This window comes from Pseudomonas sp. 2995-1 (genome assembly GCF_002742505.1).
Taxonomy (GTDB): Bacteria; Pseudomonadota; Gammaproteobacteria; order Pseudomonadales; family Pseudomonadaceae; genus Aquipseudomonas; species Aquipseudomonas sivasensis.
In genome coordinates, this window is sequence record NZ_LJSA01000490.1 from 516496 (window position 1) to 564446 (window position 47951).

Annotated in this window: 49 protein-coding genes, 3 tRNA genes, 1 pseudogene and 1 riboswitch (1 of these 54 running past the window's edge); of the genes and pseudogenes, 33 read left to right on the plus strand and 20 right to left on the minus strand. The window is 60.7% G+C overall.

What is annotated here, in order from left to right; all coding sequences use genetic code 11:
• Positions 1–201: the beginning of a RidA family protein gene (locus AOA61_RS26955; protein ID WP_032885897.1), read on the minus strand. Its footprint begins 228 nt before the window's first position; 201 of the gene's 429 nt are visible here — the first part of the coding sequence; it begins with the start codon at positions 199–201; its stop codon lies off the left edge, out of view.
• Between the two features lie 183 nt (positions 202–384).
• On the opposite strand from AOA61_RS26955, the gene AOA61_RS26960 reads away from it, so the two are divergent.
• The 8 genes and pseudogenes from AOA61_RS26960 to AOA61_RS32430 form a co-directional block, all read left to right on the plus strand.
• Entirely contained in the window at positions 385–1359 is a 975-nt protein-coding gene (locus AOA61_RS26960) for a LysR family transcriptional regulator (protein WP_032885896.1), read from the plus strand.
• A 263-nt stretch (positions 1360–1622) separates the two neighbouring features.
• On the plus strand, positions 1623–3140 hold the full coding sequence (locus AOA61_RS26965) for an amino acid ABC transporter permease/ATP-binding protein (RefSeq protein WP_099603097.1): 1518 nt from the start codon (positions 1623–1625) through the stop codon (positions 3138–3140).
• 27 nt (positions 3141–3167) lie between these two features.
• The gene (locus tag AOA61_RS26970) at positions 3168–4040 is read left to right on the plus strand and encodes a phytanoyl-CoA dioxygenase family protein (protein ID WP_032885895.1); all 873 of its coding nucleotides are present in this window, start codon (positions 3168–3170) and stop codon (positions 4038–4040) included.
• Between the two features lie 27 nt (positions 4041–4067).
• Entirely contained in the window at positions 4068–4898 is an 831-nt protein-coding gene (locus AOA61_RS26975) for an ABC transporter substrate-binding protein (protein WP_095185651.1), read from the plus strand.
• A 50-nt stretch (positions 4899–4948) separates the two neighbouring features.
• Positions 4949–5680 (plus strand): class II aldolase and adducin N-terminal domain-containing protein, encoded by a 732-nt coding sequence (locus AOA61_RS26980; RefSeq protein ID WP_099603098.1) that lies wholly within the window; start codon positions 4949–4951, stop codon positions 5678–5680.
• A 10-nt stretch (positions 5681–5690) separates the two neighbouring features.
• Positions 5691–6368 carry a DUF1028 domain-containing protein gene (locus AOA61_RS26985; protein ID WP_032885893.1) on the plus strand — a complete coding sequence of 226 codons (678 nt, stop codon included), beginning with the start codon at positions 5691–5693 and terminating at the stop codon, positions 6366–6368.
• Entirely contained in the window at positions 6365–7516 is a 1152-nt protein-coding gene (gene argE, locus AOA61_RS26990) for an acetylornithine deacetylase (protein ID WP_032885892.1), read from the plus strand. The genes AOA61_RS26985 and argE overlap by 4 nt, the downstream gene beginning before the upstream one ends.
• A 5-nt stretch (positions 7517–7521) precedes the next feature.
• Positions 7522–7707, plus strand: a pseudogene (locus AOA61_RS32430) (putative addiction module antidote protein); the annotation flags it as partial.
• Between the two features lie 173 nt (positions 7708–7880).
• Here AOA61_RS32430 and gudD read toward each other — a convergent pair.
• Together gudD and AOA61_RS27005 are read right to left on the minus strand one after the other, a co-directional pair.
• On the minus strand, positions 7881–9206 hold the full coding sequence (gudD, locus tag AOA61_RS27000) for a glucarate dehydratase (protein ID WP_099603099.1): 1326 nt from the start codon (positions 9204–9206) through the stop codon (positions 7881–7883).
• 19 nt (positions 9207–9225) lie between these two features.
• Positions 9226–10587 carry an MFS transporter gene (locus AOA61_RS27005; protein ID WP_099603100.1) on the minus strand — a complete coding sequence of 454 codons (1362 nt, stop codon included), beginning with the start codon at positions 10585–10587 and terminating at the stop codon, positions 9226–9228.
• A 339-nt stretch (positions 10588–10926) separates the two neighbouring features.
• Here AOA61_RS27005 and AOA61_RS27010 point away from each other — a divergent pair, with 339 nt between their 5' ends.
• From AOA61_RS27010 to AOA61_RS27025, 4 genes are all read left to right on the plus strand, one after another.
• Entirely contained in the window at positions 10927–11637 is a 711-nt protein-coding gene (locus AOA61_RS27010) for a FadR/GntR family transcriptional regulator (RefSeq protein WP_032885889.1), read from the plus strand.
• Between the two features lie 13 nt (positions 11638–11650).
• Positions 11651–12343, plus strand: coding sequence for a tRNA (adenine(22)-N(1))-methyltransferase TrmK (locus tag AOA61_RS27015; RefSeq protein WP_099603101.1), 693 nt, complete (start codon positions 11651–11653; stop codon positions 12341–12343).
• 39 nt (positions 12344–12382) lie between these two features.
• Positions 12383–12673 carry a DUF3144 domain-containing protein gene (locus AOA61_RS27020; RefSeq protein ID WP_032885886.1) on the plus strand — a complete coding sequence of 97 codons (291 nt, stop codon included), beginning with the start codon at positions 12383–12385 and terminating at the stop codon, positions 12671–12673.
• 335 nt (positions 12674–13008) lie between these two features.
• Positions 13009–15066 (plus strand): methyl-accepting chemotaxis protein, encoded by a 2058-nt coding sequence (locus AOA61_RS27025; protein WP_032885884.1) that lies wholly within the window; start codon positions 13009–13011, stop codon positions 15064–15066.
• Between the two features lie 3 nt (positions 15067–15069).
• Here the strand turns inward: AOA61_RS27025 and AOA61_RS27030 are convergent, their stop codons facing one another.
• A complete protein-coding gene (locus tag AOA61_RS27030) occupies positions 15070–16191 on the minus strand; it encodes a lactonase family protein (protein ID WP_095185534.1) in 1122 nt (373 codons plus the stop codon).
• A gap of 214 nt (positions 16192–16405) precedes the next feature.
• On the opposite strand from AOA61_RS27030, the gene AOA61_RS27035 reads away from it, so the two are divergent.
• Together AOA61_RS27035 and AOA61_RS27040 are read left to right on the plus strand one after the other, a co-directional pair.
• On the plus strand, positions 16406–16864 hold the full coding sequence (locus AOA61_RS27035) for a transposase (protein ID WP_032885881.1): 459 nt from the start codon (positions 16406–16408) through the stop codon (positions 16862–16864).
• 750 nt (positions 16865–17614) lie between these two features.
• Entirely contained in the window at positions 17615–19351 is a 1737-nt protein-coding gene (locus AOA61_RS27040; RefSeq protein WP_099603102.1) for an OPT family oligopeptide transporter, read from the plus strand.
• A gap of 27 nt (positions 19352–19378) precedes the next feature.
• Here AOA61_RS27040 and AOA61_RS27045 read toward each other — a convergent pair whose 3' ends face one another.
• The 3 genes from AOA61_RS27045 to AOA61_RS27055 all read right to left on the minus strand — a co-directional run bounded on the left by AOA61_RS27045 (position 19379) and on the right by AOA61_RS27055 (position 21754).
• Entirely contained in the window at positions 19379–20005 is a 627-nt protein-coding gene (locus tag AOA61_RS27045) for a glutathione S-transferase family protein (RefSeq protein WP_099603103.1), read from the minus strand.
• Positions 20006–20094: 89 nt separating this feature from the next.
• Positions 20095–21339 carry a hypothetical protein gene (locus AOA61_RS27050; protein ID WP_099603104.1) on the minus strand — a complete coding sequence of 415 codons (1245 nt, stop codon included), beginning with the start codon at positions 21337–21339 and terminating at the stop codon, positions 20095–20097.
• Between the two features lie 61 nt (positions 21340–21400).
• Complete coding sequence (locus AOA61_RS27055) at positions 21401–21754, minus strand: hypothetical protein (RefSeq protein WP_099603105.1); 354 nt, start codon at positions 21752–21754, stop codon at positions 21401–21403.
• 110 nt (positions 21755–21864) lie between these two features.
• Here AOA61_RS27055 and AOA61_RS27060 point away from each other — a divergent pair, with 110 nt between their 5' ends.
• Together AOA61_RS27060 and AOA61_RS27065 are read left to right on the plus strand one after the other, a co-directional pair.
• Complete coding sequence (locus AOA61_RS27060; RefSeq protein ID WP_143521261.1) at positions 21865–22224, plus strand: hypothetical protein; 360 nt, start codon at positions 21865–21867, stop codon at positions 22222–22224.
• Positions 22225–22230: 6 nt separating this feature from the next.
• Entirely contained in the window at positions 22231–22539 is a 309-nt protein-coding gene (locus AOA61_RS27065) for a hypothetical protein (protein WP_099603107.1), read from the plus strand.
• On the opposite strand, the gene AOA61_RS27070 is transcribed toward AOA61_RS27065, so the two are convergent.
• Both AOA61_RS27070 and AOA61_RS27075 read right to left on the minus strand, forming a co-directional pair.
• Positions 22527–22892 (minus strand): cupin domain-containing protein, encoded by a 366-nt coding sequence (locus AOA61_RS27070; RefSeq protein WP_032885870.1) that lies wholly within the window; start codon positions 22890–22892, stop codon positions 22527–22529. The genes AOA61_RS27065 and AOA61_RS27070 overlap by 13 nt on opposite strands.
• Positions 22893–22983: 91 nt before the next feature.
• Positions 22984–23592: a LysE family translocator gene (locus AOA61_RS27075; protein WP_032885869.1), complete on the minus strand. Its 609-nt coding sequence runs from the start codon at positions 23590–23592 to the stop codon at positions 22984–22986.
• Between the two features lie 112 nt (positions 23593–23704).
• Here AOA61_RS27075 and AOA61_RS27080 point away from each other — a divergent pair, with 112 nt between their 5' ends.
• The 3 genes from AOA61_RS27080 (at position 23705) to AOA61_RS27095 (ending at position 26824) form a co-directional block, all read left to right on the plus strand.
• Positions 23705–24562, plus strand: coding sequence for a LysR family transcriptional regulator (locus tag AOA61_RS27080; RefSeq protein WP_099603108.1), 858 nt, complete (start codon positions 23705–23707; stop codon positions 24560–24562).
• A 74-nt stretch (positions 24563–24636) separates the two neighbouring features.
• Positions 24637–25365, plus strand: coding sequence for a hypothetical protein (locus AOA61_RS27085; protein WP_099603109.1), 729 nt, complete (start codon positions 24637–24639; stop codon positions 25363–25365).
• Positions 25366–26263: 898 nt separating this feature from the next.
• A complete protein-coding gene (locus AOA61_RS27095) occupies positions 26264–26824 on the plus strand; it encodes a hypothetical protein (protein WP_099603110.1) in 561 nt (186 codons plus the stop codon).
• 8 nt (positions 26825–26832) lie between these two features.
• Here AOA61_RS27095 and AOA61_RS27100 read toward each other — a convergent pair whose 3' ends face one another.
• From AOA61_RS27100 to AOA61_RS32435, 4 genes are all read right to left on the minus strand, one after another.
• Positions 26833–27456 carry an SMI1/KNR4 family protein gene (locus tag AOA61_RS27100; protein WP_099603111.1) on the minus strand — a complete coding sequence of 208 codons (624 nt, stop codon included), beginning with the start codon at positions 27454–27456 and terminating at the stop codon, positions 26833–26835.
• 17 nt (positions 27457–27473) lie between these two features.
• The gene (locus AOA61_RS27105) at positions 27474–28169 is read right to left on the minus strand and encodes a DUF1963 domain-containing protein (RefSeq protein ID WP_095185544.1); all 696 of its coding nucleotides are present in this window, start codon (positions 28167–28169) and stop codon (positions 27474–27476) included.
• Positions 28170–28250: 81 nt separating this feature from the next.
• Positions 28251–29189, minus strand: coding sequence for a hypothetical protein (locus AOA61_RS27110; RefSeq protein ID WP_099603112.1), 939 nt, complete (start codon positions 29187–29189; stop codon positions 28251–28253).
• Positions 29190–29261: 72 nt separating this feature from the next.
• On the minus strand, positions 29262–29387 hold the full coding sequence (locus tag AOA61_RS32435; protein ID WP_256583499.1) for a hypothetical protein: 126 nt from the start codon (positions 29385–29387) through the stop codon (positions 29262–29264).
• 223 nt (positions 29388–29610) lie between these two features.
• Here AOA61_RS32435 and AOA61_RS27115 point away from each other — a divergent pair, with 223 nt between their 5' ends.
• From AOA61_RS27115 to AOA61_RS27130, 4 genes are all read left to right on the plus strand, one after another.
• Entirely contained in the window at positions 29611–29844 is a 234-nt protein-coding gene (locus tag AOA61_RS27115; RefSeq protein ID WP_032885861.1) for a hypothetical protein, read from the plus strand.
• A gap of 67 nt (positions 29845–29911) precedes the next feature.
• Positions 29912–30475, plus strand: coding sequence for a nucleotidyltransferase family protein (locus AOA61_RS27120; RefSeq protein WP_032885860.1), 564 nt, complete (start codon positions 29912–29914; stop codon positions 30473–30475).
• A gap of 104 nt (positions 30476–30579) precedes the next feature.
• On the plus strand, positions 30580–31020 hold the full coding sequence (locus AOA61_RS27125; RefSeq protein WP_032885858.1) for a TspO/MBR family protein: 441 nt from the start codon (positions 30580–30582) through the stop codon (positions 31018–31020).
• Positions 31020–31940: an alpha/beta hydrolase fold domain-containing protein gene (locus tag AOA61_RS27130; protein WP_099603113.1), complete on the plus strand. Its 921-nt coding sequence runs from the start codon at positions 31020–31022 to the stop codon at positions 31938–31940. The genes AOA61_RS27125 and AOA61_RS27130 overlap by 1 nt, the downstream gene beginning before the upstream one ends.
• Positions 31941–32028: 88 nt before the next feature.
• Here the strand turns inward: AOA61_RS27130 and AOA61_RS27135 are convergent, their stop codons facing one another.
• Positions 32029–33081, minus strand: coding sequence for an alkene reductase (locus tag AOA61_RS27135; RefSeq protein ID WP_099603114.1), 1053 nt, complete (start codon positions 33079–33081; stop codon positions 32029–32031).
• Between the two features lie 100 nt (positions 33082–33181).
• Between AOA61_RS27135 and AOA61_RS27140 the strand changes: the two genes are divergently transcribed.
• The 4 genes from AOA61_RS27140 (at position 33182) to AOA61_RS31325 (ending at position 36012) form a co-directional block, all read left to right on the plus strand.
• Positions 33182–34063, plus strand: a complete 882-nt coding sequence (locus AOA61_RS27140; RefSeq protein ID WP_032885855.1) for a LysR family transcriptional regulator — start codon at positions 33182–33184, stop codon at positions 34061–34063.
• A 209-nt stretch (positions 34064–34272) separates the two neighbouring features.
• On the plus strand, positions 34273–34650 hold the full coding sequence (locus tag AOA61_RS27145) for a GNAT family N-acetyltransferase (RefSeq protein ID WP_099603127.1): 378 nt from the start codon (positions 34273–34275) through the stop codon (positions 34648–34650).
• Positions 34647–35135, plus strand: a complete 489-nt coding sequence (locus tag AOA61_RS27150; RefSeq protein WP_099603115.1) for a GNAT family N-acetyltransferase — start codon at positions 34647–34649, stop codon at positions 35133–35135. The genes AOA61_RS27145 and AOA61_RS27150 overlap by 4 nt, the downstream gene beginning before the upstream one ends.
• Before the next feature lie 727 nt (positions 35136–35862).
• The gene (locus tag AOA61_RS31325; RefSeq protein ID WP_158234826.1) at positions 35863–36012 is read left to right on the plus strand and encodes a hypothetical protein; all 150 of its coding nucleotides are present in this window, start codon (positions 35863–35865) and stop codon (positions 36010–36012) included.
• 137 nt (positions 36013–36149) lie between these two features.
• On the opposite strand, the gene AOA61_RS27155 is transcribed toward AOA61_RS31325, so the two are convergent.
• The 4 genes from AOA61_RS27155 to AOA61_RS27170 all read right to left on the minus strand — a co-directional run bounded on the left by AOA61_RS27155 (position 36150) and on the right by AOA61_RS27170 (position 40878).
• On the minus strand, positions 36150–36914 hold the full coding sequence (locus AOA61_RS27155) for an ABC transporter ATP-binding protein (protein WP_099603116.1): 765 nt from the start codon (positions 36912–36914) through the stop codon (positions 36150–36152).
• Positions 36911–37915, minus strand: coding sequence for an iron ABC transporter permease (locus AOA61_RS27160; RefSeq protein ID WP_177326422.1), 1005 nt, complete (start codon positions 37913–37915; stop codon positions 36911–36913). The genes AOA61_RS27155 and AOA61_RS27160 overlap by 4 nt, the downstream gene beginning before the upstream one ends.
• An 8-nt stretch (positions 37916–37923) precedes the next feature.
• The gene (locus tag AOA61_RS27165; protein ID WP_032885849.1) at positions 37924–38934 is read right to left on the minus strand and encodes an ABC transporter substrate-binding protein; all 1011 of its coding nucleotides are present in this window, start codon (positions 38932–38934) and stop codon (positions 37924–37926) included.
• Positions 38935–39048: 114 nt separating this feature from the next.
• Positions 39049–39243: riboswitch (cobalamin riboswitch) on the minus strand.
• A gap of 252 nt (positions 39244–39495) precedes the next feature.
• Positions 39496–40878, minus strand: coding sequence for an aldehyde dehydrogenase family protein (locus AOA61_RS27170; protein ID WP_032885848.1), 1383 nt, complete (start codon positions 40876–40878; stop codon positions 39496–39498).
• A 105-nt stretch (positions 40879–40983) separates the two neighbouring features.
• On the opposite strand from AOA61_RS27170, the gene AOA61_RS27175 reads away from it, so the two are divergent.
• Positions 40984–41856 carry a LysR family transcriptional regulator gene (locus AOA61_RS27175; protein WP_099603128.1) on the plus strand — a complete coding sequence of 291 codons (873 nt, stop codon included), beginning with the start codon at positions 40984–40986 and terminating at the stop codon, positions 41854–41856.
• 44 nt (positions 41857–41900) lie between these two features.
• Here the strand turns inward: AOA61_RS27175 and AOA61_RS27180 are convergent, their stop codons facing one another.
• A complete protein-coding gene (locus AOA61_RS27180) occupies positions 41901–42110 on the minus strand; it encodes a hypothetical protein (protein WP_032885847.1) in 210 nt (69 codons plus the stop codon).
• Positions 42111–42208: 98 nt separating this feature from the next.
• Entirely contained in the window at positions 42209–43405 is a 1197-nt protein-coding gene (locus AOA61_RS27185) for an amino acid aminotransferase (protein ID WP_032885846.1), read from the minus strand.
• 343 nt (positions 43406–43748) lie between these two features.
• On the opposite strand from AOA61_RS27185, the gene uvrB reads away from it, so the two are divergent.
• The 5 genes from uvrB to AOA61_RS27210 all read left to right on the plus strand — a co-directional run bounded on the left by uvrB (position 43749) and on the right by AOA61_RS27210 (position 47950).
• Positions 43749–45764, plus strand: a complete 2016-nt coding sequence (uvrB, locus tag AOA61_RS27190) for an excinuclease ABC subunit UvrB (protein ID WP_032885845.1) — start codon at positions 43749–43751, stop codon at positions 45762–45764.
• A 201-nt stretch (positions 45765–45965) separates the two neighbouring features.
• Complete coding sequence (gene gltX / locus AOA61_RS27195) at positions 45966–47447, plus strand: glutamate--tRNA ligase (protein ID WP_032885844.1); 1482 nt, start codon at positions 45966–45968, stop codon at positions 47445–47447.
• Between the two features lie 147 nt (positions 47448–47594).
• Positions 47595–47670, plus strand: a tRNA-Ala gene (locus tag AOA61_RS27200).
• Between the two features lie 78 nt (positions 47671–47748).
• Positions 47749–47824: transfer RNA gene (locus AOA61_RS27205), tRNA-Glu, on the plus strand.
• A 50-nt stretch (positions 47825–47874) separates the two neighbouring features.
• Positions 47875–47950: transfer RNA gene (locus AOA61_RS27210), tRNA-Ala, on the plus strand.
• The last annotated feature ends 1 nt before the right edge of the window (position 47951 follow it).

Consider the following 47951-nt stretch of genomic DNA (forward strand, 5'->3'; position numbering starts at 1 on the left):
CTTGACGTTCTTCATCGCCTGTTCGGCCTGGGCGCGCGGGTCGCCGAGGCCGATCAGGTTGCCGTCGAAATCGGTACCGATCTGGCCGCGCACATAGATGGTGTTGCCGGCGCGCACGGCCTGGCACAGGTCGTTGTCCAGCGCCTGGTTGGGATAAGTCTGTTTGGTGTTGAACATGCGGATGCGGGTGTGGGTAGGCATATCGAAGGGCTCGTCGTAAGCGGGATGAAACCAGCTTCACATCGCCCCCTCTCGGGCGAAACCAGCATTTGCGCGGGGTAGTGCTTAGGAAAAACCGAAGCCCCTGTAACTCATCGGCTCGCCCATGACCCGGCACGAACCCTGCAACGCTCGCCGTACAGTCATTGTTGAGGGGCAGGCGTCATGCTCAGTCGTATTACTCAGCGTCAACTGGAGTATTTCGTCGCGTCGGGAGAGGCGGGCAGCATCAGTGCTGCGGCCGAACGCATTCATGTGTCGTCGCCGTCGATCTCGGCGGCGATCACCCATATGGAAGCTGAGTTGGGTATCCAGTTGTTTATCCGCCACCACGCCCAGGGCATTTCCCTCACGGCGGTGGGGCGTCTGGTGATGCTGGAGGCCAAGCAGATTCTGGAGCAGATGAGCAACCTCTACACCATCGCTTCGGAGTCACTGAACACCGTGCGCGGGCCATTGCGGGTCGGATGCCTGGAGTCGCTGGCGCCGATGATCACGCCGGAATTGGTATTCGGTTTCGGCCGTGCGTTCCCCGGTGTGCGCTTGACCCAGGCCGAAGGCAATCATGAGGAACTGCTGGAAAAACTGCGCAGTGGCGAACTGGATATCGCCCTGACCTACGACCTAGTGACCAGTCCGGATATCGACTTCCAACCCCTCGCGCACCTGCCGCCGTATGTGATGGTGGGCGAGTATCACCCGCTGGCGAGCTTGCCCGCGGTCAGCATGCAAGACCTCGAGGCCTACCCGGTGGTGCTGCTGGATACGCCCTGGAGCCGCGACTATTTCCTCAGCCTGTTCATCCAGGCGGGCACCACGCCGAACATCATCATGCGTTCCACCAACCTCGAAACGGTGCGCGCCATGGTCGGCAATGGCATTGGCTATTCGTTTGCGAACGCGCGGCCCAAATCGAATATGTCCCAGGACGGCAAACGCGTGATCCGCCTGCGCCTGGCCGGTACACATAGGCCGATGAAGCTGGGTTACGCCACGGCGAGCAACACCCAGTTGTCCCGTGTGGTGTCGGCGTTTGCCGAACGCTGCCGCATGTTTGTCTCCGACCAGTACATCCCCGGCATGGCGCCGCCGAGCTTTTTTGACCCGCATGCGGTGCGGGTGTTGAGTGATGTGAGCTGAGATTGCACCAATAGATGGCGTGGGCGGGGAGGCGAATTCAGGCGCGCACCATTTCGGCCAGTGCATGCTCTCTCCAGAACACAGCAGGGCAAATGTGGGAGCGGGCTTGCCCTCTCCCACAGTGGATTTTTGCTTCGCTCAGGACTGCATAGGTTCTGCCTACCCAGTGCCCCGGCTTTTACGAATTGACCCCAAGACCCCGCCGCCACGACTCTCATCCCATCGAGGCAGACCCACTTCATTTTTTGCAAGGCGCAGCGACGATGACATTCGATTGGAATTACATGTTTGGTTTGCTGGCTGATGCCGAGTTCTGGCGTGCGACGTGGACGGTGATCAAGCTCAGTACCCTGACCTGGGTGTTGAGCATCGGCCTGGGCTTTCTGCTGGCGCTGGCCAAGCAGTCCAAGCATGGCCTGCTGAGCGTGCCGGCGCGGGGGTATATCTGGTTGTTCCGCAGCCTGCCGCTGTTGGTGCTGCTGATCTTTATCTACAACTTGCCCCAGGCATTGCCGGGCACCTCGGCGGTGCTGGCCGACCCGTTCTGGTCCGGCTTGTTGGCGCTGGTGATCTGCGAAACGGCGTATGTGGCCGAGATCCATCGCGGTGGCTTGCTCTCGATTCCCAAGGGCCAAGGCGAAGCGGCGCGGGCGTTGGGGCTGAGGTTTTTCGGTACCCAATGGCGCGTGGTGATCCCCCAGGCGCTGCGTGTGGCGTTGCCGTCGCTGGCCAACGAATACATTTCCATCGTCAAGCTCACCTCGTTGGTGTCGGTGATCTCTCTGACCGAGATCCTGATGGTCGGCCAGCGCCTGTACTCGCAGAACTTCCTGGTGATCGAAACCATGGCGGCGGTGGCGTTCTTCTATGTGTTTATCGTCACGGTGTTCGACTTTTTGCTCAAACGCCTGGAGCGCTTTCTCGACGTCAACCAGCGCAATGTCTCCCGCGTGCCGGATGCACACGTGCTGGCCTTGGCTACCCAACAGCGCACCGCCCTGCAACGCCCGGAAAGTAACGGCGCTGCGGCGTTGCAAGCCTCGCGGTTGCACAAGGCCTACAACGACATCGAGGTGCTGGGTTCGGTCAACCTGCTGATTCAGCCGGGTGAAGTTGTGTCGGTAATCGGCCCGTCGGGCTCCGGCAAGACCACGCTGATCCGCCTGCTCAACGGCCTCGAGCAACTGGACAATGGTGAGGTTCATATCAATGGCCTGCCGTTCATTCACCTGAACAAGGTGGGCGCGCAAAAGCCCCAGTACATCGAGCACGCCGAGCATCGCCTGAACATCGGCATGGTGTTCCAGAGCTTCAACCTGTTCCCTCATTTGAGCGTGCTCGACAACCTGCTGATGGCGCCGAAGTACCACCGCCTGGGTCGCACCGACGCGCTCAAGCAACAGGCATACGCGCTGCTGCACAAGGTCGGCATGCTCGACCATGCCTGGAAGTACCCGCACCAGTTGTCCGGCGGCCAGCAGCAACGCGTGGCCATCGCCCGCGCCTTGATGATGCGCCCGCAAATCATGCTGTTCGACGAGCCCACCTCGGCCCTTGACCCGGAGAAAGTCAATGAAGTGCTGCAGGTGATCGAAGCCCTGGCCGGGGAGGGCATCACCATGGTGATCGTCACGCACGAGATGAATTTCGCGTTCAAGGTCTCTGATCGGATCGTGTTTATGGAGAAGGGGCGTGTGGTCTGCGATGACACGCCCGAGGTGTTGCGCCGCGGCCAGAACCCACGCGTGGAGGCGTTCCTCAAGGACGTCTCGCTGGCGTGATCTCTTTAACGTTCAGGAAAAAACAACATGATTGAGCAAGCACACATCGAACAATTCCAGCGCGACGGCTTCCTGGTGGTAGAAGGCGTGTTGTCGCTGGACGAAGTGGCCGCGCTGCAGCATGACTTCGACCAGTGGGTAGAAGAGAGCCGCAGCCATGACCAAGGCTGGGGCGCCACCGTGGATGGCCGCGCGCGCTTTGACCTGGAGGGTGACCACCGCGCCGATCACCCGTCGTTGCGCCGGGTGAGTTCGCCCACCGAGATTTCCCCGGCGTATCAGCGCGTGGCGTTGCACTCGCGCATGGCGGCGATTTCCGCGCAATTGGTCGGCGCCAGCGGCGCGCGTTTTCACCATAGCAAGATCAACTCGAAACTGCCCCACACCGCCACACAGGTGAAGTGGCACCAGGACTTCCTGTTCACGCCCCACAGCAACGACGACATCGTCACCGCGTTGCTGATGGTCAGTGAAGTGACCCCGCAGAACGGCCCGCTGAATGTGATCCCCGGTAGCCACAAAGGCCCGCTGTGGTCGCACTGGCAGGATCAGCGTTTCACCGGTTCGGTGGACGATGCCGTGGTCGCGCAACACTGCCAGCATCCGGTCGCCTGCTACGGCCCGGCCGGTTCCGTGTGCTTTATGCACACGCGTCTTTTGCATGCTTCCAGCCCTAATGAGACCGAACTGCCGCGCACCCTGTTCATCAGCGTCTATGCCGCTGAAGACGCGCTGCCATTCGGCGAAAACCCGTTGCCCAGTACACACGCCGGCCTGCTGGTGGCCGGTGAAGAAAGTGGCTTGGTGCGTTCCACCAACAACCATATGCGCCTGCCACAGAAACCCCGTGGTGCGTCGTTCTTCGTGCAACAGGCCGGACAAGATTCTGCCACTGCCTAACCTCCTAAAACCTTGCGGGTAATGACCATGACAGCGTTTCGTAACAGTGTTCGTCCCCTTGCCGTGTGCCTGCTGGGCGCTGCGGTTGCAATGACCTCGTTGGCGGCTTCGGCGTTCCAGCAGGAAGGCAAGATCATCGCCGGTTCCGACGTGACCTTCTTCCCCTATGAGTACATGGATAACAACAAGCCTGCGGGCTTTGATATCGAGTTCATGGACGGCCTGGGCAAGGTCATGGGCCGCAAGGTCGAGACCCTCGACACGCGCTTCCCCAACTTGATCACCGGCCTGCAAGCCGGGCGTTTCGATGTGACCAACTCGTCGATGTACATCACCGCCGAGCGGGTCAAGGTCATCGACATGATCCCTTACCTCAAGAGCGGCGAATCGATCCTGGCCCTCAAGGACAGCGCCTTCCAGCCCAAGACTCCGGAAGAGTTCTGCGGCCACAAGATCGGCTCCATGGGCGCTACCTCGTGGCTGGCGCAGATGAACAAGCTGTCGGCCGAGTACTGCGTGGCCAAGGGCTTGAAGCCGATCCTGATCAGCGAATACAGCACCGACCCACAAACCACCCAGGCCCTGTTGGCCCACGCGGTGGAAGCGCAAATCACCGACGCCGCCGTGGCCCGCGGTGTGATCGACAAGCTCGGTAGCCGCGTGGTGATTTCCTCCGACACCCTGATCTATCCGGTGCTGAACGGCTTCGGTGTGAAGAAGGGCAATGACACGGTGAAGCAAGCCTTGCTCGACGGTCTGGAGAAATACCGCGCCACGCCTGAATACGCGGCCTTGCTGAAGAAGTACAACTTCGAGGCGCCGACTGAGGCCGACCTCGCGGCGCTGATGCCGAAGTAACCCTACCGCGCGGCCGCAGCCTTGCGGTCGCGCTCTGAGGAGTCCGATCCATGGCGTTATCCCTCGAAGAACAGACACGCATCGACCTGGCGGCGACCTTTCGCATCATCGCCCACCTAGGCATGCATGAAGCGGTGGCCAACCACTTCAGCGCCGCGGTGTCGGCCGATGGCAAACAGTTTTTGCTCAACCCGAAGTGGAAGCACTTCTCGCGTATTCGCGCCAGCGACCTGGTGTTGTTGAACGCGGACGATCCCGCCTGTGCCGACAACCAAAATGTGGATTCGACGGCCTGGTCGATCCATGGGCAGATCCATCGGCTGCTGCCGCACACCCGCGCCGTGCTGCATTTGCACCCGGTGTACACCACCGCGGTGGCGTGCCTGGCCACGCCGCATATCCCGCCGATCGACCAGAACACCGCACGCTATTTCAACCGCGTGGCGGTGGATGAACTCTACGGCGGCATGGCCGATACGGAGGCGGAAGGCGCGCGCCTGGCCGGCCTGCTTGATGGCAAAACCCGGCTGTTGATGGGTAACCACGGCGTGATGGTGACCGCTGCGTCCATCGGTGAAGCCTTTGACGATATCTGGACCCTGGAACGCTCTTGCCAGATCCTCGTGACGGCCTGGTCCACCGGGCAGCCGCTGCGGTTGTTGTCCGATGAAGTGGCGGAGAAAACTGCGCGGAGTTGGGAAGGCATCGCGGATTTCTCACGTCGGCATTTTGAAGAAATGAAGCAAATGATGATCGACGCCGACCCCTCGGTACTCGATTGAGGAACTCCCCATGACCTTTTCCGTTGTCGCCCGCTGCGCCGAGACCGGCCAGTTGGGCATTGCGATCAGCTCGTCGAGCATTGCCGTGGGGGCGCGTTGCCCCTGGCTGCGTGCGGGTGTGGGCGCGGTAGCGTCGCAGAACATCACCTTGCCGAGCCTGGGGCCGCAAGTGCTGGATTTATTGGAGCAGGGCATGGCGCCGAGTGAGGCGCTGGCGGCAGTGTTCGCAGGGCAGGAGCACAGTGATTATCGCCAGGTGACGGTGATTGACCGCCAAGGCCGTACCGCGCACTTCAGCGGTGCGCAGACCTTGGGGATTCACGCGGCGGTCAGTGGTGAACAGTGTGTGGCGGCGGGGAATATGCTGGCCAATCCAGGCGTGATTGGCGCTATGGTGCGGGCTTTCGAACAGGCCTCGGGGCACCTTGCCGACCGACTGCTGGCGGCGATGCACACGGCGGTGGCTGAAGGCGGCGAGGCGGGGCCAGTGCATTCGGCGGCGCTGCTGGTGGTCGACGACGTGCTCTGGCCCATCGTCAACCTGCGCGTCGATTGGGCGGATAAAGACCCTATCGGCACGCTCGACAAACTCTGGCAGGCCTATCGCCCGCAATTGCAGGACTACATCGACCGCGCCCTCAACCCGCACATTGCTCCCGGCTATGCGGTACCAGGGGATGACCGATGACCAGCAGTCGCGACCTGCTGGCGCAACTGGTGCGCTTCGACACCACCAGTCGCGAATCCAACCTGGCCTTGATCGACTGTGTTCGCACCTATTTGCAGGACCACGGTGTGACCTGCGAGCTGGTCTACAACGAACACAAGAGCAAGGCCAACCTGCTGGCGACCATCGGCCCGGCTGATGTGCCCGGCATCGTGTTGTCCGGGCATACCGATGTGGTGCCGGTGGACGGCCAGCGCTGGAGCGTGGCGCCGTTCGAGCTGACGGAGAAAGGCGGCAAGTTGTACGGGCGTGGTACCGCCGATATGAAGGGCTATATCGCCTGCGTGTTGGCGTTGGTGCCGGCGTTGGTACAGGCGCCGCTGCGTATGCCGGTGCATATCGCGCTGTCCTATGACGAAGAGGTGGGTTGCCTCGGCGTGCGTTCGTTGCTTGAGCGTTTTCATGGGCAGGCGGTCAAGCCGTTGCTGTGTGTGATCGGCGAACCCACCGAACTCAAGCCGGTGCTCGGCCACAAGGGCAAGTTGGCGATGCGTTGTGACGTGCATGGCGCGGCCTGCCATTCGGCGTATGCGCCGTCCGGGGTGAATGCCATCGAATATGCCGCGCGGTTGATCGGTGAGCTGGTGCGGCTCGGCGAGTCACTCAAGGCACCGCGGCATCTGGATGAACGTTTTGATCCGCCGTTTTCCACGGTTCAGACCGGACTGGTCAACGGCGGCAAGGCGTTGAATATCGTCCCGCAGAATTGCACGTTTGATTTTGAAGTGCGCGCGCTGCCGGCCCAGGATCCCTGGCAGGTGGCGCAGCAGTTACGCGCCTATGCCGAACAGACTCTGCTGCCCGCGATGCAGGCGGTGAACGGGCAGTGCGCGATCAGTATCAGCGAGCTGTCCAGCTACCCGGGGCTGGCGACTTCTCTGGACAGCCAGGCCGCCGGATGGATCGCGCAGTTTTGTGGCTCGCGAGACTTCGGCACGGTTGCGTTTGGCACCGAGGGCGGGTTGTTTGATCAAGCTGGCATTCCCACCGTGGTGTGCGGGCCGGGCAGCATGGAGCAGGGGCATAAGCCGGATGAATTTATCAGCGTGGAACAACTGGAGGCTTGTGACCGAATGCTGGAGCGGGTGCTTGCGTTCGTGCGCCCGTAGGCGGCGGGGGAAATCGCGAGAGCCTGTATAAAACGCTGAAAGGCGGTTCTAAAACGCGCTATGAGACGATTCAGAAACTAATGCTGTCGTTAGGCGTGGAACTGACGGTGCAGCCGATTGCGGCGGTGGCAAGCAAGAAAACCGCCAGAGCAAAGCGGGCTGCGGCCGGTAAACCCTGCCACGTGGTTTAGCGAGCGACCACAACCCTGAAAACACCGAGGCCCCCTGTGGGAGGGGGCTTGCTCCCGATAGCGGAGTTTAAGTCGATACATTTCTGGCTGACACACCGCAATCGGGAGCAAGCCCCCTCCCACATTGGATTGATTGTGTTTTGGTGGTCGGGCCTCCCTTTGAACCCAACTCTTCAGCGCACCAGGCAAGGCTGCTTGTTGTTAAAACTCCACCCCGGAATCAAAAATTGCATCGCCACGCTGTCATCCCGCGCGCCAAGGCCCATGCCTTTGTACACCTCGTGGGCCTTGGCCACGGCGTCCATGTCGATGTCCACGCCCAGGCCAGGCTTGGCCGGCACCTTCACATAACCGCCTTCGATTTTCAGCGGCTCCTTGGTCAGGCGTTGGCCGTCCTGCCAGATCCAGTGGGTGTCGATGGCGGTGATATCGCCCGGTGCGGCGGCGGCCACTTGGGTGAACATCGCCAGGGAAATGTCGAAGTGGTTGTTGGAGTGCGAGCCCCAGGTCAGGCCCCAGTCGTTGCACATCTGCGCCACGCGCACCGAGCCCTGCATGGTCCAGAAGTGTGGATCGGCCAGGGGGATGTCCACCGATTGCAACTGGATCGCGTGGCCCATTTCGCGCCAGTCGGTGGCGATCATGTTGGTGGCGGTTTTCAGGCCCGTGGCGCGACGGAATTCAGCCATGACTTCGCGGCCCGAGTAACCATTTTCGGCGCCGCAGGGGTCTTCGGCGTAGGCGAGCACGTGGTGTTGATCGCGGCATAGGCGGATGGCTTCTTTGAGTGACCAGGCGCCGTTTGGGTCCAGCGTGATGCGTGCATCGGGGAAGCGTTCGGCGAGGGCGGTGACGGCTTCGATTTCTTCGTCGCCGCTTAAAACGCCGCCCTTGAGTTTGAAGTCGTTAAAGCCGTATTTGGCTTTGGCGGCTTCGGCCAGGCGCACCACGGCTTCGGCCGTCAGGGCTTTTTCATGGCGCAGGCGGAACCACTCGTCGTCACTGTCCGCCTCGTTGCGGTAGGCCAGGTCGGTAGCGTTGCGGTCGCCCACATAGAACAGATAGCCGAGCATCTTCACCGCGTCGCGCTGCTGGCCCTCGCCGAGCAATGCGGCCACCGGCACTTCGAGGAACTGCCCCAGCAGGTCGAGCAGGGCGGCCTCCATCGCGGTGACGGCATGGATGGTGATGCGCAGGTCAAAGGTTTGCAGGCCACGACCAGCCGAATCCCGTGAGGCAAACGTGCTGCGCATTTGGTTGAGGATGCGTTGGTATTGGCCGATGGGTTGGCCGATCACCATGCTGCGGGCGTCTTCCAGGGTTTCGCGGATGCGTTCGCCACCGGGCACTTCACCAACGCCGGTGTTGCCCGAGCTGTCCTTGAGAATCACGATGTTGCGGGTAAAAAACGGCCCGTGGGCGCCGCTGAGGTTGAGCAGCATGCTGTCGTGGCCGGCGACGGGGATGACCTGGAAGTGGGTGACGACTGGAGTATTCATGGCAAATTCCTAAAGAGGCTCAAAGAGGTTTGCTGAGGGCCGCGCCGGTTGGCGCTACGTCTGGCGACGTCAATGGGGCAGAGGGCGCGGTCTTGGCGAAAAACACCAGGATCGCCGCCAGCACTGAGGTACCGGCCAGGCCGTAGAGGCCGCCTTGGATCGAGCCGGTGGTCTGCTCCAGAAAGCCGAAAGTGGTCGGCGCAACGAAGCCGCCCAGGTTGCCGATGGAGTTGATTAGCGCGATCACGGCAGCGGCAATGCGTACATCCAGATAACCCTGGGGGATCGGCCAGAACAGCGAAGACGCCGACTTGAACCCGATGGCCGCAAAGCAAATCGCCACAAAGGCAAACACTGGCCCGCCGGTGGTGGACATGAACATGCCGGCCGCTGCAATCAACAGCGCCGCCGCTACCCAGGCCTGTTGGAACTTGAACTTGCCCGACAGCGATGCGAAGGCATACATGGCGATGATCGAGATCAGCCACGGAATCGAGTTGAAGAAGCCCACCTGCACATCACTCAAGTCGCCCATCTTTTTGATGATGCTCGGCAGCCAGAATGTCGCCGCGTAAATGGTCAGTTGGATGCAGAAGTACAGGGCGCAGAACAGCAGGATCTGGCGGTCCTTGAGCAGCTTGCCAAGGGTCGGTTTGACGCTGGTCAGTGCCTCACGCTGGCGTTGTTCCTCGTCGATGGCGCCGACCAGTGCGTCCTGTTCTTCGCGAGTCATCCATTTGGCGTCGTGGGGCTTGGAGTCCAGCCAGAACCACACGAAGAAACCGATCACCACCGAGGCCAGGCCTTCGATGGCGAACATCCATTGCCAGCCGTGGAAGCCAAAGCCTTCGATCTGCAATAGCACACCCGACAGCGGGCCAGAGATCAACGAGGCCACCGCCGAGCCGCTGAGGAAAATCGCAATGGCTTTACCGCGCTCTGCGCCCGGCAACCAGCGTGTGAAGTAGTAGATCACTCCTGGGAAGAAGCCGGCTTCGGCCACGCCCAGCAGAAAGCGCAGGATGTAGAAGTGGGTTTCGTTTTGGATGAAGGCCATCATCGTCGCGACGATGCCCCAGGTGAACATGATGCGGGTCAGCCAGATACGCGCGCCGACCTTTTGCAGCAGCATGTTGGAGGGCACTTCGAACAGGGCATAACCGATGAAGAACAGCCCGGCACCGAACCCATAGGCCGCTGCGCCGATGCCCAAGTCGTGCTCCATGTGCGTGCGCACAAAGCCGATATTGACCCGGTCGATATAGTTGAGGATGAACATGATCACGAACAGTGGGAGCACATGGCTCTTCACTTTGCGCACGGCGCGTGCGAGGACCGGATCACTGTGTGGAGCGGCAGATGCATGGCTTGAATTGTTCACAATTCAAAACTCCCCCTGATTATTTTTATGCGGGTTTGCGTGTTTTGTTGATAGACATCATACAAGTTGGTTTCTGGGATTCGCAATCCAGTGATTAATTTTTTTGTGTTTATAAGGTCGTTGCTGGAATGATTTTTTTGTTATTAGCCAATGTTTATTGAGGTTTTGTCCGGGTTTTAGGCGTTGAAATGCCACAGTATTGAAGGTGACGGTAACCGTCGAGCGAGTCCGCTATCAGATTGGTTGTCATACAAGCTGGATGGTTTTTCAATCAACCTCGGCGGCGTCCTTTGTCTGGGTGTTAAGCTCGCTCCAGCCCAACCCCGTGGACTTGCAGTAATGCCCAATGAAACCCCAACCCCCGTGCGTAAACGCTCCACCAACCTGGCCCAAGGCGTGGTCGACGCCCTGACCCAGCGCATCCTGCTCGGCCAGTTGAAACCCGGCGAAAAGCTGCCGTCGGAATCCACCATCGTGCTGGAGCATGGCGTCAGCCGGACGGTGGTGCGCGAGGCGCTCTCCAAGTTGCAGGCTTCGGGGCTGGTAGAGACGCGTCACGGCATCGGCACCTTTGTGCTGGAGCAGAGCGCCCAACAAGGCTTGCGCCTGCATGTGGACACGGTCGCCAGCGTGCGCAACATGTTGGAACTGCGCCTGGGCCTGGAGGTGCAAGCGGTGGCGCTGGCTGCACTGCGTCGCACCGATGCTCAACTGGCCCACATGCGCGAAGCACTGGACGACTACCAGGCCTCTCTCGCCAACAACGACAGCTGCGTGGAAGAGGACAAACGCTTCCACCAGCAGATCGCCGAAGCCACCGGCAATACCTTCTTCACCGAAATCATGTTGCACCTGGGTAATGCGATGATTCCGCGCACTCAGGTGAAGGTGGACGAACGTGGAGGGGCGGACTTTGCCAAACTCGGGCAATTGGCGAACCTGGAGCATGAGGCCATTTTCAATGCGATCAAACGCCAGGATCCGGACGCCGCACGCGCCGCCATGGTGTTGCATCTGACTAACAGCCGGGATCGATTTTCCGGGGAATGATAAGGAACACAGGTTGAACGAACACACCTTGTCCATGCGCCTGGAGCGCGTGGCAGCGCATGTGCCGAATGGCGCGCGTCTGGCCGATATCGGCTCGGACCATGCCTATCTGCCGGTGGCGTTAGTGCGCCGCGGCGTGATCGACGCGGCGCTGGCGGGAGAGGTCGCGACCACACCGTTCCAGGCGGCCGAACGGACCGTGCGTGACAATGGCCTGGAGCAGCAGATTACTGTGCGCCTGGCCGATGGCTTGGCGGCCATCGAGGCGCGTGACGGCATCACGGCCATCAGCCTCTGCGGCATGGGCGGTGAGACGATCCGCGACATCCTTGAGGCCGGCAAAGCCCACCTGAGCGGCGCTGAGCGGCTGATCCTCCAACCCAATGGCGGTGAGCAACCGCTGCGCCTTTGGTTAATGCGCAATGGCTATCGCATCGTCAGCGAAGAGCTGTTGCATGAAAACCGCTTTTACTACGAAATCATCGTCGCTGAGCGCGCAGACCCTGTGGTGTATACCGCCGAACAACTGTTCTTCGGCCCGTTACTGATGCAGGCCCGTAGCCCGGTGTTTTTGGCCAAGTGGCAGCGCGCGTTACGCCTGAGGCAGAAGACCTTGGCTGCCTTTGAGCGTGCGCAGGCGGTGCCCGAAACGAAGCTCCAAGAGATTAGCCAGCAGATCCGGTGGATGCTCACACTGCTGGCTTGATACACACCCATTCAACCGTGATAAATCAGGAACCCCGCAATGGCAGACGCTACCGACCACGCCTTCTACGATCGCGCCGACGCGCACATCGAACTGTCGAACGAACAGCTGAAAACCTTCGAAGACCTCGGCCAAGTCAGCGCTTCAATGATGTTCGGCACGACGCGGTTCAACGCCTGGGCGTGCGCACGCAACTTCAAGTCCGGTGAGCACATGGCCGAGGAGCGCGAGGCGATGCTCAAGTATTTCTGTGATCAGTATCGGTTGATGCTTGAGGACAATCTGGACGATCACATCAAGAACTTCAGTCGCTACATGCAGGCCAAATAGTCATTGCTCACTGCCTCTCACATAAAGCGCGGCGCCCTTCAAGTTTGGCTGGTTTGCGGCCGATAGGATGCCTGTGAATAAAGGTGTTCTGGACTGCACCTGGGCCAGTCGTCTCCGGCGGTTACAGCAGTCTTGCCAACACTGAGTGCTTTTGCCCCATTTTCGAGCACTCCATCGGCTCCAAAAGCGTGCCGCCCGCCCTGTTTCAGGGCTGTTGTTCAGCGGCCCGTATCTTGCTAGAGCCAAGCTAATCAATGACATGGCACTTTGCCGTTAGTCATTTCACGGCTTGGCCCACCGTGCACCACGTGGGTTGTTTGAGGGAGTAGTCGGACATGCACAGCTTGTTATCACCCGGTATCCGCCTGCTCGGACGTATGGGGTTTGCGCGCAAATTCCAAGTGTTGTTTTTCCTGTTCATGCTGCCCCTGGCTGGGAGCCTCTGGATGATCGGCCAGGACTATCGCGATAAATTAGGCGTGATTTCCACCGAGCAGTCCGGCGTGCGCCAACTGTTGGCCCTGGATGCACTGGACGGTCAATTGACGGCTCAGCGCAACCTGGCTGCGCGTTGGAAAGCGGCGGACATCCTGCACGCGCCGACGCCGGCGGCGAAGGCGGCGATGGACAAGGTCGATACGAATTTCCCGCTGATCCAGCAAAGCCTGCAAGCCTTGGGCGATGAGCTCAAAGCGCAGAACGCCAGCGCCGACATCCTCGCGCGCTACGAGGCGTTGCAGGCCACCGTCAAAGGCATGGACTCCGCTTCGCTGCGCACCGTGGGTTGGTGGCCGGATGGCTACGACCGTTTCACCTCTGCGCTGAGCGCGATGCAAACCCTGCGCGAACAGATCACCCTGGACGCCGGGCTGATCCTCGACCCCTGGCTGGAAACCTACATGCTCATGCAGATGGGCACACAGCAGACGCCAGACCTGATCGAGCGTATCGGTCGTATGGCGGGCGTCGGGCAGTCGTCCATTGCTTCGGGGCAGTTCACCTTGCAAAGCCGTTTGCAGATGCGCGACCTGCGCAGCCGCATTGGCGACGCCCGCGACCAGTTGGCCAAGGCGGCGGCTGCGCTCAAGGCCAAGCAATTCGACGGCATGGAGCCCTGGACTGCGCAGTACGACAACAGCCTGCAACTATTGGATAACGAGCTTAAAGTGCTGGACGACGGCGTGTTCGGCGGCACCATCAAGCTCGATACCGCCGGTTTCGAGCGCAGTGTCGACGCCATGCTCGGTTCGCTCAGCGCACTGCGCGTGCAGTCGCTGACCTCCCTGGACGAGCGCTTGAGCTACTACCACCGCAACGCGAACGAACGCTTCATTCCTCTGGCGATGACCTTCGGCGTGCTGGCCCTGGCCGCGCTGTACCTGTTCATGTGCCTGCAAGCCTCCATACAGCGCAGCGCAAGAGGCATCACCACCCTGGCCGAATCCTTGCGCGACGGTAACCTGTGCGTCGAAGTGGCGGTGGAAGGGCGGGACGAGCTGGCACTGATCAGCACCGCGCTGAACGTGGCGGTGGTGCAATTGCGCACCAGCCTGCTGGGGGTCAACCACGAAACCCAGCAACTCGGCTCGGCGGTCCTCACCCTCAATTCGCAATCGGGCAGCACCCTCAGCGAAGTCGAAGACCAGCAGCATCAAATCAGCCAGATCGCCGCCGCCGCTACGCAGTTGGCCGCGACGTCCATGGGCGTCGCCAGAAGCTGTGAACAAGCGTCGGGCAGTGCCCAGCAAACACGACGCATCGCCGAAGACAGCAGCCGCGACAGCCAACGCACCACGGCCAGCATCCAGCAACTCAACCAACGCCTTACCGATACGGCTGACGCTTTGCAGCAAGTCAGTCAGCAGGGGCAGCAGATTCAGTCGGTGGTCGACACGATTCGCGGCATTGCCGAGCAGACCAACCTGCTCGCACTCAACGCGGCCATCGAAGCAGCTCGCGCCGGCGAGCAGGGCAGGGGCTTTGCGGTGGTGGCCGATGAAGTGCGCAGTCTGTCCCAACGCACCCAGGCCTCCACGGCGCAGATCGCCGGCACCGTCGACAGCCTGCGCGCGACCGTGAGCCAGGCCGTTACGCTGATGGGCGCCGCGTGCGAGCAAGCATTGACCGACGCCGAGTCCGTCACCGGCCTGGGCACGCGCTTGGGCGAGATTGCCGGCGCGGTGCAGAACGTCACCGACACCCTGGCGCAAATCGCCACAGCGGTGGAAGAGCAAGCGGCGACGGCGGACGAAGTGAGCGGCAACATCCAGCAAGTCGATCAGGCGGCAGGACGTTTGCTGGATGGCGCGCGAGCGGTCAACCGGGCGGCGGACACCTTGAGCAAGGGCAGCCAGGCGTTGAGTGACAACACCGCGCGGTTTCGTTTGAGCTGAGTGCTATTTGGCTGCGGTGCGCAGGACTTCAATCCACAGCGCACCTTTGCCTGAAGCCGCCTCACCCACGCGCTTCAACGCACCTGCGCCGCTGACCGCGTAGGTACCGACCTTGTCGCTTTTCTCGCCGGTCACCAGCAACCATTGGCCATTGGGAGAGAAGGCGATATTGCGCGGTTGTTTCTCTTCGACCGGGTAGTTGTCTAGAAACGTCAGGCCACCCGTAGCCGCATCCACCGCAAACGCCGACACCGAGCTGCTGGTGCGCTCGCTCATCAGCAGTAGGGTGCCATCTGGGGACAAACGCAGGTCGGCGGCCCAGATGCGTGGCGTCGGGTCGTCCTTCAAATCATTGTTGCGCGCGTCCCGCACTTCGCCGTGGGCCAGTTTCAAACGCGCTGGAATGCCATTGGCTACGCCGATCTGCGTCAGCGCGCCGGTGCTGTCGTCAATGGAAAATGCAGTGACGGTGCCGCTCATTTCGCCGACCACATACAGGTATTTACCGTTGGCTGAAAACGCCAAGTGCCGAGGCCCGGTGTTGGCCGGCACGCTCACGTAGCCGGTGCCGATCGGCGTGAGTGCGCCGGTGTTTGCCTCGAAGCGATATTGCAGCACGTGGTCGTTGCCCAAGTTGCCGGCGTAGGCAAAGCGATTGCTGGGGTCGGTGCGCAGGGAGTGCGCGTGAGGGCCGGTCTTGTAGGTGAGGATCGGCTCGGGCTTATCGACGGGCTGCACACTGAGGGTGTCGGCCCCGTAAGAGGCCGCAAGCAGGTAACGTCCGGCGCGGTCGGTGGCCAGGTAGGCCATGCTTTCTGCCAGCGGGGCCTTGGAGCGTGGCGTCAACCGCCCGCTGGCTGGATCAATACTGAAGCTCTGCACTTGAAACGGCTTGACCCGCAGCGCGGCATACAAGGTTTTACCGTCGGGGCTCAGGGCCATCGGGTTGACCTGATCACCGGCTGTTACCTGGTCAACCAGGCTCAACGCGCCGTTGCTCTCGTCCAGCCGGTACTGGGAAATCAGGCCATCGCCGGGGCTGGAAATGTACGCGAAGGTCGCAGCGTTGGCGTGTGCACTGAGTCCGCAGGCAATGGCGGCGGCCATGAGGAGGGGTTTATTCACGAGTGAGCCTTTATTGTTATGTTTGTGATCAGTCATCGTATGACTGTATTTCTGTCTCCGCAATAGTTGGTTTTTGGGCTCACTTGGTTGTGTCTCTTGCGACGCACCGGTATGCCTGACCCACAGGGTTACATGTGGTCAACGAGCGACAGTTGCTCGTCCCCTGCGGCGCGCTAGCGTTAAGGCTCTTCAGGCATTTCACGTAGAGCAGCGGATGCGCCCCACACCTCAATCACACCGTCTGCGTCACGGCCGTTACTCGGAACACGGTCGCAGCTACCTCATCACCGCCGTGGTTCATCAGCGCCAGCGCTTATTCACTGACCTTTACCTGGGTCGCCTGCTGGTTGCCGAATTCCGGCAGGCTCATGAACTGGGACTGGTCGATTCACTGGCCTGGGTCGTCATGCCTGACCACATTCACTGGTTGTTTGAGTTGAAGCAAAAGGCGTTGGCAGACGTGGTGCGACGTATTAAGTCGCGCAGTACGCTGGTCATTAACCAGCGTCGTCAAAGTAAAGAGCGTGTTTGGCAACCCGGCTATCACGATAGGGCAGTGCGTGCGGACGATGATCTTCGCAAGATGGCGCGTTACATCATTGCCAACCCTTTACGAGCCGGCCTGGTGGAGCGGGTGGGGGATTATTCGTTGTGGGATGCGGCGTGGCTATGAATAAGAGGGGAGAATTCCTGTGTTTGGCAGACTTCCTTGGGGAGCAGGTTTTTGTGGTGAGCAGGCTTCTCTGGTGAGCCGGTTTCTGTAGTGAGCAGGCTTCTTATTGAGTGGTTTTTGTAGTGAGCAGGCTTCTTACGGTGAGCAGTGGCTTTTGTGGTGAGCGGGCTTGCCCCGCGCAGGGCTGCGAAGCAGCCCCAAAACCTGCCAGCGTGATCTACCTGACGAAACGCGGTGTTCTTGATGGGGCCGCTTCGCAGCCCAGCGCGGGGCAAGCCCGCTCACCACAAAAAGCTTTCTTGCCACCCACAAGCAGGCTGATCACAAAAAGCTCACTTGCCACCTAAGAACAGGCGAACTCCTGTGTTTGGCAGGCTTCTCTGGTGAGCAGGCTTCTTATGGTGAGCAGTGGCTTTTGTGGTGAGCGGGCTTGCCCCGCGCTGGGCGGCGAAGCAGCCCCAAAACCTGCCAGCGCGATCTACCTGACGAAACGCGGTGTTCTTGATGGGGCCGCTTCGCAGCCCAGCGCGGGGCAAGCCCGCTCACTACAGAAAGCTTATTTGCTACCTACAGCAGGCTGACCACAAAAAGCTTATGTGCCACCTACACGCAGGCTGACCAAAAAAAGCCCGCACATCACAAGAGCGGACGTGCTTTGTGCTGCTGTTCCTTCTTGCCGATTCAGGAACCTTCAGGGCGCACAGGGCTCACTTGTTAGGTCGCCCTGTTTCATTGCCGAAAGGAATCCGCATGCTGTCAGCCTCGCCAGCCATTCCCCAGTACGCCCCCGTCGAACGCGAACTCAGCCTGCGTGCCGTCGTCACCGGCACCGTGCTCGGTATTTTGCTCACACCATCCAATGTGTACGCCGGCTTGAAGATCGGCTGGTCGTTCAACATGTCGATCATCGCCCTGCTGGTGGGTTATGCGATCTGGCAAGGCCTGGCTAAGCGTTCCACCGAGCAACTGCCGTGGACCTTGCATGAGAGCAATATCAACCAGACCGTCGCCTCGGCCGCCGCTTCGATCATCTCTGGCGGTTTGGTGGCGCCGATCCCGGCCTACACCTTGTTGACCGGCAACCAGTTAGACGCGTTGCCGATGATCGCCTGGGTGTTCTCGGTGAGTTTCCTGGGCATTTGGATCGCCTGGTACCTGCGCCCCTCGTTGCTCAATGACAAGGCGCTGAAGTTCCCCGAAGGCATGGCCACCCTGGAAACCCTGCTGCACATCTACAACCACGGACGCGAAGCCGCGACACGTTTGAAGGTGCTGCTCAGCGCCGCGTTGCTGTCCGGATTGGTGAAGTGGGTGGACACCTTCATGTGGGCCTTTCCGCGCTGGTCGCCGACAGCCCCGTTGGAGCGTCTGACCTTTACCGCCGATCCTTCGCTGTTGCTGCTGGGGTTCGGCGGCATTATCGGTATTCGCGTCGGCCTGACTCTGCTGCTCGGCGCCTTGATTGCGTGGGGTGGCCTGGGCCCGTGGTTGCTGGCACAAAACCTGGTGACGTTGCCGGCAGACAGCAGCGGCCCGCAATTCGCTGCATTGGTGGAATGGTTGCTGTGGCCCGGTGTGAGCCTGATGGTGTGTTCCACCTTGGCCTCGCTGACAATTCGTTTGTGGGCGTTGCGCTCCTCCACTAAAGCTGACGGCGGCAAGATTTGGAGTGTGCCCAAGCCCGGGCCGGCCGCTGGTTTTATCCTGTCGATAGGCTTGGTAGTCAGTCTGCAAGCGCTGTTGTTCGGCATCAATCTGTGGATGGCATTGCTGACCATTCCCCTGGCGATCTGCCTCGCGGCCGTCGCCGCCCGCGTGGTGGGTGCCACCGGTATTCCGCCGATTGGCGCCATCGGGCAATTGTCCCAACTGAGCTTTGGCATCGTTGCTCCCGGCCAGGTGCCGATCAACCTGATGAGCGCCAACACCGCTGGCGGCTCGGCGGGGCAATGTACGGACTTGATGAACGATTTCAAGGTGGGCAAAGCGATTGGTGCTACGCCGCACAAACAAGTGATCGCGCAGGTCCTGGGGATTTTCATCGGCAGCATCGTTGGCGTGTTTGCGTACTTGGCGCTGATTCCGGATCCGCAGTCCATGCTGCTTACCGAAGAGTGGCCGGCGCCCGCGGTGGCGACGTGGAAAGCCGTGGCGCAAACCCTGACCCACGGGCTGGATTCATTGTCGACGAGCATCCGCTGGGCGATTGCCATTGGCGGCGGTGCAGGCGTGTTGTTGGGCGTGCTCGACAGCCTGTTGCCGGCCCATCGTTCCCGTTACTTGCCGAGTGCCGCCGCGTTGGGGTTGGCTTTTGTCCTGCCGGCTTCGGTGTCGTTGATGATGGCGATGGGCGCGGTGCTCACCTGGTTGGTGAGTTGCCGTTGGCCAAGTATCACTGAGCGCTTTGCGATTACCGCAGCGGCGGGGTTGATTGCCGGGGAGAGCATTACCGGGGTGGGCGCATCGTTGTGGCAGATGGTGGGCTAGTCGCACACCCACCGTGCCCGGGTTTACTTAGTGGGCAAATGCATACTCGCCGCCCTGTTCCAGCGCCTGGCGATACGCCGGCCGCGCCTGGAACCGCTGCACCCACGCTGACAAGTGCGGGTACGCCTGCAACTTGCCCTGGGCCTTGGCGATTTCGCCGATGAAACTCATCTGGATGTCTGCACCGCTCAGCTCATCACCCAGCAGATACGGCGCGTGCCCCAGTGCATCGTTCAGATAGCCCAAATAGTTGGCGACCTCGGATTCGATGCGTGGATGCAACGGTGCACCGGCATCCCCCAGGCGTCCCACGTAGAGGTTAAGCATCAGCGGCAACATGGCCGAACCTTCGGCGAAATGCAGCCATTGCACGTATTTATCGTAGTCGGCCGAGGCGGGATCGGGTTGCAGGCGGCCGTCGCCATGGCGGCGGATCAGGTAGTCGACGATGGCGCCGGATTCGATCACCACATTGGCACCGTCTTCAATCACCGGGGACTTGCCCAGGGCGTTGATTGCCTTGAGTTCAGGCGGTGCGAGGTTGGTCTTTGGGTCGCGCTGGTAACGCTTGATTTCGTAGGGCAGGCCAAGCTCTTCCAGCAGCCACAGGATGCGCTGCGAGCGTGAGTTGTTGAGGTGGTGAACAATGATCATGGGAACTCCACGGGGCAGGGGGTGTGCATCAACAGACCGCTGGGCTGGCGCAGAGTGCCCCAGATCCCAGCGTCCTGGCGTTGGGCTGATCAGCGCACGACATCCAGAGCGGTGTATTGATTCACGTAGTGGAACTGGCTCGACGTCGACTCCAGCGTCAGGGCCACGCCCAAGTCCTCGATAAACGCACGCGAGGTCTTGTAGTCGCCCTGGTCGCACTCAAGCTTGATGGCGTCGCCGGTCAAGGAGGCAAACACCTGGCGCGCCGGGAAGCGCTCACCCACCTTGCAGATCAATGAGGTGTCGGTGGGGGTGTCGGTGGGCTTGGCGGGGACGTTCAGCATCTGCATGTCTGCGCGCAAGATCTGGCCAGGGGCCCAACTGCTCGGCACTTTCAACTCGACTGCGAGGGTTTGCAGCACTCGCCCATCGCCGACGCCGTTCATCTTCGACTTCAACTGGATCAAGTCGGCGAGCACCAGGCGATCGACGTTGAAGGCGTTGCCGTATACCTCATTCTTCTTCAGCAAGCCGCCGTCGGCGGTGAAGGTGACCGAAGTCGGGCTGTCCTGGCTGCCGTCGCCTTTCTTGGACAGGTAGGAGTAGCTCAACCTCTTGAACTTCGGCTGCAACAGCGGCGAATCGAGGCGTTGGAGCACGCTGGCAGGTACGTCGACATCGTTGATGCTGGTTTCTACCACGGTACGCGGGTAGTTAACCGGCGCAATGTCCGGCCGCAGCCAGGCCAGCAGCGCAGCATCGACGCCGCCCTGTACCGAGCAACTGACGCGTGTTTGCTCGCCATCGGGTTCGACGATCAGCACGCGCTCAACGTTGCGGGTGCCCGGTGCCTTGCCCGGTTGCGGTTTGATCGCCTGCCAGCGGTCGCCGACCTTGAGTTCACTGCGAATATAAGACCCGTCGATTTTTTGCAGCCGCGCGGGCACGTCCAGCAGCGGTGCCAGGTGCTGGGCCACCTCGTCCACACCGCCTTGCACGACAAAACCCCAGTAATAGTAGCGTCCCAACTGATCAAGGTCGGCGGCCTCGTCGGCGTACGACAACAGCTTCAAGCCTGCGATGGGCGGCGCGCTGACGGGCACCTGATTGGCTTGGCGGTCGGCACGGTTTTTAACGGCGATCCATGTGAAGTCCTTGTCCTGCTTGAGCGGCGCATAGGCCTGCCACGCGGCGTGGTGCGTGTTCAGGCTGCTGAAGAAGGTTGCGTCGCAACGCGTGAAGGCCTTGAGCGTCTCGGTCAATGCGGCGTCGTCGGCGTGGGCGATGGCGGGCAGCAAGAGGGCAGAAGCGAGAAGCAGGGCGGGCGACTTCATTGAGCGGGATTTCCGTATCGGGGCGGGAGGAGGGCATTATCCAGAGATTACGAGGCAGCCACTAGCGTTGCAGGCGCACACGCCAATCGCCACCGTGCTGGCGCTGGCATTCCTCTTCAGAGTCAAAACGCACACAGCGGTCAACCTGTAAGGGCGCTACCTCGGCGTCATCCAGCGCCGCAGCGGTCAATTCACGCATGCGCTGGTCGACACCGGTCGCAAGGGCCTGGTCCTTGTTGGCGTGCGTATCGAACACCCAGATCACCCGCAGGCTTTGAGGAAAGGCTGTGTAATCGACAGTGTGGGTCAACCATTCGAAGCCACGGATTTCGGCTTTGGCGGTTTCGCAGGCGTCGGTCAGGGTGGCGACGAGTCGGCGCTCAATGCGGGCGCTGTCGCGTTTGGTCGGTGGCATAAGGGCTCCGGGGGCGCAGGAAAAACAAACAACGGCGCGACAATGGCAGAACCTAGGGCCCTTTTCCACGTCCAACCTCGCGACATTCACGTCTGAAGGATATGGAATCCGTGACCAAAGCTTTTGCCGCACTTGCCTTTCTCCTCCTCGGCGCTTGCACGCAGTACCGCTACATCCACCCTGAAACCCCACAGGGCCAGCAGTGCGTGGCCGAGCTGGATGCCAACGTCAACGCCTGCGAACAGCGCGCCAAAGACAGCGCCGAGGGCCAGCGCGTGTTGGATGAGGCGCAAAGAAACAGCTACCAAACGTGCACTCATCAATTTTCGTCGAGCGCCTCGAACCCCGATCCGTGTTCCGGTTTGAAGCCGAGCGGCGTGGTGTCCGTGCAGAGCAACACCTGTCGTGAAGGCTATACCGACAAGTTCATCGCCTGCGGCGGACGGCTGGAAGAGATCAAGGACAAATAACCCGCAATGGACCAAAAAACCCAACTGATCCTACTCGCAGAGCAGGCCACCGAGGACCTGTTCCGCTGGAGTCGTTTTGTCGCCCATACCGAATTTCTGTGGCAGGACATCACCCTGGTCACCGACGCTGACGCTTGGCAACGCCAGTGGTTTGAGCTGGAAATCGTCAACGGCCTGGCGCTATCTGAGTGGGAAGAAGACGGCCGACCGAATGATTGGTCGGCGCGCTGGCGTGAAGGCTATCAGCAGGAGGCGGTTGATTTGGTGAATGAGTTGCTGGGGTTGCTGGGGGCTACGACGTTTCAGATCCACTGATCATTCTCGGCAGTGCGCTCACCCCCTTCATGCCCGGTGTTCAGGATGCCGCGTGGTTCGATCATCATCAGCTTGGCTTCGCCGTCGGCGGCCGTCCTGTGTTCGACGCCACGCGGCACCACGTACAGCTCGCCCGGAGCCACATACACCGGGCCATCCGGGAGGTCGATACGCAAAGTGCCTTCAAGCACCAGAAAGGCCTCATCGGTTTCCGGATGCGAGTGCCAGATGAATTCGCCTTCGATCCGCACGACCTTGAACTGGTAGTCGTTCATTTGCGCGACCACTCGCGGGCTCCACAGTTGATCGATGAGCGAGGCTTTTTGGGTGAGATTTACCGGGTGCTGGGCCATGGTGGATCCTCGGGTGGGGTGAGAGATCCAAGGCTACTCACGTTGCGGGTCAGTGGGCTTGTACGATCCTGCAAGGGCAACCATCAAGCTGTCAGGCACGAATGGGGAGCGCCAAGCCAAACAGCACAAAAAAACCACCACAGACTTTATTGAACCGGCGCCCGGTCCTCGCCAACCAAGGCCTGACCCGGTGCGCCGCGCTGGCGACCAGATACTCAACCACAAACTCCACCCCGGCGTAGGTCAGTGCGATGGCAGCCGTCTGGGCGATCAGGCTCCTGTGCGGATCCAGGAACGGTGGGATAAACGCGGTAAACAGCAGCAACGCCTTGGGATTTGAAAGGGCCGATACCAGGCCTTGGCGCAACAGTGACCAACCGCTGAAGCCAGCCGTATCGGCAGTCTCAAGCGTCATCGGCGCAGCCCGCCACAGTCCGAAGCCCAGCCAGATCAGGTACAGACCCCCGGCCACCTTCAGCGCGTTGAACCACGCGGACGACGCCTGAATCAGTGCGCCCAGGCCCAGCGCGCAAAACGAAAGCACCACCGCAAAACCGAGCACTCCGCCGGTGATGGTGAACAGCGTTTTGCGGCGCCCGTGAATGGCACCATGGGTCAGCACCAATAACGCATTGGGCCCCGGCACGACCGCGATACCGCAGCAGGTAAACACATAGAGCAACCAGGTCTCGAATGGCATGTTCAAATCCCGCAGTGGTGATTCAGGCGAATCATCGTTAGGGCTGGGCGGTTATCCTGAAAAGCGCATAATTCACATCGCAGTCATTCGATTAACGCATAGAGGTAGCCCCATGCTCGCCAGCGATCTGCAGATTGATTGGCTCAAGTGCTTCGTGGCGGTGGTGGATGCTGGTTCGCTGTCGGGCGCAGCGCACGAGGTGAACCGATCCCAGTCCGCCGTCAGCATGCAGATGAAAAAGCTTGAAGCCGCGCTTGGACGGCAACTGCTGAACCGTGGTCCGCGCCAACTGCAACTGACCGCTGATGGCCAGACGCTGCTGGGCTATGCCCGCCGCCTGCTCGCCCTGCATGCTGAAACCCAGACTGCTTTTCATGGGGAAGCATTGACCGGTCGCATCCGCCTGGGCGTCGCCGAGGACTACGCGGCCAAGTACCTCACGCCGCTGCTCAAGCGCTTTGCACCGCGCTACGCAGGCGTAGACATAGAGCTGACCTGTGAACAGTCGACCACCTTGATCCCGCGTGTGCGAAGCGGCGATCTTGACCTTGCACTGGTGTCCAGGGACTCGCCGCAAAGCGGCACGTTTCTGTTTAAGGAACCCATGGTGTGGGTGGGCTCACCGCAGTTCGAACTGTGGCGTCGAGAGCCGGCGCCTATCGCTGTTTACGAAAGTGAAAGCCTGGCTCGGCGTTATGCGGTCGACTCACTGACTCGCCAGGGCCGCCAATTCAAAGTGGTCTACAACAGCTCAAGCCTCGCTGGCCAAGTGGCCGCCGTCGAAGGTGGACTGGCAATTGCCGCGATCACTCAGTGCAGCGTGCCGGCATCGCTGCAGGTCTTGGGCAGTGAGCAGGGGTTGGGGAACATTGCGCCGATGGAGGTTTCGATCTTGCGCAGCCGAGCTTCTCGCGGGTCCAAAGCCGTCAATGGTGTTCACGCGTTCATCATCAGTGCGCTGAGAGGCTAGGCGGGTCATTGAGCTAAAGGTTGCTCCAGCACCGTCGATAACCTTGAGGAACCCGCCAATCATGGACCGATTAAATGGCTCTCTCCGTCAGCTCCGCCTATCCCTCGCCGGCCAATGTCACCCTTGCGCCTTCCAACCAGACGCTTACGCCCCAGCCGCTGACGGATGTCGCCAAGGAAGCCCTGGCAAACGCCGCGCCAGCCGCCATCTACCATCCCAGTGAAGACACCAGTACCACGTCGAAACCACTGGAGGTCGTCGACGTCTGGGTGGGTCGCTCTGAATCGCCGGAGTACCCTCGGTTCGCCGAAATCTTCAAAGGTGCGCACAACACGTTGAAAGCCTCTTTCCAGGCCTTCCAGTCAACTCTGTCGACTACAGCTCCCGACCTTGCCAGCAAAAAATACGGCTTCACCGTCGACGCTGACGGCAGTCTGAAAGTGCTCAATACCGCCGGCCAGCTCAACAGCTCGGACACCCAGCGGCTCACGGATCTGCTCAACAAATCCCTGGGTCTCAAAACCGCAGCCGTCGCCTACCGAGATGCTGCCATCGACATGACAGACGCCAGCTCGCCCTGGTCCGGCAGCATCATGGGTTACTACAGCCTGACCCAGGAAAACTTCGCCAGCTCCCTTGATTTGGCGCCGCTGTTCAAAGACACGCATAGCATGGTCCCTGCAGAGTTCAGGGATGCGAAGTTTTTGACGCAGTTGGCCTATAAGGGTGAGCGGGCGACTCAGCAGACGGAAGCGGCGATGTATGAGCGGCGTGCGGCGCAGCGGTTCAGTGCGCAGGCGTGAGTCGCTGGGGTTTTTTTGGTGAGGGGCTTTTTTGGTGCGCTGATCTCTCATGGTAAACGGGCTTTCTGTGGTGATCGAACTTTGTGTGTTGAGTATAGGCTTTCTGTGGTGAGCGAACTTCGTGTGTTGAGTAGGCTCTCTGTGGTGAGCGGGCTTGCCCCGCGCTGGGCTGCGAAGCAGCCCTAAAACCAGGCACTGCGGTTTTTCTGAGAAGTTGGGGTGACCTTATTGGGGCCGCTTCGCAGCCCAGCGCGGGGCAAGCCCGCTCACCACAAGAAGCCCGCTCATCGCAGAAAGCCTGTTCACCACAGGAAAGTCTGCTCACCACAGAGAGTCGGCTTACCGTGAGTCGCTTGGTTTTTTTGTGCTGAGTAGGCTTTTGTAGTGAGCGAACTTTGTGTGTTGAGTAGGCTTTCTGTGGTGAGCGGGCTTGCCCCGCGCTGGGCTGCGAAGCAGCCCTAAAACCAGGCACTGCGGTTTTTCTGAGAAGTTGGGGTGACCTTATTGGGGCCGCTTCGCAGCCCAGCGCGGGGCAAGCCCGCTCACCACAAGAAGCCTGCTCATCACAGAAAGCCTGTTCACCACAGGAAAGTCTGCTCACCACAGAAAGTCTGCTTACCGTGAGTCGCTTGGGTTTTTTTGTGTTGAGTATGCTTTCTGTGGTGAGCGGGCTTGCCCCGCGCTGGGCTGCGAAGCAGCCCTAAAACCAGGCACTGCGGTTTTTCTGAGAAATTGGGGTGGCCTTATTGGGGCTGCTTCGCAGCCCAGCGCGGGGCAAGCCCGCTCACCACAAGAAGCCCGCTCACCACAGGAAGCCTGCACATCACAGGAGAGCCCGCTCACCCTCCTGACCGACTTGGATGAAGTCGGCCCAATTCATAGCCAGGGAAAACCCAAGATGCGTGGCGCACTCGTTAACAGTCTGATGCTTCTCACCATGGCGATATCCGGCGTCGGATGCACCACCTACGCGTCCAAGCCAATCATCAACGACCGCGTTGACGCCGCCAAAACCGAAAGCATCCCAAGCTTCACTTATGAAGTTGACGCGCCCTGGAAAGACAGCCGCTTCGGCAAGCGCGCCTACCAGGCCACACAAGAAATAATCCCAGCGGCGCAAGACATCAGCTCAGCACCGCTCGCGTCGTCGCGCCCTGTATTAGCCATAAAAATCTCGGAGTTTTCATCGGGCGGCGCGTGTACGCAGGAGTACCTGACGGGCTTGAGTCTTGGCTTGATTCCCAGCTGGTGTACCCGGCCTAAACTGTTCACGTTTCAGTTCATGCTCAATGGCAATCACGGCGTGTGCAGGCAGAAAACCTATTCAATCAGTGCCCAGACGTTTTCACATATCACCGCGATTCCATTTGCCATGCTCGATACCCGGGACCAGCCACTCACGCTGTATCAGGCAGCGCTGAAGGACTTCCTCCAGCCAGCACAATGCGCGACGCCCTGACACCGGCTTCAAATCGGCCTGTCCACCACCCGCGCATTCCACAGGTCCCGATAGCGCTCCCGCCAACCGGGACTGCTTTGATCCAGCCACGCCAGCGTCGCGTCAATGGTCTCGTCGCTGATGACGAAGTGATTGATGTGCTCCGCGATCCGTTCCTGCGACACGTGCAGCAAGTCCAGGTAGGCATTGAACGAGTCCGCCAGCACCACGTACTCATCGCCTTGCTGGCGACGCCCCGTCCAGGCGGGTAAACCTGCGACCATCGCCCCCACATCCTGGCGCCCCTCGTGCAGGTCAAGTAGCAACACGCTGGCGCCGCCATCGCGGCCGATCGGCAATAACCCTGTCGCGGGGAAGCCAGGTTGCTTGCGCAGTTGCTCCAGTTCAAAGGGGTTGGATTCATACTGCTCGCTGGGGTCAAGGCCATACAGCAAGAAACTCAGCAGCTCTTTATCGCCATTGCTCATGGTCGCCAACACGTCGTATTCCACGGTGGCGCCGTTGCAGGTCTTGAGAAACTGCCGGTAATCGTCCGGCAGGCGGGCGCCGAGGGTGGCTTCCAATTGCGCGAGGGCGTGGTCGGATGCGCTTTCTCGGGTGTCGTCGAAGATCAATCCACGGTAGTCAGTCATTCGGGCCTCCCAGCACCTTAGTAAAAATCATAATAGAGCGCCCATTCCCCGGTTTGGTTGTGCTTCCAGAACATCAGGCTGCCACTGTCGATCACGTTGAGGTTGATCTTCGGGTCCGACGAAATCTGGAACACAAACTCGAAACCTTCACCCGGATCCACCCCCGACTGGCAGAACGAGGGGTAACCGCCGATCTTGTGTTCGTAAGTATGGGTGATCAAGTCGTAATAGCTCTGTATCTCGCCCGCGCGCTCCAGTGTGAGAATGGCTTGCTCAAGGTCCGCGGGGACACCGCCGCCATCCCACAGTGGGAAGTCCTCCGGCACCGCTTCTGCCTTCAACGGGAAAGGTTTGAGAAATGTGCCCGGTACCGGCAGCGCCTTGCGCACCAATACGTCATCGGCACCATATTCGCGGATCACCCAGTTATTTCCCATCGGCTCAAAGTCTTCAGGAAACGGGTCCGAGATAAACACCGTCAGCACACGAACGCCCGCCAGCAGCGGGCTGTTGAAGGGCAGGGCGGGCAGGTAAAACTGCGCGTAGGGCAGCAAGGGTTGTCCGGCCTGATTGGTGGGTACGCCTTCATCCGGGCGGAACAGGAAGACATTCCCCAGCCAGCTTTCTTCATCGGTGCCGAGAGGGCGAAAGCCGCCGGCCATGAACTTCACGGCGGGGCGGGCCAGGCGTTGCTTGATTTGTTGAATGTCCATGTCGCTGTAAACCTTCCTTTTGCTACAGGCACAAAGGCCGCAGATTAGCAGTGCGCGGGCGCGGTGCCCAACTGGCCTCCTTCACGAGTTGGATTTCAGCCGCCCCAGAATCGCCGTACGCAAACACCCCCAGGCGATCACGCCGATAATCAGCACCTCGGCGACACCCACCAGCACATTGAATGAAAACACCAGCGGTTGCTCGGCCCAATAAAAGCTCGTCGAACCCGATCGAATGCCACTGACCCGCAGCCGCCCGGTAAACAGCGCGCGCACCAACGCGATCACATGCGTCAGCTCCAGCGCCGCCAGGAAAACACCCAGCAGGGAGAGCAGGGCGCGTGCGGGCCTGCCGAGTTTGTCGGTGGACTCAGCCACGGGTGCCGGCCCCTCGGATTTGCGCCGCCGGGCCACCTTCGCCGGTGATGGCGCAGGCCTGTAGGGCGCCGCGGCCGCCGACCCAACGTGCACCTCAGTGGGCACGGCCACGTTCAGATAGTCAGCCAGTTCTCGCAGCCACATATCGGTGCGTGTGCTCCCCGGTATCACGGGCACGTTGTCGGTGGTCAAGCGCTGCTCGGTGCCGTCGCGCATCACCAGCCACAACTGGGTGTTGGCCGGCTCTGCCTGTGGACGGCGGCGCAGTTCGAGGTGGTGGACTTTATCGATGCTGAAGGTTGACTGCACACGCTCGCGGCCACCGAAAAAGTTTCGAGTGCGGCGCTTGCCTTCACCGTTAGCCCGCGACAACAACAAGCTCTCGCGGATGCCGGTGTACACCATCAGCAGCAGGCCAAGGGCAGGAATGAGCAGCAGGCCGAGCACGATCAGCAGCGAGGTCAGCGGGTCCATGTCCGCCCACTGCGAGCTGCTATCGGTGAACCAAAACACGACGAAGGCCAGTGGCAGGGTGAACGCCATTGCGCCTGTCAGCAGTACCCATGCGCTTTGCACCCCGTTGCGCGAGTGGATGTGCAAGTCACCCTGCGCGGTGCGCTCGAAGCGATGCCCAATCAATATGCAAATCTCCTGATGCGCCTTGAGGGGCAGCGATTGGCGGCCGAGGTCGGCATTAACGCCATGGAGAATACCTTAAGCCGAGAACGCCACGCGTTTCCCGGCCCGGAATGCCAGGTAGCGGTCATATTCAAGGGTGAACGCTGGGTTCGGTGTGTCGTTGGCGTGGGTGTAACGCACCACACGTATCGTGTCGCGCATTTGCCGTGCGTCTTCGCCCTTGAGTCCTCACACGATGCCTGCTCAGGCGCGCGGTGATGCGGTGCCGAGCGCTGCATGACAATGAAATGCCATGATGAAGGCATCTTGAGTTTTAAACCGGATGACTCGCAAACACCCCTTTGCAAGGCATATCGGTCTACCATGCCATCCCCCGGCAGTGGTTCCACGCGCTACCGACCTCTCTCTCGCAAGGTATCGCCTCATGTCCATCGACCAAATCAGCCTCCCCAAGGGCGTCGGCCCGCATGCCACCAAGCTGCTCGACGCCATCACCGGCGCGTCCACCCATGAAGAACTCAACCGCGCAGGCGGTAAGGCGGAAGGGTTTGTGTTGGGTCTGGAGGCTTCCAAGGCCATCAAGAGCCAGATCGCTGAGTCGCTGTATGTGGCTTATGACGATGCGGCGAGTCATCGGGCCAGTGAGTTGAAGGGGTAAACCTCAACGCCCTCCCTGATGTTGTACAGTCGTCTTCCACCAAAGGGCTGATTAACTCAGGGATCCCATGACATTGACCGTCGACACCTTGCTCAACCTGGCCATGGCCAACCCCATCAACGCCGAAATCACCGCGCGTCTGCCCGACCTCGGGGTGGAGCAATGCATGCTCACGGCGGGATGCCTGTTCCAGGCGGTGTGGAATCATCAGTCCAATCTCCCTGCCGCGCAGGGCGTAAAGGACTACGACGTTTTCTACTTCGACACCGACTTGTCCTATGAGGCCGAGGACGCTGTGATTCGCAGGGCCGAGCAGTTGTTCCAGGATTTGGGCGTGAATGTTGAGGTCAAGAACCAGGCGCGGGTTCACCTCTGGTATGGGCAGCGGTTTGGCCGACCATATCCGCAGTTGCACTCGGCTAAACAGGGGGTGGACCGTTACCTGGTGGCGGGAACGTGCATCGGGTTGGAGATCGCCACCGGTGAGGTGTATGCGCCCTATGGGCTGGCGGATGTGGAGCAGGGGATTCTTCGGATTAACCCACTGCACCCGGAGCCGGAATTGTTTGCGCGCAAAGCCAGGAGTTATCAGGTGCGGTGGCCGTGGCTGAGGATTGTGGAGCCGGTTTGAGCACCGTACAGTCCATTTTTGTGTGGTTGATTGAATTTATCTGCGGCGGTTTGAGTCACTGATGCTATGCGTGGTTTTCTTTCAACCGACCTCAAGGACCGACCATGACCTTCTTCATCTTCCTGCTCGCCTGCGCCGCCGCGGCCAGCACCGGCATCCTTTTCAAACCTGGCGCCTGGTATGAATCCCTCGTCAAACCCAGCTTCACCCCGCCCAATTGGCTGTTCCCGGTCGCGTGGACGATTATCTACCTGCTGCTGGCCTGGGCCGGTTATCGCCTCACACTGATCCCAGGCAGCGAAATGGTATTGGCGCTGTGGGCTGCGCAGATCGCATTGAATACGTTGTGGACCCCGGTGTTCTTCGGCGCCCATCGTATCTTTGCGGGGATGGTGATTATTGCGGTGCTGTGGGTAACGGTGGCGACGATGGTGGTGATGGCGGTGCGTCTGGACTTGATCACCGGCTTGATCCTGTTCCCGTATTTGGCGTGGCTGTGCGTAGCGGCGGCGTTGAATTTCTCGATCCTGCGGAATAACCGTTGATGGCCCACCAACCTTGGCCGGCCAGCGAGTCGGATTTGGCCCAGATGCGCCGCTTCAATCAAAAGCTCGCCTGGATGCCGCGCTTCAAGATCCGTAACCGCGTGACGCCGCGTTTGATCCAGGGGTTGTTGCGCGTCAGCCAAACGCTCAAGAAGGCGCCAGCGGCGCAGTGCAAGATCGTCGACAACGTCCCCGTACGCATCCTGCGGCCAGTCGGCAAGCCTAAAGGCGTGGTGCTGGATATCCACGGCGGCGGCTGGGTGATTGGCAATGCGCAGATGGACGACGATCTTAACCTCGGCATGGTTAACGCATGCGACGTGGCGGTTGTGTCGGTGGATTACCGGCTGGCGGTGGATACGCCGGTGGAAGGGCTGATGGAGGATTGCCTGGCGGCGGCGCGCTGGTTGCTCTGTGAGGATGAGTTCAAACAGCTGCCGGTCTTCGTCGTCGGCGAATCGGCCGGCGGGCACCTTGCGGCGGCGACGTTGTTGGCGCTCAAGCAATGGCCGGAGTTGCTCCAGCGTGTGAGCGGCGCGGTGCTGTATTACGGTGTTTACGATTTGACCGGTACGCCGAGTGTGCGCAACGCCGGGCCGGAGACCTTGTTGCTGGACGGACCAGGAATGGTCGATGCGCTGCGCATGCTGACGCCTGATATCAGCGATGACGAGCGCAGACAGGTGCCGTTGTCGCCGCTGTATGGCGACTTCGACGGCCTGCCACCGGCGTTGATGTTTGTGGGTGAGTTGGACCCGCTCAAAGACGACACACTGTTAATCGCAGAACGGTGGCCACAGGCAGAGGCCCATCTGCTGCCGGAGTCGGCCCATGGATTTATCCATTTTCCGGTGGCGATGGGCGAGGCGGTGTTGGCGTGTAGCCGACGGTGGATCTCGACGAGGATCAGTGGTGAATAGGTGTTTTGGTCGGGCAGCCCTGCTCACCACAACTGGATCCTATTCACCAACCGTCCCGTATCAGACAAGTGACTGAAGGTTCTACGCTTCAGAGTGCTGGGTAGTCGATGTAACCCTCGGCACCTGGCGTGTAGAAGGTGTCTTTGTCGGGCACATTCAAAGCGGCACCACTGAGAAAGCGCGCGGGCAGGTCCGGATTGGCCAGGAACGCGCCGCCGAACACCGCCGCATCGGCTTTGCCCTCGGCGATCAAGGTGTCGGCGCTGTCCCGTGTAAGGCCGCCTCCGATCAGGTAGCGGCCCTCGAACAATTCTCGCAACGCAGCGTGATAGTCGAAGCTCGCCCCGAACAGTGCCACATGCAAGTAGGCCAGTTTCAGCTCGCGCAGTTGCTTGACCAGGTAGGTGAAGGTTTCCTGCGGGTTGGCATCGCTGATGTCGTTGAAGTTCATCTCCGGGGAAATTTTGATGCCCACGCGATCACTGCCTACTTCATCGACCATTGCGGCGAGCACTTCCAGTACGAAGCGGCTACGGTTTTCCACCGAGCCACCGTACTGATCTTCGCGTTGGTTGCTGCTGCTGGAGAGGAATTGCTCGGGCAGGTAACCGGAGGCGGCGTGCAACTCCACCCCGTCAAAGCCTGCCTCGATTGCCCGGCGTGCGGCATGACGGTAGCTGTCGACCACGCCACCGATCTGCGTGACGCTCAAAGCATGGGGCGTGACGAAATCCTGCAGGCCGTTCGCGGTCCAGGTCTGGCCCGCCGGTTTGATCGCAGAAGGGGCCAGCGGCAGCGCGCCGTCGGGCAGCAGTGAAGGGTGAGAGACCCGCCCGCAATGCATCAGCTGCATGAAGATGTGCCCGCCCTGGGCGTGCACGGCTTGGGTGACAGATTTCCAGGCGGCCACGTGTTCGGCGGTTTCGATACCTGGAGTGCTGACGTAGCCTTTGCCCGACGCGTCGGGAAATACGCCTTCCGAGATGATCAAACCGGCGGTGGCACGTTGGGCGTAGTAGGTGGTCACAAGGTCGGAAGGCACACCGGCGTCGTTGGCGCGCGAGCGTGTCATCGGCGCCATGATCAGGCGGTTGGCGAGGGTGTAGCGACCAAGGGAAAGGGGAGAGAAAAGAGCATTCATGGCGGTGTTCCTCATCAGTGATGGGGTTATGATTGATCAATCCGATTTCGGGATAAATGCCTGAAATACGAAATGACTAATCCACTGATGGGATAATGCTGTGGAATTTCTCAACGATATGGCGCTGTTTGTCGAGGTGGTGAAGGCACGCAGTTTCAGTCGCGCGGCCGAAAGCCTGGGCATGCCGAACTCGACGCTGTCCCGGCGCATCAGCGAATTGGAAAAAGGTATCGGCCTGCGGCTGTTGCACCGCACTACGCGCAAGATCGAGCCCACTGAAGCGGGTCAGTTGTACTTTGAGCGGTGCAAGCGCATCGTCGACGAGGCCCGCCTGGCCCATGAACAACTCGGCGAAATGCTCGCCCAACCCAACGGCCTGCTGCGCGCTTCGTTGCCGGTGGATTTCGCGATGGTCTACCTGGCGCCGTTGATTGCCGAGTTTTCCCGGTTGTATCCGGACATCACGTTCGAACTCGACTTAACGCCGCGCCAGGTCGACTTGATCAGCGATCCAGTGGACGTGGTCATTCGCATGGGCGAGCCCGCCAATTCCCACCTGATCGCGCGCAAACTCGCGAATATGCGGCGAGCGTTTTACGCCTCGCCCCAGTACCTGGAACGCGCCGGACTGCCAGCTCAGCCAGCAGATCTGGCGCATCACGAATGTTTGCGCATGCGCGGGTCAAGGGCGCATCGATGGGTCTTGGAGTCGGGGTCGGAGAAGGTGGACGTCGACGTGAGCGGGCGGTTTGAGCTCAACAGCGTGGGCATGCTCAGACGCCTGGCCGCGTTGAACCTGGGGATTGCGCTGCTGCCCGAAGGCATTGCCGAGCAGGATGTGGTCAGCGGGACACTGTGCAGAGTACTGCCCGACTGGCATGGCTCGTCGGTTTCAGTTTATGCCCTGACCGAAACGCGGCTGCTGCCCGCGAAGACCCAGCGGTTTATCGAGTTTTTGCGCGACAAGCTGGAGGATGCATGACTGGCCGGGTAACCTTTCGCCTCCCACTCAAACGAAGGGATGTACATGAGATTCTTCAACCCGGCCTCAAGCGCTCAGCCCCATCCTGCCTGTCCGCCTGCAGCCCTGAAGGGCACTTCATTCTGCAAGTTGCTTGAGTGAGCGAGCTGACGCTACGGCTGGCCAGGATCACCGACCTGCCCGCGGTTTACCGGGGCGAGCGGGGATATATCCAGCGTTGGGAGCCTGCACACGAAGTGGTCTGGCAAGAGCAGTTGGAACGGCACCTCACACGTTGGGTCAACAACGTTGAGCGATTGACGGTGGCCATGCTCGACGGACAGTTCGCCGGTTATTCGATGTGGATGCCCGGGGACGGTCTTGCCGAGTTGTGCACGATCAACGTCGGCGAGGCGTATCGGCGCAAGGGTATTGGGCGTGCATTGCTGGAGGCCTACCGGGCGGCGGCGGGGCAGGCTGGTTATGCGCGGTTGAGCTTGTGCGTGCGGGCGGACAACCCGGCCCGGTTAATGTATGAGGCGGCTGGGTTCGTGTGTGTGGGAACAGCAGCCAACGGGTATTTGCGGTACGAGCGAGTGAGTGAATGATCAATATCCAGACGGTCACGGTTGCCGACATTCCAGAGGTTCTGGCCTTCGTCCTGGCAGCCCGTGCCGAGCTGTTCCCCAAGCTCAGCGATACCAGCATGCCCGCCGACCTGGCGCAATTCGAGGCCACTTACCTTCACGGCGATGGGCACTTCCTGATCGCTCGCCAGGACCACCAGATCATCGCCGCCATCGGTTATTTGCCCTACGACGATCGTTTCCCCCAATTGAATTACCAAGGCCGCAAGACTGTGGAAGTGGTGCGCCTGTTCGTCCTTCCGGCCTTTCGCCGCTTCGGTCTGGCGGGGGAGTTATACCGCGCGTTGGAGGGCAGGGCGCGGGCGGATGGCGTGGACGTGGTGTATCTGCATACCCACCCATTCCTGCCTGGGGCGATTGATTTTTGGGGGCGGCAGGGGTTTGAGATTGTGGATGTCGAGGCCGACCCGGTTTGGCAGACGACGCATATGCAGCGGAGTTTATAGGTTTGCGGTGAGCGCGCTCGTTGTGGTCAGAGGGCTTCTTGTGGTGGAAGTATTTCCTGTGGTGAAAGTACGTCCTGTGCTGAACGTATGTCCTTTGGTGAAAGTGCTTTCTGTAGTGAGCGGGCTTGCCCCGCGCTGGGCTGCGCAGCAGCCCCCAAACCAGGCACTGCGGTTTTTCTGAGGAATTGCGGTGGCTTTATTGGGGCCGCTTCGCAGCCCAGCGCGGGGCAAGCCCGCTCACCACAAAAGGCTCATCGGTCACATAACGCCCGGCCGCGTGGAAGTGCTGTCTGTGGTGAAAGTACTTGCTGTAGTGAAAGTACTTCCTGTGCTGAAAGTGCTTTCTGTAGTGAGCGGGCTTGCCCCGCGCTGGGCTGCGCAGCGGACCTAAAACCAGGCACTGCGGTTTTTCTGAGGAATTGCGGTGGCCTTATCGGGGCCGCTGCGCAGCCCAGCGCGGGGCAAGCCCGCTCACCACAAAAGGCCCATCGGTCACATAACGCCCATCCGCGTGGAAGTGCAGTCTGTGGTGAAAGTACTTCCTGTGGTGAAAGTGCTTTCTGTAGTGAGCGGGCTTGCCCCGCGCGGGGCTGCGCAGCAGCCCTAAAACCAGGCACTGCGGTTTTTCTGCGAAATTGCGGTGGCCTTATCGGGGCCGCTTCGCAGCCCAGCGCGGGGCAAGCCCGCTCACCACAAAAGGCTCATCGGTCACATAACGTCCAGCCGCGTGGAAGTGCTGTCTGTGGTGAAAGTACTTGCTGTGGAGGAAGTGTTTTATGTGCTGAAAGTGCTTTTTGTAGTGAAAGTACTTCCTGTGTTGAAAGTGCTTTCTGTGGTGAGCGGGCTTGCCCCGCGCTGGGCTGCGCAGCGGCCCTAAAACCAGGCACTGCGGTTTTTCTGAGAGATTGCGGTGGCTTTATTGGGGCCGCTTCGCAGCCCAGCGCGGGGCAAGCCCGCTCACCACAAAAGGCTCATCGGTCACTGAGCGTCCATCTGCGGTGCTCACCGAGCGCCTCAGTTGGAACGCAACCGCAGTATCTGCGCTCTATCAAACGGGTCCGTCAGGTAATGCCCCTGCACACCGAACGTCTCCTGCAACCGCTGCGGTGTCAGCACGTCCAGCGGTGTGCCCAGCGCCACCAATTGCCCGTGATCGAGCACCGCCAATCGATCACAGGTCAGGGCCTGATTAAGGTCATGCAGCGCGATCAGCGTCGTCACCGGTAACCCTTGCACACCCTTCAAGATTGCCAGTTGATGTTGAATATCCAGGTGATTGGTCGGCTCATCCAACAGCAGAATCTGTGGCCGTTGCGCCAAGGCGCGGGCGATGTGCACACGTTGGCGTTCGCCGCCGGAGAGGCTGCGCCAGGCGCGTTGGCTCAGGTGGGTGGCGTCCACATCGTGCAGGGCCTGGCACACGATGGCGTCGTCCTCGCGTGACCACGGGCTCAGCGCCGACAACCATGGCGTGCGCCCCAACGCCACGGCGTCGAATACGCGGATGGCGTCGTCGGTGTCGGCCTGTTGCTCCACCACTGCCAGCTGTTGCGCGATGGCGCGGCGGGACAGGTCGCCCAAACGCGTGCCCCCAAGCCGTACCTCACCAGAGGCGGGTGTTCGCAACCCCGCCAGCAGTTTGAGCAAGGTGGATTTACCGGAGCCGTTCGGGCCGACAATCCCCAAGGTTTCCCCCAACTGCACCTCAAGATGAATATCCCGTAGCAACTCGGCATCGCGCACCTTGAAACCCAGGCCCGTACAACTGAGCACCTTCATCGCGCATTCCTCCGCCCGATCAGGATCAACGCGAACACCGGCGCGCCGACCAGTGCAGTGACCACGCCCACCGGAATCACCTGGCCTTTGATCAAGGTGCGCGACAGCACATCCGCCGCGATCAAAAACAGCGCGCCGCCCAAGGCGCTGGCTGGTAGCAACCGCGAGTGCCCGGTGCCCAGCAACAGGCGCACCGCATGGGGGATCACCAGGCCGACAAAGCCGATGGAGCCGACAATCGACACCATCACCGCCGTCACCAACGCCGCGCAGCCCACCAGCACAAATTGCACGCGGCGCACCGGAATGCCGAGGGACGCCGCCGAGTCACTGCCGAAGGTAAACGCATCCAGCGCACGCCGATGCCACAAGCACACCGCCAAGCCGGCAACCGCTACCGGCACCGCCAGCCACACCGAAGGCCAGCGCACACCGCTGAGGTTGCCCAGCAGCCAGAACATGATGCCGCGGGCCTGCTCGGAACTGGCCGACTTGGTAATGAGAAACGCGGTCAGGGCATTGAACATCTGCGAACCGGCAATGCCCGCGAGGATGATCTGGCCGGTACCGCTCATAGAGCCGCTGGCCCGCGCGAGCAAGATCACCAGGGCAAACGCCGCCATGGCCCCGACAAACGCGCCGGCCGACAGTGAAATCAACCCGCCGCCCACGCCCATCAGCGCCACCAACACCGCGCCGGTGGAGGCGCCGGCGCTGATACCCAGCAGATAGGGATCGGCCAGCGGGTTGCGCAGCAACGACTGCAAGATCACCCCACAGGTGGCCAGCCCCGCACCGCACGCGGCAGCGACCAGGGCGCGCGTCAGGCGGTAGTTCCACACCACGCCTTCGTCGATTGGATCGAGCAGATAGCCGGCGTTCCACAGCTTATTGGCGAGCACTTGAAGCACCACCTGCGGCTCGATGGATGTTTCGCCGATGGCCACGCCCGCGAGTAGGGCGGCTGAAAGCAGGGTCAGGGCGAGCAGGGTGCGGATCACGCTTTTACTCATTTGCGCAGGTCGTAGCCGTCGATGGCGCCGGCCAGCTGTTCAAGGCCATCGAACGTGCGGAGGCTGGCCTGCAGCGCCAAGGCGTCGAGGATGATGATGCGGTTGTGTTTGACGGCGTCCATGTTGCGCGTGACCGGGTCGCTGCGCAGGAAGGCGAGTTTCTTTTCATGGTCGTCGGCAGGGTAGCGGCGACGGTCCATGCGGGCGATCACCAGGAACGTCGGATTGGCCTTGGCGATGGTTTCCCAGCCAACAGCGGGCCACTCTTCATCGGACTGCACCACGTTGTGCAGGCCGAGGGTTTCGAGCATGAATTCGGGGATGCCCTTGTGGCCCGCCACGTACGGGTCGCTGGCTATCTCGGAACTGGAGAACCACACCAGCGCGCTGGCTTGCTTGAGGCCTTTACTCTGCGCGGTGGCAACGGACTTGGCCAGGCGCGCCTTGAGGTCGTCGTTCAGCTGTTGGCCGCGCGCCTGCACGTCGAAAATCTCGGCGAGTTGGCTGATGCTCTTGTAGAGCGTCTCGATGCGGAACGGCTCCAGCCGCGTGCCGTCGGCGCCCACCAGATTGTCCTTGCCTTCGCAGTCGGAAGGCAGCAGGTAGGTGGGGATCTTCAACTCGTGGAATTGCTCACGGGTGCCCACCACGCCTTGCGGGCCGACCACCCATTCCAGCTCGGCAGCCACCAGTTGCGGGCGTTTGGCGATCACGGCTTCAAAGCTTGGCTCGTTGTTGGCCAGGCGTTCGATTTTGTCGTTCTGCGCCTGGTACTGGGGCAGCACACTGTTGAACCACAGCGAGGTGCCGACCACTTTGTCGCCGACGCCCAGGGCATACAACATTTCGGTGGCGGCCTGGCCGATGGTCACGCTGCGTGCGGGGGCTTGCGGGAAAGTCACGGCGCTGCCGCAGTTTTGGACCGTCAGCGGGTAGTGAGTGGGCGCCGCTTGAGCCAGGGCACAGAAACCCAGACCGGTGATCAGGGCAGTAACGCGTGGCAGCATGGGGCGATCTCCGTGTGAACCGTAGGTGAAGCAGGGGCAGTACGGCTCGGAAATACGCCCTTGAACGCTGCCGGTCGGGCAGGCAAGGATGTCCTTCCCGGACACCCCGCCGGTTAGTGATTGTGCTGGGCCGGCAGGTCTCCTGACTGATGCGTCTTCGCCACGCTCCAGCCTTCCCGGACGAGGTCCAGTGGCGTTAAGGAGCAGGCTCGGCACCTACAGTTGCGGGGGCAGTTTCGATTGACGCCGCGGGCGGCGTTTCGAATTCCCTATTAGTCCCATGGGGGAACCGGCGGCGCTATGGTAGTTGATTCAGCCTCGCAGAGGGAGGCTGAGCTTCAGTTCGCGTGCCGGTGGCGCGATCTTCGATGTCGCGCCAAGTCATGGCGCCTATCGTTAAAAAGTCGCTAGGACGTTCGCGCCTCGCAAAAAGGAGACGGCCAATGTGTGTTCGTCAGTAGCTTCGCAATCCGTTTTTTGCTTGATCCCGCCTAAATGCGCGATCAGATCGCTCACCACAACACGGCCGCCTGCCATGAAAGGCCCGCTGCGCAGCCGGGGTTATTTTCGATCCAGCCACACCGTCTGCGCATTGCAGAACTCGCGAACGCCGAAGTGCGACAGCTCGCGACCGAATCCACTTTTCTTCACGCCGCCAAACGCCACCCGTGGGTCGGAGACGCTGAAGGCGTTGACGAAGATCCCGCCGGTTTCCAGCTGATTGGCGATATCCCGTGCTTTCGCTGCGTCAGTGGTGAAGATGCTCGCGGTGAGGCCAAATTCGCTGTCATTGGCCAGGGCCACCGCGTGGTCGGCGTCGCGGGCGGTGATGATCGAGGCCACGGGGCCGAACAGTTCCTGTTTGAACGAGGTCATCTGGTCGGTGACGTTGGCGAGTACGGTCGGCTCGTAGTAGTTGCCGTCGCCTGTGACTTTATGGCCGCCGAGCAACAGGGTCGCGCCTTCCTCCAGGGTGGCCTGGACCTGACCGTGCAGCTCGTCGCGCAGGTCGAAGCGGGCCATTGGGCCAATGTAGGTGGCAGCTGATGTGGGATCGCCCATCACCAAGGCACGGCTGGCGTCGACGAACTTGGCCGTGAAGGCTTCCACAACACCGGCTTCGATGATCAGGCGCTTGGCGGCGGCGCAGACTTGGCCACTGTTCTGGAAGCGGCCGATGAGCGCGGCTTGCACGGCGGCGTCGAGGTCGGCGTCGTTGAGCACGATGAACGGGTCGGAGCCGCCCAGTTCCAGCACGCATTTTTTCAACGCGGCACCGGCCTGGGAGCCGATAGCGATGCCGGCGCGCACGCTGCCGGTGAGGGTCACGGCGGCAATACGTGGGTCCGCGATGGCTTTGGACACGCCCTCGGGGGTGACGTTGATCACTTCGAATAAGCCTTCAGCAAAGCCGGCTTTACGGAACGCTTGTTGGATCAGGTAGGCGCTGCCCATCACATTCGGCGCGTGTTTGAGCACGTAAGTGTTGCCGGCGAGCATGGTTGGCACGGCGCCGCGCAGTACCTGCCATACCGGGAAGTTCCACGGCATTACGGCGAGAATCGGGCCCAGCGGGCGGTATTCGATGTGGGCGGTGCCGTTGTCGACCAGGGTCGGTTCCGGGGCGAGCATGGCCGGGCCTTGGGCTGCGTACCATTCACTCAGTTGCGCGCATTTTTCGACTTCGGCACGTGCCTGGGCGATGGGTTTGCCCATTTCCAGAGTGATCATCTGCGCCATGGCTTCGGCTTGCTCGCGCAAGGCGGCGGCCAGGGCTAACAGCAGCTCGGCGCGCTGGCTCACCGGCTGGCGGCGCCAGGTGCGGAAGGCGCTGGTGGCGCGGTCGAGGGCGGCATCCAACTGCGCTGTTGTTTCGTAGGGATAGTTGCCGACGGTTTGGCCGTTGGCGGGATTGATCGATAAGGCGTGGGTGTTCGCGTTCATGGCACCGTCCTGCGTGTACGTTGGGAATGGAGGTCAGCGTACGGGGTTGGATCTTTTCTGGAAACTGAATAATATTAAGCAATACGTTCACGAATGGAGAATGAATTGGATCTCGTGCAACTGGAAATCTTCAAGGCCGTCGCCGAACAAGGCAGCATCAGCGCCGCCGCGCAGTTGATTCATCGAGTGCCGTCAAACTTGACCACGCGGATCAAGCAACTGGAGCAGGATTTGGGCGTGGAGCTGTTTATCCGCGAGAAGAGCCGACTGCGCCTGTCGCCGGCAGGTTGGAATTTCCTCGGTTACGCGCGGCGCATTCTCGATCTGGTGCAAGAGGCCCGCGCGACGGTGGCGGGGGAAGAACCTCAGGGGGCGTTTGCCCTCGGCTCCCTGGAAAGCACGGCGGCGGTGCGTATCCCGGCGTTGCTGGCGGCGTATAACCAGAAGCACACCAAGGTCGAACTGGACCTGAGCACCGGGCCGTCGGGCACCATGATCGAAGGGGTATTGTCGGGGCGCCTGAGCGCCGCGTTTGTCGACGGGCCGGTGCTGCATTCGACCCTGGAGGGCGTGGCGGTGTTTGAGGAGGAGATGGTGGTGATCGCGCCACTGCACCATGCGCCGATCAGCCGGGGGCAGGACGTAAATGGCGAGAACATCTATACGTTCCGCTCGAACTGCTCGTACCGGCATCACTTTGAACGCTGGTTCTCACAGGATGGCGCGGTGCCGGGCAAGATCTTCGAGATTGAGTCCTACCACGGCATGCTCGCCTGCGTCAGCGCCGGTGCTGGGCTGGCGCTGATGCCGCGCAGTATGTTGGAAAGCATGCCCGGGTTCGCTGCGGTGAGTGTGTGGCCGCTGATGGACAGCTTTCGCTTGCTGAACACTTGGTTGATCTGGCGGCGGGGGACTGTTTCGCAGAGTTTGAACAGCTTTGTGAAGTTGCTGGAAGAGCGCGGGCTTGTAGCTGCCTGAATCCACTGTGGGAGGGGATAAGTCCCGTCCCACCTGTTTTTTTTTCAGCCGCCGAACTGGAAGGTGCCCATGGCGAGTTTCGCCATGATTGCTGTCGCACCCAACTGCACCAGCCACAACGCCAAACCACCAAGGAATACACCGAGGGCCACCTGCAACACCAAACTCTTCTGCCGCTTCACCTGCGGCGCGCGTGGGGTGTAGTCGTGCAGTTCGTCGCGGTCGGCGCGCAGGTCCAAGTCGTCGTTTCTCATAGAGCTCTCACAGCAAAGGGGCGGTCAGGGTTCAGTCTAGGGGCTGGACACAAAAAAGGGGAAACCATGGCTTCCCCTTCTGTGCAACGCTAGCAGGTTTACAGCACCTGAACGATTGCCTGTGTGACCGCAGCAATGTTCGACTGGTTCAACGCCGCCACACAGATACGCCCGGTATCCAGCGCGTAGATACCAAACTCGCTGCGCAGGCGGGTGACTTGCTCAACGGTCAGACCGGAGTAGGAGAACATCCCACGCTGGCGACCGACGAAGCTGAAGTCGTGGCCCGGCGCAGCCTTGGCCAGTTCGGCAACCATCTGCTCACGCATGCCACGGATGCGCAGGCGCATCTCGGCCAGTTCGGCTTCCCACTGGGCGCGCAGTTCAGGGCTGTTCAACACGGCGGCAACGATCGCTGCGCCGTGGGTTGGCGGGTTGGAGTAGTTGGTGCGGATCACGCGCTTGACCTGGGACAGGATGCGCGCGCTTTCTTCCTTGGAGTCGCCGACGATGGACAGCGCGCCCACACGTTCGCCGTACAGGGAGAACGACTTGGAGAACGAGCTGGAGACAAAGAAGGTCAGGCCCGATTCCGCGAACAGGCGCACAGCGGCTGCGTCTTCGTGGATGCCATCGCCAAAGCCCTGGTAGGCCATGTCGAGGAACGGCACCAGGTTCTTGGCCTTGACCACGTCCAGCACGTTTTGCCAGTCGGCCGGGCTCAGGTCGACGCCGGTCGGGTTGTGGCAGCAGGCGTGCAGCACCACGATGGACTGCGGCGGCAGGGCGTTGAGGTCTTCGAGCAGGCCGGCGCGGTTCACGTCGTGGGTGGCGGCGTCGTAGTAGCGGTAGTTCTGCACCGGGAAACCAGCGGTTTCGAACAGCGCACGGTGGTTTTCCCAGCTCGGGTCGCTGATGGCGACGACTGCGTCTGGCAGCAGTTGCTTGAGGAAATCAGCGCCGATCTTCAGGGCGCCAGTGCCACCAACGGCCTGGACGGTCACGACACGACCAGCTTCGAGCAGTGGCGAGTCGTTCCCGAACAGCAGGGTTTGAACGGCCTTGTCATAGGCGGCAATACCGTCGATCGGCAAGTAGCCACGGGCGGCGTGTTGCGCCACGCGAATGGCTTCCGCTTCGGCAACGGCACGCAAGAGTGGAATCTTCCCCTCCTCGTTGCAGTAAACGCCTACGCCAAGGTTGACCTTGGTGGTTCGTGTGTCGGCGTTGAATGCTTCGTTGAGGCCCAGGATAGGATCGCGTGGTGCCATTTCGACAGCGGAGAACAGGCTCATTTTTGCGGCAGCTCTATGGGGGAAGGGAGGGACGTGTCGCGCTCCAGCCGAATGCACTAGAGCGGTGCACAAACGGGGAGCTAGTATAGAGGCCATCACGGCTGAGGGCGACAACCGAAACGGCTTTTCGGCCAAGTTTTTCGGTTTATTTGCTGACCGTTAGTCTTATTGCAACGTCGATCCCAGATGGCAGGCAGGACGATTGCCTTGAAACCCGTCACATTCGCCACCACTTCTATGGCTATCATGGTTTTTTCCTACTGCTCGCTCTGAAAGTTCGCGGGTGGTGGTCTATTTCTTCCCCGACGGGTTTACAGTCCGGGGTGACTTCAAGAGGTACGTTATGTCGGATTTCCAACTAGTCACCCGCTTTGAACCCGCTGGCGATCAGCCAGAAGCCATTCGCCAGATGGTCGAAGGCATCGAGGCCGGCCTGGCTCACCAGACGCTGCTCGGCGTGACCGGTTCAGGCAAGACTTTCAGCATTGCCAACGTGATCGCACAGATCAACCGGCCCACCTTGGTGCTGGCGCCAAACAAGACCCTGGCCGCGCAGCTCTACGGCGAGTTCAAGGCGTTCTTCCCGAATAACGCAGTGGAATACTTCGTTTCCTACTACGACTACTACCAGCCTGAAGCTTATGTGCCGTCTTCCGACACCTTTATCGAGAAGGATGCGTCGATCAATGACCATATCGAGCAGATGCGGCTGTCGGCGACCAAGGCGCTGCTGGAGCGCAAGGACGCGATCATTGTCACCACGGTGTCGTGTATCTACGGCCTGGGCAGCCCGGAAGCGTATTTAAAGATGGTGCTGCACGTGGACCGTGGCGACAAACTCGACCAGCGGGAGTTGTTGCGCCGCCTGACGAGTTTGCAGTACACCCGCAACGACATGGACTTTGCCCGCGCCACCTTCCGCGTGCGCGGCGACGTGATCGATATTTACCCGGCCGAATCCGATCTGGAAGCGATCCGCATCGAGCTGTTCGACGATGAAGTGGAGAGCCTCTCAGCCTTCGACCCGTTGACCGGCGAGGTCATCCGCAAGCTGCCGCGCTTCACCTTCTATCCGAAAAGTCACTACGTGACCCCGCGTGAAACCCTGATGGGTGCCATCGAGGGCATCAAGGTGGAGTTGGCCGAGCGCCTGGAATACCTGCGGGCCAATAACAAGCTGGTGGAAGCCCAGCGTCTTGAGCAGCGCACCCGGTTTGACTTGGAGATGATCCTGGAGCTGGGCTACTGCAACGGCATCGAAAACTACTCGCGCTACCTCTCGGGTCGCGAGTCCGGCGCGCCGCCGCCGACGCTCTATGACTACCTGCCCGATGACGCGCTGCTGGTGATCGACGAATCCCATGTCAGCGTGCCGCAAGTGGGCGCTATGTATAAGGGCGACCGCTCACGTAAAGAGACGTTGGTGGAGTACGGTTTCCGGCTGCCGTCAGCACTTGATAACCGGCCGATGCGCTTCGACGAGTGGGAGGCTATTAGCCCGCAGACTATTTTTGTGTCGGCCACACCGGGTAACTACGAGGCTGAACATGCCGGCCGTGTGATTGAGCAGTTGGTGCGTCCGACCGGCCTGGTGGACCCGGAAATTGAAATCCGCCCGGCGCTGACCCAGGTCGATGACCTGCTGTCCGAGATCAATAAGCGTGTCGCTCTGGAAGAGCGGGTGCTGGTCACCACGCTGACCAAGCGCATGTCCGAAGACTTGACCGACTATCTGGCCGACCACGGCGTGCGGGTGCGCTATCTGCACTCGGATATCGACACGGTGGAGCGCGTTGAGATCATCCGTGATCTGCGCCTGGGTACCTTTGATGTGTTGGTAGGCATCAACCTGCTGCGCGAAGGTTTGGACATGCCGGAAGTGTCGCTGGTGGCGATCCTCGATGCGGACAAGGAGGGCTTTCTGCGCTCCGAACGCTCGCTGATCCAGACCATCGGGCGGGCGGCGCGAAACCTTAATGGCAGGGCGATTCTCTACGCGGACCGCATCACCGGTTCTATGGAGCGGGCGATTGGCGAGACTCAGCGTCGTCGCGACAAGCAGATCGCGTTCAACCTGGAAAATGGCATCACGCCCAAAGGCGTGTTCAAGGACGTCGCCGACATCATGGAAGGCGCCACCGTGCCCGGTTCGCGCAGCAAGAAGCGCAAGGGCATGGCCAAGGCCGCAGAGGAAAGCGCCAAGTACGAGAACGAACTGCGCTCGCCGAGTGAGATCACCAAGCGGATCCGCCAGTTGGAAGAGAAGATGTACCAGTTGGCGCGGGATCTGGAGTTCGAGGCGGCGGCGCAGACGCGGGATGAGATTGGCAAGTTGCGCGAGCGCTTGCTGGCTGTCTGATCTGCGGTGGCTGAGCGGGCCTCATTGGGTGCAAGCCTCCTCCCACGCTTTGACTTGTGAACACCGTCAAATGTGGGAGGGGCGGTGCGACGATTCGACTTGCCCTCGATGGCTACGCCTCGGTTTTCCAGAAATCACCCAGGCTGTTACCATTCGCCCCTTGTTTCAATTTTAAGTTTTATCGCCCATTCGAGACCCGCCATGACCACCGTCCGCACGCGCATTGCGCCATCGCCTACTGGGGATCCCCACGTCGGCACCGCCTACATCGCCTTGTTCAACTACTGTTTTGCCAAGCAGCACGGCGGTGAATTCATCCTGCGGATCGAAGACACCGATCAACTGCGCTCCACTCGCGAGTCTGAACAGCAGATTTTCGATGCCCTGCGCTGGCTGGGCATTACCTGGGCTGAAGGCCCGGACGTCGGCGGGCCGCACGGTCCGTATCGCCAAAGCGAGCGCAGCGACATTTACAAGCAGTACACACAGCAACTGGTCGACATGGGCCATGCGTTCCCGTGCTTCTGCACCGCCGAAGAACTGGACCAGATGCGCGCCGAGCAACAGGCCCGTGGCGAAACCCCGCGCTACGATGGCCGCGCGCTGCTGCTGTCCAAGGAAGAAGTGGCTCGGCGCCTGGCTGCTGGCGAACCGCACGTTATCCGCATGAAAGTGCCGAGCGAAGGCGTGTGCGTGGTGCCGGATATGCTGCGCGGTGACGTCGAGATCCCATGGGATCGCATGGACATGCAAGTGCTGATGAAGACCGACGGCCTGCCGACGTACTTCCTGGCCAATGTGGTCGACGACCACCTGATGGGCATCACCCACGTACTGCGTGGCGAAGAGTGGCTGCCGTCGGCGCCGAAACTGATCCTGCTTTACGAATACTTCGGTTGGGAACAGCCGCAGCTGTGCTACATGCCGCTGCTGCGTAACCCGGACAAGAGCAAGCTGTCCAAGCGCAAGAACCCGACTTCGGTGACCTTCTACGAGCGCATGGGCTTCATGCCGGAAGCGATGCTCAACTACCTGGGCCGTATGGGCTGGTCGATGCCGGACGAGCGTGAGAAGTTCTCGTTGCAGGAAATGGTCGACAACTTCGATCTGTCACGCGTGTCCCTGGGCGGTCCGATTTTCGATGTCGAGAAACTGTCCTGGCTCAACGGCCAGTGGTTGCGCGATCTGCCGGTGGAAGAGTTTGCCAGCCGCGTGCAGCAGTGGGCGTTGAACCCCGAGTACATGATGAAGATCGCGCCGCTGGTGCAGGGCAGGGTGGAAACGTTCAGCCAGGTTGCACCATTGGCCAGTTTCTTCTTTGCCGGGGGCGTTAACCCGGATGCCAAGCTGTTCGAGTCCAAGAAGCTCTCTGGCGACCAGGTTCGTCAGTTGATGCAGTTGATCCTGTGGAAGCTGGAGAGCCTGCGTCAGTGGGAGAAGGATGCGATCACTGCGACGATTCAGGCGGTGGTTGAATCCCTGGAACTGAAGTTGCGTGATGCCATGCCGCTGATGTTTGCTGCGATTACCGGGCAGGCCAGTTCGGTGTCGGTGCTCGATGCGATGGAAATTCTCGGTCCGGACCTCACCCGTTTCCGTCTGCGCCAAGCCCTTGATTTGCTTGGTGGTGTCTCGAAGAAAGAAAACAAAGAGTGGGAAAAGCTGCTGGGCGCTATCGCCTAAGCAGGCCGTTGCAGTGACGAAACCCCGGTTTTCCGGGGTTTCGTCGGTAAGTGATTGTTATCCCGGCAAAAAAATTTGGAAAATGTTGAAAATAAATTTGACACACTTCCAAGCCGCCATTAAGATTCGCCCCGTCCTCACCGATGAGGGGCTATAGCTCAGCTGGGAGAGCGCTTGCATGGCATGCAAGAGGTCAACGGTTCGATCCCGTTTAGCTCCACCAATTTACAGGTTCAAGGTCTGGCCACACCGTCCTTGAATAGATCAGGTCTCAGCTCTGATCGGTTGTACAGAAGGTTTTGTCCCCTTCGTCTAGTGGCCTAGGACACCGCCCTTTCACGGCGGTAACAGGGGTTCGAGTCCCCTAGGGGACGCCATTTTCAACAAGCAGCTCGAAAGGTCTGCTGCGCCGCGAGGCGAAAAATCTGGGGCTATAGCTCAGCTGGGAGAGCGCTTGCATGGCATGCAAGAGGTCAACGGTTCGATCCCGTTTAGCTCCACCAA

Bases quoted from the DNA above. Each gene is read 5' to 3' on its own strand.
- AOA61_RS26960 (WP_032885896.1), top strand. From the start codon at position 385: ATGCTCAGTCGTATTACTCAGCGTCAACTGGAGTATTTCGTCGCGTCG.
- AOA61_RS26965 (WP_099603097.1), top strand. From the start codon at position 1,623: ATGACATTCGATTGGAATTACATGTTTGGTTTGCTGGCTGATGCCGAG.
- AOA61_RS26970 (WP_032885895.1), top strand. From the start codon at position 3,168: ATGATTGAGCAAGCACACATCGAACAATTCCAGCGCGACGGCTTCCTG.
- AOA61_RS26975 (WP_095185651.1), top strand. From the start codon at position 4,068: ATGACAGCGTTTCGTAACAGTGTTCGTCCCCTTGCCGTGTGCCTGCTG.
- AOA61_RS26980 (WP_099603098.1), top strand. From the start codon at position 4,949: ATGGCGTTATCCCTCGAAGAACAGACACGCATCGACCTGGCGGCGACC.
- AOA61_RS26985 (WP_032885893.1), top strand. From the start codon at position 5,691: ATGACCTTTTCCGTTGTCGCCCGCTGCGCCGAGACCGGCCAGTTGGGC.
- argE (WP_032885892.1), top strand. From the start codon at position 6,365: ATGACCAGCAGTCGCGACCTGCTGGCGCAACTGGTGCGCTTCGACACC.
- gudD (WP_099603099.1), bottom strand. From the start codon at position 9,206: ATGAATACTCCAGTCGTCACCCACTTCCAGGTCATCCCCGTCGCCGGC.
- AOA61_RS27010 (WP_032885889.1), top strand. From the start codon at position 10,927: ATGCCCAATGAAACCCCAACCCCCGTGCGTAAACGCTCCACCAACCTG.
- AOA61_RS27020 (WP_032885886.1), top strand. From the start codon at position 12,383: ATGGCAGACGCTACCGACCACGCCTTCTACGATCGCGCCGACGCGCAC.
- AOA61_RS27025 (WP_032885884.1), top strand. From the start codon at position 13,009: ATGCACAGCTTGTTATCACCCGGTATCCGCCTGCTCGGACGTATGGGG.
- AOA61_RS27035 (WP_032885881.1), top strand. From the start codon at position 16,406: ATGCGCCCCACACCTCAATCACACCGTCTGCGTCACGGCCGTTACTCG.
- AOA61_RS27040 (WP_099603102.1), top strand. From the start codon at position 17,615: ATGCTGTCAGCCTCGCCAGCCATTCCCCAGTACGCCCCCGTCGAACGC.
- AOA61_RS27045 (WP_099603103.1), bottom strand. From the start codon at position 20,005: ATGATCATTGTTCACCACCTCAACAACTCACGCTCGCAGCGCATCCTG.
- AOA61_RS27050 (WP_099603104.1), bottom strand. From the start codon at position 21,339: ATGAAGTCGCCCGCCCTGCTTCTCGCTTCTGCCCTCTTGCTGCCCGCC.
- AOA61_RS27055 (WP_099603105.1), bottom strand. From the start codon at position 21,754: ATGCCACCGACCAAACGCGACAGCGCCCGCATTGAGCGCCGACTCGTC.
- AOA61_RS27065 (WP_099603107.1), top strand. From the start codon at position 22,231: ATGGACCAAAAAACCCAACTGATCCTACTCGCAGAGCAGGCCACCGAG.
- AOA61_RS27070 (WP_032885870.1), bottom strand. From the start codon at position 22,892: ATGGCCCAGCACCCGGTAAATCTCACCCAAAAAGCCTCGCTCATCGAT.
- AOA61_RS27075 (WP_032885869.1), bottom strand. From the start codon at position 23,592: ATGCCATTCGAGACCTGGTTGCTCTATGTGTTTACCTGCTGCGGTATC.
- AOA61_RS27080 (WP_099603108.1), top strand. From the start codon at position 23,705: ATGCTCGCCAGCGATCTGCAGATTGATTGGCTCAAGTGCTTCGTGGCG.
- AOA61_RS27085 (WP_099603109.1), top strand. From the start codon at position 24,637: ATGGCTCTCTCCGTCAGCTCCGCCTATCCCTCGCCGGCCAATGTCACC.
- AOA61_RS27095 (WP_099603110.1), top strand. From the start codon at position 26,264: ATGCGTGGCGCACTCGTTAACAGTCTGATGCTTCTCACCATGGCGATA.
- AOA61_RS27100 (WP_099603111.1), bottom strand. From the start codon at position 27,456: ATGACTGACTACCGTGGATTGATCTTCGACGACACCCGAGAAAGCGCA.
- AOA61_RS27105 (WP_095185544.1), bottom strand. From the start codon at position 28,169: ATGGACATTCAACAAATCAAGCAACGCCTGGCCCGCCCCGCCGTGAAG.
- AOA61_RS32435 (WP_256583499.1), bottom strand. From the start codon at position 29,387: ATGCGCGACACGATACGTGTGGTGCGTTACACCCACGCCAACGACACA.
- AOA61_RS27115 (WP_032885861.1), top strand. From the start codon at position 29,611: ATGTCCATCGACCAAATCAGCCTCCCCAAGGGCGTCGGCCCGCATGCC.
- AOA61_RS27120 (WP_032885860.1), top strand. From the start codon at position 29,912: ATGACATTGACCGTCGACACCTTGCTCAACCTGGCCATGGCCAACCCC.
- AOA61_RS27125 (WP_032885858.1), top strand. From the start codon at position 30,580: ATGACCTTCTTCATCTTCCTGCTCGCCTGCGCCGCCGCGGCCAGCACC.
- AOA61_RS27130 (WP_099603113.1), top strand. From the start codon at position 31,020: ATGGCCCACCAACCTTGGCCGGCCAGCGAGTCGGATTTGGCCCAGATG.
- AOA61_RS27135 (WP_099603114.1), bottom strand. From the start codon at position 33,081: ATGAATGCTCTTTTCTCTCCCCTTTCCCTTGGTCGCTACACCCTCGCC.
- AOA61_RS27150 (WP_099603115.1), top strand. From the start codon at position 34,647: ATGATCAATATCCAGACGGTCACGGTTGCCGACATTCCAGAGGTTCTG.
- AOA61_RS27155 (WP_099603116.1), bottom strand. From the start codon at position 36,914: ATGAAGGTGCTCAGTTGTACGGGCCTGGGTTTCAAGGTGCGCGATGCC.
- AOA61_RS27165 (WP_032885849.1), bottom strand. From the start codon at position 38,934: ATGCTGCCACGCGTTACTGCCCTGATCACCGGTCTGGGTTTCTGTGCC.
- AOA61_RS27170 (WP_032885848.1), bottom strand. From the start codon at position 40,878: ATGAACGCGAACACCCACGCCTTATCGATCAATCCCGCCAACGGCCAA.
- AOA61_RS27180 (WP_032885847.1), bottom strand. From the start codon at position 42,110: ATGAGAAACGACGACTTGGACCTGCGCGCCGACCGCGACGAACTGCAC.
- AOA61_RS27185 (WP_032885846.1), bottom strand. From the start codon at position 43,405: ATGAGCCTGTTCTCCGCTGTCGAAATGGCACCACGCGATCCTATCCTG.
- uvrB (WP_032885845.1), top strand. From the start codon at position 43,749: ATGTCGGATTTCCAACTAGTCACCCGCTTTGAACCCGCTGGCGATCAG.
- gltX (WP_032885844.1), top strand. From the start codon at position 45,966: ATGACCACCGTCCGCACGCGCATTGCGCCATCGCCTACTGGGGATCCC.